The organism is Dialister hominis (assembly GCF_007164725.1).
Taxonomy (GTDB): Bacteria; Bacillota; Negativicutes; order Veillonellales; family Dialisteraceae; genus Dialister; species Dialister hominis.
Genome location: NZ_AP019697.1, coordinates 2,132,501 through 2,190,171 on the forward strand (window position 1 = coordinate 2,132,501; position 57,671 = coordinate 2,190,171).

Below are 57,671 nucleotides of genomic sequence, written 5' to 3' on the forward strand. Positions count from 1 at the left end.
AAAGCCCACCTTGGTGCAGATGCTTTTTACTGCCACCGCAGAGAAGTGCGACAGCCAACCCCTTGTTGTATGCGCCCGAGTAAGCAGGTTGTCCCTTTCATAGAGAGGCATACGTGTAACAAACTAGGTTGGGATAGGTAATAAGTGTGGCTGGCTACAAAGATTCAACTGACTGCTAAATATTTTTTAAAGGAGGTTGAATTAGTATGACTCGTATCAGTGTCGGTGTTGATGTGTCAAAGAACAGGAGTACCGTATGTATTATGGACCAGGACGGGAAAGTCATTATGCGGCCGTTTCTTGTCTGGCATTCGACTGAGGAGCTCGATTTTCTTGCAGATACGCTCAAGAGGCTTAATGGAGAGGTTAGAGTCATTATGGAATCGACCAGTATTTACCAATATCCGATTGCTCTTCACCTTAAAGAAAAAGGAATTTTTATCTCTATCGTCAATGCGTATAAAGTAAAGAAATTCGCTAATACAGATTTTAGAGGCGGCAAAACGGATAAGAAGGACTCCCGCACCATTGCCAGTTACGGAATTAGTTATTGGGATAAGCTGGTGGAATGGCAGATTCCCAAAGACACCTATTTTAACCTGGATCTGCTAAACAGAACCTATATGAACGCGAAAAAACATCGTCAGATAATCCTTCAGGAACTGCAGCATTATATTGACTGTGCTATGCCGGGAATGGATAAAGAGCTTCATTCTCTCAATCTGTCCACTAAGAAAGACTTTATGCTGGATTTTGTGGAGAAATTTTGGCATCGTGATGAGATCGTAAATATGACAGAGGCTGAATTTACCGAAGTTTTCACTGCTTGGGCAAAGAAAAAGGGATACCGCCCAGTCGAAGGTAAAGCCGCTAAGATTTACGCGATCGCCAAAAGCTGTATCCCTTATTACCCAGCAAATCCAACGGTTAAAACCATTCTCCAATGTATCGTCGACAAGCTGAGCGGAGTCAACAGGACTCTTGTCACCATAGTAACACAAATGATTGAAGAGGCCAAGAAACTTCCTGAATACCAGATTGTTAGAGAAATGCCAGGCGTTGGAGATCCATTAGCAGCAAGATTCTTCGGCTCCGCAGGAGATATCCGGCGATTCAAAAACTCAAAGGCACTGGTCGCATATGCCGGGATAGATTCACCTCCCGATGAATCCGGAGATTTCAGTAGTACGCATAGGCATATAACAAAGAAAGGCTCGAAAGTATTTCGTGACACTGGTTACGAAATAATGATGGCTTTAAGGGCTCAGAAGAGAACATGGGAAAAGGTCAGGAAAAATCCTGATGTTTATGATTATATGCTCAGGAAAGAAGCAGAGGGAAAGCCACCAAAAGTAGCAAAGATTGCAGCTTTAAACAAATTCTTACGGATAATATATGCACGAATAAAAGAGTTATACGATAATATGGCACTTGCAGAAAGAGCCAAAACTAAAACCAGATCCAAAACCAGAGCTAAAACTAAAGTCACCGCCTAAGCTCAATGAATTAGCAAGATTTAACTAAAGAAAAGCGCGAAAAAACCGAGGGAAAGATCGGCCTTTTTGTGCTGCCCAAAATTAAGTGGACAAAGAGAAAACGCCGGATTTAGAAAAAAGTTGCAAAAAAAATGAAATTGGCACTTGCTTTTTGGTAGCAGGACTTCTCCTTCCGGAGCAAGGTCAACACCCTTAAACCAGCCTTCGGCTGAAAAAACATGCCAACCAAGGCTAACGCCTTGAGGAAATGCAACTCATCCGTCAGCTCCGCTGACACCTTCCCTTCCAGGGCAAGGTCAAAGGCGCACCATGGCTTTTAGCAGCTTCGCTCGCGGAGCTGCATCTTTGCCCCCACGCAAAAGCTCCCGGCCGTAGCCGGGAGCGATCCGAAAGGGTCTTTGGGTTCCGCGTGTATTATGAAAAACAATGCAAGAACAAATCAACGCAACTCATCGTTTCATTATTTTATCCAAAGGAGGTATTACGGTAATTGACTACCTTCGCGGGACTTCTTTCGGACTCTTTCGTTACATATATTATACCATTTTCCGATATTAAATATAATAGGCAATTTATCCTTTATTTTCCAAGTTTAGCTTCTATGTTTATTTTCTTTCTTTAGCAATGAAAAAGGCTCCTGGTCATGAGGAGGCGCATGGTTCAAATATTATAATGTGCCGAAGCACTGCTCGAACGCCTGCGCCTCCGCATAGCCGGGAGCTTTGCGGATTTCTTGTATATACTATATACCATTTGGTGAAAAATGCAATATTTCTTTTCTTATTTTCCCTCTGAGCCTCTCTTTTTCTGTTCCTTTCTTATTGTATAATAGAGGAAATATGCTAAGTAAGGAGGGGGCTCTATGCAGGATGATAAGGTCGTGGAAGGCAAGGTGCGTCTGGCGCGTATTCTTGGGGAACGGATGGAGAAGGCTTTTTATCCGGCTGCGCGGCGTTCTTTCACGTCGGAGACGGATGTGGGGACGGCTTTTTATGCCTGGGCGAAGGCGCATGAGCTCTCTTTTGCTGAGAATCGTCATGTGCTGAATGATGTGATCCGGAAGTATGTGTGCTTCCGTCTGCAGCTGGCTTCGAAGATGGCGCGTGATTTGTCTGCGGAGAGCCATTTCCTGTCTTCTGCTTTTGAGGGGCATCTGGATTTCGATACGACGCGTTCTCTGATGTCGGAGTTCGATGCGGCGGAGAAGGCGGCTTCTCTTTTCAAGGGTCCGGATTTCTTTACGAAGTCTGCTGTCCTTGAAATGCTGTCGCTGATGACGGCGGAGGTGAAGGAGTCGCTGCTTCCGGCTGCGGATTTCTTTGCGCCGGAGACGGAGGGTTTCGTGCATGAGGCGCGCCGGATCCTGGATCTTTATATCGAGTCGTTGTCTTTCTGTGATCCGGACTTCAGGGGTCGTGAGGGAAAGCTTCCTCTGCTGCTTTTAAAGGCCATAGGAACGGATCTTGGTCTGTCCCAGGGAAATCGTATCATGGAGAGCGCGAAAACGATGGTGCCGCTTGATGAGATGTTTTCGAAGATGCAAAAAACGGAGGAAGGCCTGCCGGATACGAGGTTCATTTACCGGTACATGCTTTTCCGTGCGTATGTCCCTGCTTTCTTTGCTTCGTATCTGTGGCAGAGGCGCGACATGAGGGATTCGATTGCCGAGGGCATCCTCCAGTCCCCTTCTGTGGCGCGCTGGGTCAGGAGAAGGGTCGCAGCAGGCGATCTTCTGCCTGAGGATATTCCGGTCCGCCAGAAGATGTACCTGAAGATCCACATGTTCATGCGCCAGTGGGCTTTCTTCAATCCGAAGAACACGCGCGCCTACTACCGCTACTTCCCGGATTTTGCGATGCGTATCGCCGACAAAGCCTCCGGCGACGCCTTCCCCGCAGCTGCCATGAAACTGATGAGGGAGCTTGGCAAGACAAGGGAAGGAAACAAGCGTCCTTTCTCCAAGGAAATGGAGAACTTTCTCATCGAGGAAACGAGGGACTACGTCATCCAGACGGCCCACACCATCTACTTCACCTACGGCCTCTCCTTCAGGAAACCCGACGACTTCGTCGTGTCCACATTGAAAGAACTGCCGATCAAGCATCCCTTCCTCGCAGGGATCAAGAAGATATTCGGACTGTGAGATTTAAAAACAAAAAACAGAGGGAAGCCCCGCTCGATGGCGGGGCTTTTTTTGGTGCGGCGGACTGAGAGAGGATAAAACCTTACAACCGAGCTGACACTCGAGGGAAATGAACCTTTTTGAAAACCATAAAACCAAGGCTAACGCCTTGAAGAAATGCAACTCATCCGCCCCGTACACTAACTTATGAGACATTTGTGTTGCTACCGCTACCGTCAACTGGTATACGGCGCACCTTCTCTTCCAGAGCAAAATCAAGACCGGCCTACGGCCCTGAAAATCAAGACTCAGTACATCGCAGTTGATAGTTGTCATTCACGCCAATGCGGAAGGTTTTAACCTGCCCCAGCGGGGAAGGCGCGGTCAGCCAATCATTTAACTGTTGCTGACGAAAGGGGTGCAGTATTCATTGCTCTTAGAAATATAAAAAGGTTCCGCGAGCGGAGCGAGGTTGGATGGTGTTTTAAATCGCGCTCCGCCGCGGTTGTACGGTTTCTATATAAGAGCTTATTGATATGAAAGCGTACCTTAGCACTTTTAGCGATGCTGCGGAAGCGAAGGGAAAACCTTTACAACCGCAGCAATGCTGCGAGAACTACATCTCATTCCCGGTCTCCGACCGGACCTTCTCCTTCGGAGCAAGGTCAACACCCTTAAACCTCGCTTCGCTCGAGGAACAGCCCCCTCACACGCAAAAAGGACATCCCGCGCGGGATGTCCTTTCCTTTTTCCTTATTTATCGTTCTATCATTGATTATTTGTTTTCATCTCTGTGAGCAACGGCTGCGTCTACGAGGCCCTGGAAGAGGGGATGCGGACGGTTCGGGCGGGATTTGAATTCCGGGTGTGCCTGGGTTGCTTCGAAGTATGGATGGTCGGCGAGTTCGATGGTTTCAACGAGTCTGCCGTCCGGGCTGGTGCCGGATACGATAAGGCCTGCTTTTTCGAGTTCCGGGCGGAGTGCGTTGGAGACTTCCCATCTATGACGATGACGTTCATAGACGATTTCCTGGTTGCCGTAGAGTTCTCTTGTCTTGGTGCCTTCTTTGAGTTTGCACGGGTAGATGCCGAGGCGCATGGTGCCGCCTTTTTCGGTGACGTCTTCCTGGTCGGACATGAGATCGATGACCGGATATGGTGTATCCGGTACGAATTCGGTGGAGTTAGCGTCTTTCATGCCGCATACGTCTCTTGCGTATTCGATGACGGCGCACTGCATGCCGAGGCAGAGGCCGAGGAACGGGATCTTGTTGGTGCGTGCGTACTTGATGGTGGCGATCTTGCCTTCTACGCCGCGGTTGCCGAAGCCTCCTGGTACGACGATGCCGTCGATGTCTTTGAAGACTTCACGGAGATCGGGCTGTTCTTCTTCGATGGTTTCGGAGTTGACCCAGCGGATGTTGACCTTATTTCCTATCTTGAAGCCTGCATGGGAGAGGGCTTCGACGACGGAGAGGTATGCGTCGTGGAGTTCGACGTATTTGCCGACGAGGGCGATGTTGACGGTCTTGTCAGCGGAAAGGATGCGGGAAACCATGGCTTCCCAGTCTTTCATGTCGCACGGGCTGTCGTCAAGGCCGAGTTTTTCGAGGGCGATGCGGTCGAGTCCTTCGTCTCTCAGCATAAGCGGTACTTCATAGATGCTGGATGCGGTGAGGTTGTTGATGACTGCATCTGGTTCTACGTCGCAGAAGAGGGCGATCTTTCTCTTCATGTCTTCCGGGAGTGCCTTGACGGTGCGGCATACGATGATGTCCGGCTGGATGCCGATGGAGCGGAGTTCCTTGACGGAGTGCTGGGTCGGCTTGGATTTCAGTTCGTCTGCTGCTTCGATGTATGGCACGAGGGTGACGTGGATGTAGAGTACGTCATTTCTGTTCGGCACGTCCTTCTTGACCTGACGGATGGCTTCGAGGAATGGCAGGGATTCGATATCGCCGACGGTGCCGCCGATTTCGGTGATGACGATGTCTGCATTGTCATTGCGGCCGACGCGGAGGACTCTGTCTTTGATTTCGTTGGTGATGTGCGGGATGACCTGGATGGTGGATCCGAGGTATTCGCCTTTTCTTTCTTTGTTGATAACGGACTGGTAGACTTTGCCTGTTGTCACGTTGGAAGCCTTGGAGAGGTTTTCGTCGATGAAACGTTCATAGTGGCCGAGGTCGAGATCCGTTTCGGCGCCGTCGTCAGTGACGAATACTTCGCCGTGCTGATACGGGCTCATGGTGCCGGGGTCGATGTTAATATATGGATCGAATTTCTGGATGGTGACTTTGTACCCTCTGTTTTTGAGTAATCTTCCGAGGGAAGCGGCCGTGATGCCTTTGCCCAGAGATGAAACGACGCCGCCGGTTACGAAGATGTATTTAGTCATGAGACCTCCTCTTTCAATGATAGTAACGATCGAATTTTCTTCCTTTTATTATACTCCCGGCCCGTATGGGAAGAAATACGGCGGGATATATTTTTACATATGTTCAGGAGCAGAAACGCCCAAGATGGCGAGTGCATGCGCGAGGACGTACTGTACGGCTGTGATGAGGCCGAGGCGTGCTTCGGTGGTCTTTGCATCGACGCCGAGGATTCTGCATTCTCTGTAGAAATGATGGAAGAGGGCTGCCAGTTCGTAAGCATACTTGGCTACGCGCTGCGGTGCTCTTTCAACGGCTGCGCCCGCCAGAAGCTGATGGTAGTTTTCCATTTTCTTGATGAGGTCGAATTCGCATTCTTCCTTGAGGTAGGAGAAATCGGTGCCTGCGAAGGACGGATCCCATTTCACGCCTGCTTCTTTCGCCTGATCGAAGAGGCTGTGGATGCGGGCATGGGCGTACTGGATGTAGTAGACCGGGTTGTCGCTGGACTGTTTCTTGGCAAGATCGATGTCAAAGTCCATCTGGGAGTCGAGTGTTCTTGCGCAGAAGAAATAGCGTGCTGCGTCGGTGCCGACTTCGTCCATCAGTTCACGCAGGGTGACTGCCTGGCCGGTACGCTTGCTCATCTTGACTGGCTGTCCGTCGCGGAGGAGGGTAACCATCTGGAGGAGCATGATTTCAAAATCATCGGGGTTGTATCCGAGGAATTTCATAGCCGTCTTCAAGCGGATGATATATCCGTGGTGGTCAGCGCCCCAGATGTCGATGAGTTTGTTGTATCCTCTTTCGATCTTGTTTCCAACGTATGCGATGTCGGAGCAGAAGTAGGTCGGCACGCCGTTGGTACGGATGACGACTCTGTCCTTGTCATCGCCGTTCTTTGTGGTACGGAGCCAGAGGGCGCCGTCTTTTTCGTAAAGGTTGTCTTCATCCTTCAGTACCTTTAAGGCCTTGTCGACCTGTTCCGGATAGAGGGATTTTTCGGAGAACCAGTTGTCGAAGTCTACGTTGAAATCGTGGAGGTCCTTGCGGAGGGCGTCGAGTTTTTCGTTGAGGCTGATGTCCTTGAATGCCAGGAGGCGTTCTTCATCGCTCATGCCCAGGTATTTCTTGCCGTCTCTTTCAAGGATTCTCTTGGCTGTTTCGACGATGTCCTGTCCATGGTAGCCGTCTTCCGGGATTTCTGCGTCGTAGCCGCAGAGCTGGAGGTATCTGGCATTGATGGATTCAGCGAGATGGTCGATCTGGTTGCCTGCGTCGTTGACGTAGTATTCGGAATAGACGTCATAGCCGGCAGCGCGGAGCAGGTTCACCATAGCGGAACCGTATGCTGCGCCTCTGGCATGGCCGATGTGAAGCGGGCCTGTCGGGTTGGCGGAAACGTATTCCACGAGGATTCTGTCCTTCTGGTCTTTCGGAAGGTCCCCGTAGGACGGGCCTGTCTTCAGGATTTTTTCCAGTTCGGCATAGACGGTGTCTGCTGCCAGGAAGAAATTGATGAACCCTGCGCCTGCGATATCCATCTTGGCAACAAGGGGCGTGTCGATATGTTTCACGATCACTTCCGCGATCTGGCGCGGCGCTCTGTGCGCTGCTTTTGCCCAGCGCATGGAAGCATTGGTGGAATAATCGCCGAATTCCTTGGACTTCGGGACTTCCAGACGCTGCATGGGGGCGTATTCCCCTTCCGGCAGCTCGCCTGCCGCAATGGCGGCGTCCTTTGCTTTTTCAATGATTTCCTTCAGTTGTTCTCTGACTTCCATGAATACTCCGGATCCTCCCGCACTTCTATTACAACTTCATTTAAATGGTTAAACAGTCCTTTGAGCTCGACGTCGTAGGTCAGAACGACCTTGCCTTCGCCGCCTGTAAGACTGTCTTCGATGCTCCTTGTGACGACGGTCACTTCGAGGGGTCCCATCAGTGTCTGATAGGTCGACTTCGATGACTTGCCGATGCGGTACTCCTGCTCCTGCAGGAATGTGCCTTCCCGCAAAAGGCTGACGTGGTCCTCGTAAACGCGGAGCGTCGTCGTCGTGCCTTCCATGCCGGCTAGTTTCGTTTCCCGGTAAGAGACGTACCTCATATTCCCCTCTTCCCCGTAAATGCCCGGGGTTTCCAGGGTGATTTTCTCATCCTTTCCGGTCTCGTCACGCTGGACGGAAGTGACATTGATAATGACGTGTTTCTCCAATCTATGCCGCCTCCTTCATCAATGAATCAATCATTTTTATTATATCATAAGAAGGCCTTTTTCCACTCCTTCTTATAACAATACAATACTAATTATTATAGCACGCGCGTCTACCTCTCTCAAATGGAAAATGGAAATAAATAAAAAGAAAAAAGGGCGGAGAAATGAATCATTTCCGAGGGCCCTTTTCTTTTACTCTTTATGGTGTGCTCCGCGGTTGACCTGGATGATTTCTTCATGGGTGGGCGCTTTGGCAAGGTGCATGAGGTGGTCATTGATGGCATCGCGTACGCCGGGCGCTTTTCCAGGGACGGCTTCCTGCAGGGCTTTTTCCATTTCTTCTTTATTGTAGTCGCAGCAGTAGCAGGGTGTCCCGGGCTGCTGGCGCCAGGATTCTTCGAGGGTGCCTCCGTCGACGGGATCGAAGCCCGCTTCATCGATCAGGCGCATGACGACGGCTTTGTCTTCCGCACTGTCTCCTGCCGCAGCGGCGGCAAGTCTTCCCTCGTCCCCTTTCTTTCTGCCCTTCTCTGCCAGGGTATCCCCCCAGAACGTTGTTGAACGCTTTGATGATGGGATGCCCGATTTTCTCAGAAACCCAGAGGCTTTCTGTTTTTCCTTCGTCCAGTTCCTTGATATGGGAATCACGGAGGTCCGGATAATAATTGGACGTATCCACCACGATCGTCTTTCCTGCATCCTTGAAAAGATCCCTGGGAAGCTTCTCAATGGCAGGAAGAGGAACCGCCAGAATGACGACATCCTTTCCTTTGACGATTTCAGAAATATCCGAAGGCGCTGCGCCGATCTTCTCTGCAAACGCCCTGACGGCTTCCTTCCCTCTCGAATTGGCCACGCTGACCTGATGACCGGCCTTCACGAACTTCTCCGCCAAAGTCCCGCCGATATGCCCGACACCAATGACACCTATATTCATATCCACGCCTCCTATATATTGAAAGTTTTATATATATTATACACGAGGGGGAAAAGGGAGGGAACTGGGGAAACGAACTACAGCTCGGAGTAATCAACCCTATCCGCCGGCATCAGAATTTGGGGCCGGCACCTTCCCCGTCTGGGAAGGCGAGTGTTGGCGGCGCTCGGGAAAGTCAGCGCCCAGTACATCCGAGCTTGCGAGTTTCCACAAAAAAAGATGCGGAACTGTTTGGGTTCCACATCTCTATTGATTCTGTTTCTTTTCTTATCTCTTTCCGATTCTTCTTGCTTTGTAGGCTTTGAGTTTGGCGTCGCGGATTTCGAGGTGTTCGAAGTATTTCTTGGTTTCTGCGACGATGACGCCTGTGAGGCCCAGGAGGGCAATAAGGTTCGGGATGGCCATGAGGCCGTTGACGATATCTGCGAGTGCCCAGATGGATTCGAGTTTCAGGAAGGCAGCGGATGCGAGGATGACGAGGAAGAGGACTCTGTAGAAGAGGATGCTCTTGGTGCCGAAGAGGTATTCCCAGCAGCGTTCGCCGTAGTAGTTCCATCCGAGTATGGTGGTGAAGGCGAAGAGTGCGAGAGATACGGTGAGAAGGATCGGCGCGAAGCCGCCATAGGTGACGGCAAATGCGTTCTGTGTAAGTTCAGCGCCGTTGGTGTCACCGAGCCACTGGCCGGATACGATGATGGTAAGACCGGTCAGGGTACAAATGATGATGGTGTCGATGAAGGTACCGGTCATGGAAATGAGGCCCTGTTCTGCCGGCCATTTTGTTTTAGCGGCAGCAGCGACGATCGGTGCGGAGCCTAAGCCGGATTCGTTGGAGAAGAGGCCTCTGGCGATACCGCTTCGCATAGCAAGCATGACGCCTGCGCCTGCAAAGCCGCCGGCAGCTGCGGTGCCGGAGAATGCGCCGGTGAATACCTGGCTGATGGCGCCCGGGAGGCCGCCTGCATTGAGTGCCAGGAAGATGACGGTAATGACGAAGTAGATGACGGCCATAGCCGGAACGATTTTTTCAGCAGCTTTTGCGATGGACTGGAGTCCGCCGAAGGTGATGATAGCTACGAGTACTGTAATAACGGCGCAGGTGATGTAAGTGGAAATGCCAAAGCCTGCTTCCACGGAGGAAATGATGGCGTTCATCTGTGTCGTGGTGCCGGAGCCAAGGAGGGCTACCATGCATCCGAAGAAGGCAAAGAGAACGGCGAGTGGTTTCCATTTCTTGCCAAGGCCCATTTCGATGTAGTACATCGGGCCGCCGGCGATGTTGCCGTTGTCGTCGACCTGACGGTATTTGACGGCAAGGCAGCCTTCTGCGTACTTTGTCGCCATGCCGAAGAAGGCGGCGAGCCACATCCAGAAGAGTGCGCCAGGGCCGCCGAGTTTGATAGCGGTAGCGACGCCGACGATGTTGCCGGTGCCGACGGTGGCAGCGAGCGCGGTACAAAGCGCTTTGAATGAATCAATGTCTCCTTCGCCCTTGTTTCTTGCGAAGAATATGAGCTTCAGAGCTCTCGGCAGTTTAACGACCTGCAGCAGTGTGAGCCGGAATGTGAGCCAGATGCCCGTACCGACAAGTAAGACTAAGAGCCACGGTCCCCAGACGATGCTGTCAATCTGGTTTAAGATGTCTAACAACATAGATTTTTCCTCCCATTTTCCCCAGATCCCCCACCCCTTTGGAGGGATCCACTACCTGAGAAAGACTTTCCTTTCCCAAAACCCATTAAAAAACCGCCGGCTCTAAAAATGAAAACAGAGCCGGCGGCCCATTGATTTCTCAAAGTCCTTGTCCGGCCCTGTCCTTTTGCCTGAGAGATTGAGGCTTGCGCCTTTTGCACCTTCGGCTTCCGCATCGTTTCAGCGGAGATCTCCAGAGTTATGTCCGCATACAGTTTCGTGTCCTTTGAACGCCTGATAGTGTTACTCCTTCGGCAGTCTCCGAAAGGTGTATATTGAATAAGTATACACTTTTCATCCTCGAGCTCTTTCTGTATGCATCATCCATTACGAATTGTATTGTTATTATAAGGCAAAGCAGGTGTATTGTACAATAGAATTTTTGTAAATTTTTTTATATTTCTATAAAAATTTCTTACAAGTTTTGCATATATAGTGGATACTTGTTGCATTATAAGCATACACAAGTCTATTTTATTACTATTATATATAGGAGAGCGTCATGAAGCTCATCACTCCCCATTTCCTTCCTTCTTATTCTGTGATCTGAATGTCAGAGGGCACTTCCTGTTCAGATGCGTTGACGACGACGGCAACGGCTGCATCGCCTGTGATGTTGAGGCAGGTGCGGAACATGTCGAGGACTCTGTCGATGCCGGCAACGAGTGCAAGGCCTTCGAGCGGAAGTCCGACGGACTGGAGTACCATGGCAAGCATGATGAGGCCTGCGCCCGGGACGCCGGCGGTGCCGATGGAGGCAAGGGTGCCGGTGAGGACGATCATCATCATCTGGTCAAAGGTGAGCGGTACGCCGAATACGTTGGCGATGAAAATGGAGCAGACGCCCATATAGAGAGCGGTGCCGTCCATATTGATGGTCGCGCCAAGGGGCAGTACGAAGGATGCGATGTCGCGGTGAACGCCGAGTTTTTCCTGGACGTTCTTCATGTTGACCGGAAGCGTGCCTGCGGAAGAGCAGGTGGTGAAGGCGATGGCCATCGCTTCGGACATGCCGCGGAAGAAGGTGACCGGGCTCATGTGAGCGGCGACGGTCGTCATGGCAGAGTAGACGCAGACGGCGTGGATGGTGCAGCCGATCAGCATGCAGATGATGACGGAGAGAAGCGGCAGGAGCACTTTCGGTCCGTTCATGACGACGACAGGAAGCAGCAGGCAGAAGACGCCGATCGGGGCGGTCTTCATGATCATGGCGATGATCTTGTAGCAGACTTCAGCGAATGCATCAAAGAAGCTGATCAGTGTCTCGGCTCTCTTGCCGCCGACGGAAATGATGCCGGCTCCGACGAAGAGGGCGAAGATGATGACTGGCAGGATGTCTGCCTTGGCCATGGATGCGATCGGGTTCGACGGGATCATGTCGACGAAGACCTGCATGATGCTCGGGGCTTCCTTGACCTTCGGCGCGGTCGCTCCGGCCATGCTCATGCCGGTGCCCGGATCAATGGCCAGGGCTACGGCAAAGCCGATCACGATGGCGATAGCGGTGGTCACCATGTAAATGGACAGCGTCTTGATACCGATACGGCCCAGTTTCTTCATATCCCCCATGGACGTCATGCCGACGACCAGGGAACAGAAGACGACAGGAACGATCATCATCTTGATCAGATTGATGAACATGGTGCCGATCGGGGCAATCCATGTCTTCACAGGCGCCGCCGCGCCTTCTCCCAATACCAGTCCGACGATGACGGACAGGACAAGGGAGGCAAAAATCTGTAACGAAAGATTCATAATTTCCCCTCCAGGTGCCTTTTAAGGCATTAAAAATGATAGACATATTATAGGAGCATACATAATAAAAAACTAATAGATTTCATAAATTATCCATACATTTATATATGTACCCATCTGAGATATTTAATAAATTATGTAAAGCATAACCTTTGTATTATAATTTATGAGATTTACTATTTCGCTTTATGAATCAACATGCATGAAAAAAAGAGCGCGATTGAGAATAACCGCGCTCCCTATGTAAATTCGCTATAGGAAGGAGATGGGATTTCCTTCCTGAAAAATAAACGGGAAACTTTATTTTCTAATGATATTCAAATCTTCTGGACCACTTCTTCTGCGGCCGTCTCCCCTGCCCTTGCTGCCTTTTCAGCGGCAATGACTTTCTGGTAGGAGAAGACTTCTTCCTTGATGACCGGTGCGAGGACGAGGATGGAGATCAGGTTCGGGATCGCCATGAGAGCGTTCGCGATGTCGGAGAGGCTCCAGACGAGGTCTAGGGTCTGGGTAGCGCCTACGTAGACGACCATGGAGAAAGCGACGCGGTAGATGAGGTTGTACTTATGGGTGCCGAAGAGGTATTCCCATGCTTTTTCGCCGTTGTATTCCCAGCCGAGGATGGTGGAATATGCGAAGAGGATGATGCCGATGGAAACGATGTAGCTGCCGATCGGTCCGATATTGTGAGAGAAGGCTGCCATGGTGAGGGCCACGCCGGTCAGGGGCTTGCCGTCAGCGCCAAGGGTGCCGAGGACGCCGGAGGAAGCAATGGTGAGACCGGTGATGGAGCAAACGACGATGGTGTCGATGAAGGTGCCGGTCATGGAAATGTAGCCCTGTCTTGCCGGACGGTCAGTCGTGGAAGCAGCGGCCGAGATGGCAGCTGAGCCGAGGCCTGCTTCATTGGAGAAGCATCCTCTTGCCACGCCGTAGCGCATAGCGTTCATGACAGAAACAGTGATCGTACCGAGCACGCCGCCTTCGACAGCGGAAGGATCGAATGCCATCATGATGATCATGTAGAGGCCGTGCGGTACGTTTTCAATATTGAGGATGACGCAGAGGAGGCCGGCAGCGATGTAGAAGGCAGCCATGCCTGGAACGACGATGGAGGAAACTCTGGAAATGGAGGTGATGCCCCCTACGATGACGGCAAGGGTCATGACGGTCATGATGATGCCGCTGATTTCATTGGAAACACCGAATGTCACATTGACGGCGGTGCTGATGGAATTCGCCTGGGTCATGTTGCCGATGCCGAAGGAGGCAATGACGGCAAAGAGAGCAAAGAGGAAACCCATCAAGATGCCGGCTTTCTTGTTTTTGAAGCCGTTCTTCATCGTGAACATCGGGCCGCCCTTCATTTCACCCTTCGCGTTCACTTCGCGGAACTTGAAGCCGAGCATGCATTCAGAGAATTTCGTGGACAGGCCGAAGCAGGCGGAAATCCACATCCAGACGAGAGCGCCCGGGCCGCCGGCAAACATAGCCGTCGCAACGCCCACGATATTTCCTGTGCCGATCGTAGCCGCCAGAGCGGTCATCAGCGCGGAGAAGGGAGAAACGTCGCCGCTGCCCCTTGAAGTCGTCCTAGACTCCTTCGAGAAAATGCTCTTCAGAGCATAAGGAAGATTTCTCCATGTGAGGAAGTGAAGAGTGAGGGTCATGTAAATCCCCGTGCCCACGAGGAGACAGAGCATAACCGGCCCCCATACGAAACTATCAGCCGCATTGGCCCATTGATTGAGTTCAGCCATATCCATTTTCGGCAGCTCCCTTCTTGATTACTTGCTATACGGGGTTCAATAATTTTTGGAAACAAAAAAGCGCCGCACTCAGCCTTCAGAAAGATCTGAAGTGCAAAGCTGGCGCTATGTATGTATGCATCCACGCATAGCCGGGAGTTACCCTGCTGCCAGCCCTGTCCTTTTGCCTGAGAGATTCGGGATCAAAGATCCCTTTGCACCTTCGGCGTCCGCATCTTTTCAGCGGAACTCTCCAGAGATGTGTCCGTACACAGTTTCGTGTTCTCAGAACGCCTGATAGTGTTACTCCTTCGGCAGACATTTTCATGTCATTTTTCCGTGTACTTCATCCACCCTTATGGTACGGGAACCCGTACATTTCCACCACAAACCGGGACTCGTCATAGATTCCGCCCTCGGATGTGATTTGATTGAATTATACACGCATTTTTTCAAAAAGCAAGTACTTCCTCATATATTTTTTTTATATATTGATACTATGTATTTTTCTAAATTCCGCATACATGAAAAACGCCGCCTGTATACTGTATATAGCATATACAGAGAGTATAAGGAACTAGTTTTCGGGACAGATGGAAATGGATGTACTATGTTTTTTGATAGAAAATATCTATGTAATTTTGAAACAGGAGGAAAACGGGAAAAGAATAAAAGATTAAAGGCGCAGGGAATGGGAAGAGACAGATGGATGAAAAAACAAAAGAGGAGATTTTAAGAGCGCAGGATACCTTCCTTATATATATAGTATTTATATATAGAGAGGAGAATTAAAACCGGACAACCGAACTTCGTTCGTAGTAATCAACCCTAACCGCCACTTCGTGGCCCTCCTTCCCCGTCTGGGAAGGTCAACACCACTTACTTGCTTCGCAAAAGGAAAACAAGCAAACCGAACTTCGTTCGAGGAAAACCCTACAACCAGCCTAGCGGCTGAGGAACTACATCTCATTCGTCAGCTACGCTGACACCTTCTCTTTTCGGAGCAAGGTTAACACCCTTAAACCAAGGCTACGCCTTGATGAAAAACTCAAAACCTCGCTACGCTCGATGAAATGCAACTCATCCGTCGGCTCCGCCGCCACCTTCTCCTTTCGGAGCAAGGTTAAAACCGGCCTACGGCCCTGAAAATCCAGACTCAGTACATCGCAGTTAGCAGCAGCGGCAAGCGGCGCACCTTGGCCTTTTCCCCTACCCCCCCGCCAAAAAACCCCGTCCTATGCATCGGGCGGAGTTTTGCTGTGTTTCCTGTATTTCCTTTATTTCCTGTAAGGGAGATTTCTTTAATCTTGCCTTTTTGAGCCTGATCAGATACCGGCTCTTTCTTCGATTGCTGCTTCTTTGGCAGCTGCTTTTTCTGCTTTTTCGCGTTCGAGGACGGCCTGGAAGCGGACGACTTCTTCTTTGATGACAGGAGAGAGAACCAGCAGGGAAATGAGGTTTGGAATTGCCATGAGTGCGTTGGCAATATCGGAAAGGTTCCATACCAGATCCAGGGTCTGGGTAGCACCTACGTAAACAACCAGGGAGAAGATGATTCTGTAAACCATGTTGAATTTATGGGTTCCGAAGAGGTATTCCCATGCTTTTTCACCGTGGTATTCCCAGCCAATGATGGTGGAGTAGGCGAAGAGGATGATGCCGATGGCTACGATATAGGTACCGATGATGCCTATTTGGGTAGAGAAGGCTGCCATGGTGAGGGCGATGCCTTTCAGCGGTGCGCCGCTGGCATCGGTAGTGCCAAGAACGCCGGAGGAAGCAATGGTAAGACCGGTGATGGAGCAGACAACGATGGTATCCCAGAAGGTGCCGGTCATGTTGATGTAGCCCTGGCGAACGGGGTCGTCGGTGGTAGCAGCAGCAGCGGTGATGGCTGCGGAGCCCAGGCCGGCTTCATTGGAGAAGCAGCCTCTGGCAACGCCGTAACGCATGGAGTTCATGACGGTAACTGTGATGGTGCCGAGGACGCCGCCGCCAATGGCCTGCGGGTTGAAGGCCATCATGAAAATCATATAGAGGCCGTGAGGTACGTTCTGGATGTTAATAAGAATGCAGATGAAGCCTGCGATGATGTAGAACACAGCCATACCGGGAACAACGACAGAGGAAACTTTGGAAATTGTCTTGATACCGCCAAGGATGATAATCAGGGAAAGGACGGTGAGGATGACGCCGCAGACTTCCACCGGTACGCCGAAGACTGTCTGTACGGCTCCGGAAATGGAGTTTGCCTGGGTCATGTTGCCGATACCGAAGGAAGCAATGACGGAGAACAGTGCGAAGAGGAAGCCAAAGGTACGGCCAGCGGTTTTATTTTTGAAACCGTTTTTCATGGTGAACATGGGGCCGCCCTTCATTTCACCTTTAGCATTGACTTCACGGTATTTAATAGCCAGCATGCATTCGGAGAATTTGGTGGTGAGGCCGAAGCATGCGGAAATCCACATCCATACCAGGGCGCCGGGGCCGCCGGAGAACATGGCGGTGGCAACGCCTACGATGTTGCCGGTGCCGATGGTGGCAGCGAGAGCTGTCATTAATGCGGAGAATGGAGAAACGTCGCCTTTGCCGCGCTTAGTGGTGCGGGCTTCTTTAGAAAGAACGCTGTGGATTGCATAGGGCAGATTCCGCCAGGTCTGGAATTTTAATAAGCAGGTGAGGTACACGCCGGTACCGACAAGGAGCACCAGCATTACCGGGCCCCAGACTATGCCGTCAATGGTATTGACGAGCGAGTTGATTGCAGCCATGTCCATAATAATATCCCCCTTACATTTGACCCGTATTTCTGAGAAAAAAACAACCGCCGCACTCAGGCTGATGGTGTGTGTAAAGTCTGAGGCTGGCGGTTGTATGTATGTATGCATCCATGCATAGCGGGAGTTACCCACGTGCCAGCCCTGTCCTTTTGCCTGAGAGATTCGGGATTTACGGGTGAAATCCCTTTACACCTTCGGCGCCCAATCGAATGGGACTCTCCAGAGTTGTGTCCGTACACAGTTTCGTGTTCTTCTGAACGCCTGATAGTATTACTCCTTCGGCAGAGTGCCCTTTCAGCTCTCATTTTTCAGTGTACATCATCCACAGATATGTATGCGCTTTGACTCTATGAGCCTGCCGGGCATTTGCGGCATATACAAAGGCACTTGGCCTGAAGTATACAAGAGGATTGATGGATTTCCCTTTTTGAAAGGCAGGGCCCCCACCCGGGAGAGAGTTCTGGGTGTCTCTCCCGGCGGCCCGGGACTGCGATTCCGAAGATGGATGGATGCGCAGGCCCTGTCCCAGGCCTTGTATCATACTGCCCGGCGGAAGGGAAAATGGGGAAACCTTCTCGCCTGGCAGATATGAACCTTCTTACTCTTCCACTTCTGGCTGAGCTTTTGCACTTGCCAGGGATGGATCGAGGTCTTCGTATTCTTCGTAGTCCTTGCCGGTCTTCAGATGATCGAAGTATTTCTCGGTTTCTCTGACGACGACTCCGGAAAGGGCCAGAAGAGCGATGAGGTTCGGGATAGCCATGAGTCCGTTGACAATATCCGCCAGAACCCAGATGGCTTCTAATTTAAGGAACGCGCCGCTTGCGACAAGCGCGATGAATATAATACGGTAAGGAAGGATGCCCTTGGTGCCGCAGAGGTAGATCATGCAGCGTTCGCCGTAGTAGTTCCATCCGAGGATGGTGGTGAAGGCGAAGAGGACAAGTCCGACCATCAGCATGTAGCCGCCAACTGCCGGGAAGGCATCCTGGAAAGCTGCATTGGTGAGTGCTGCGCCGTTGAGGCCTTTGAGCCATTCGCCGGATACGACGATGGTAAGTCCGGTCAGGGTGCAGATGATGATGGTATCGATGAAGGTACCTGTCATGGAAATGAGACCCTGTTCTGCCGGCCATTTTGTCTTAGCGGCTGCGGCTACGATCGGAGCGGAACCAAGGCCGGATTCGTTGGAGAATACGCCTCTGGCAATACCGCTTCTCATGGCAAGCATCACGCCTGCTCCTGCGAAGCCGCCGGCTGCTGCTGTGCCGGTGAATGCGTTGGAAATGATGGTCTCAATAGCCATCGGAATCTGATTAGCGAAGTAAGCAAGGACGCCGACGGTGGAAACGAAGTAAATCACTGCCATTGCCGGAACGATCTTGGATGCGGCATTCGCGATGGACTGGAGTCCGCCGAGAGTGATAGCTGCGACCAGGATGGTCAGGATGATGGCGGTCCATGTCGGTGAAACGCCGACCGTCATCTGGGTGATTTCAACGATGGAATTGACCTGAGCGAATGTACCGATACCGAAGTATGCGACGAGTACGCCGAAGAGAGCAAAGAGAGTTCCAAGCCATTTATACTTCTCACCCATGCCGTTCTTGATGTAGAACATCGGGCCGCCGGCGATTTCGCCTTTGGAATCGACTTCGCGGTATTTAACAGCCAGAAGACCTTCCGCATACTTGGTTGCCATTCCGAAGAAAGCAGCCATCCACATCCAGAAAATAGCGCCAGGGCCGCCAGCTGCGATTGCAGTAGCTACGCCGACGATATTGCCGGTGCCTACCGTTGCGGAAAGAGCTGTGCAGAGAGCCTTGAAAGAATCAATATCTCCGCTGCCTGCGTTCTGTGCCTTGAAAATTAATTTCAAAGCCTTGGGAAGCTTGAAAACCTGCAACATCTTCAAACGAAGTGTCAGCAGAATCCCGGTTCCCACCAAAAGAACCAAAAGCGGTGGTCCCCAGATAAAACTGTCGGCTGCATTCAGCCAATTCATGTAATTCAAATCCATGTTCGTCCTCCTCGAAATAGAAATATGCAAAAAGCCGGCATCCAAAATATAAAACTCTGGAAGCCGGCATTGTCTATCCTAAAACGAGTACGAAAAAATCGTAAGAACGTTTCTTTATGCTCTGTCCTTTTGCCTGAGAGATTGGGACCTTGCGATCCTTACACCTTCGGCGCTCATTTGTGAGACTCTCCAGAGTGTGTCCGCAACCGGTACCGCCTCTTGCGAGGCACCTGAGAGTGTTACTCCTTCGGTAAGCCATACGGCTTTCTCCCACTTGCATCATCCACCAATATGAATTTGATGTTTGCATTATAAGTCCCAGCGGACCCATATGCAAGCGTTATTTTAAGGCTTAATCATTTTCTAATGGATAACCCCTTGAAAATTTCAGCACATTTTATCCAAAATACCCCTAAAATTAACGTTCAAACCACCCCTGTGCATAAAGTGCGAAAACATCGATAAAACCAAGGATTTTGCATAGATTTCTAACTAATCATTTACTAATATAATAAGAAAATGCTAAGATTGGTTTAATATTTGGAGGGATAAAATAGAGGGAGCTGCCCTCCTGGAAAAGTATTTTAGAATTGGAAATACTGGGGAGAGAGATTAAAAGCGGGAAAACTAGGGAGAGAGTTTAAAACCAGACAACCAGCCTGACGGCTGAGGGAGATGAATCTCCTCAGGCGCAGGCGCGCCAGCTTTCCCTACGGGGCGAGCTCTAAAACCCTTTCCTTACTTCGCAAAGGGAAAACAGGCAAACCTCGCTTCGCTCGAAAAACCTTTTTATATTGAAAGCATTAAGGAATACTACACTCTTTCCACCGGCCTTCTTAGAAACTGCACCTTTAAAAACCATACAACCGGACTCTGTCCGAGTAACTGCAACTCATCCGCCCGACATCAGAATTTGAGGTCGGGCACCTTCCCTTCCAGGGCAAGGTCAAGACCGGCCTACGGCCCTGAAAATCGGAACTCAGTACATCGCAGTTAATAATAGCGGTACACGACGATACAGAAGGTTTTGACCTCCACCATCGGGGGAGGATCCGGCCAATCTTTTAACTGTTGCCGGAGAAAGGGGTGCAGTATTCATTGGTTTTTATAAAAGGTTCCACAAGCGCAGCTTGGTTGTATGGTTTTTCCATTCATACGTTTTTCCCATTTGTGTGGTTTTCTTATTCATACGGTTTCCCCTGTCCTATGCTCCCCAATTGTCTACCTATTTTCCCCTCTCTCGTTCTCTTTATGGTAATATATTGACAGGAATCGAAACGTGGAGTAATGTATAAGTGATAATTGTTTTCAATAAGAATTCCCCTTTTATTGAAATGATTACCGACTAACTGAATAAGGAGAAATTTTATGTCTGATGTATTCTGGGGATTGTTTATCCCCTTCCTCGGAACGTCTCTGGGGGCTGCGTGTGTGTTCTTTATGCGCGGCGAGATGAACCGCTCTGTACAGCGCGGGCTGACGGGTTTTGCGGCCGGCGTGATGGTGGCGGCATCGGTCTGGAGTCTTCTGATCCCTGCGATCGAAGAGTCTGAGCCTCTCGGAAAGATGGCGTTCCTTCCGGCGACGATTGGTTTCGGCGTCGGCATCCTTTTCCTTCTGCTGCTGGATCGTGTGATCCCGCATCTTCATATGAATGCGAAGAAAGCAGAAGGCCCGAAGAGCCACCTGGAAAGGACGACGATGCTTGTCCTGGCCGTGACGCTTCATAATATCCCTGAAGGCATGGCCGTCGGTGTCGTTTATGCAGGCTTCCTTTCCGGACACGCAGGAATCACTGCTGCGGCTGCCATGGCACTGTCGCTTGGGATTGCCATCCAGAACTTCCCTGAAGGCGCTATCATTTCCATGCCGCTGAAATCCGCCGGCATGGGCAGCTGGAAATCCTTCATAGGAGGCGTCCTCTCCGGCATCGTAGAACCGATCGGAGGCACGCTGACGATCCTGGTCACCGCCATGGTCGTCCCGATGATGCCTTACTTCCTTTCCTTCGCCGCAGGTGCTATGCTCTACGTCGTTGTAGAAGAACTCATCCCGGAAATGTCCGAAGGTGAACACTCCGATATCGGAGTCCTCTCCTTTGCCGTAGGCTTCATGATCATGATGGCTCTCGACGTTGCACTGGGATAACAACTACATACAAATAAAAAAACCGCTGTAAAAATTTCATGGCGGTTTTTTTGTGAGAATTTTGGAGGGGATGGGGATTTGAGAATAGAGAGTGAAAACCATACAACCGCCTTACAGGCTGGGAAATGATGTTTCCGGTCCCTCCGGGACCACCTTCCTCTACGAGGCAAGGTCAAGTTCAAAACCATACAACCGCGCGCACTCGTGGTAATCAACTCTATCCGCCCTTCGGGCACCTTCCCCGTCTGGGAAGGCAAGTGTTAGCGGCGCTTGGGAAAATGAACCCCTTTCCCCTGACGGTGACAGCTTTACGATAATCGAGAAAAGTCAGGACTCAGTACATAGTAGTTCGTAGCAGCTCGTTTTAAATGGTTCAAAGTATGCTCTTCAAAATCCTTACTGTTGCCATTTTGGTTTTCTGCTGTTTTTTCTGCTGCTGCGGTTTGGGAAATGTTTCACGTGAAACATTTTCTTGGTTTTTGTCAAAAAAAGACGCCTTGGGATGGTTTGTCCCTTGGCGTCTTTACTATATATAGTTGGTTTTATTCACAGGAAGGATATATATAGTGGTTTGTTTGAAGAGTCTTGTTTTCCCAGTGTTTTTGGGGCAGCACAGGGATTTTTGCATGGGGTTTGTGATTTATCCCAAGAGTTTTTCACAATATTCACAGGCTGTGAAAAGGGGCTGTGTGAATCTTTTTATTTGCTGTTTTTCCGATATTATCGAGGTTTTCACATTTTCACAGGTATTTATTCACTTGTTTTTATTCACAAAGTTTTCCACAGTTTGTGTATAACTTATCCCGGTGAATTTCTTCGCTTTTTTCTTTCGTGCTGTCAATCTGGCAGTAGCGAGGTTTTTGCAGCATTGGTGTTTTCTTTGGTTTCTTCCGTCTGATTTTCGGGCAGGGCCATGGGTTCTTTGACGAAGTCACGGATGTGCTCGTTGATGACAGCGGCCATTCTTTGTTTGGCGACGACGTCTCCGTGGAGGCCGTCCAGGGCAAGGGCTGGTGTCATTCCCGGGTCAAGGGGGAAGGCAGCGGCAATGTCGATGTGGGGCTGGGTGCGGATGAAGGCGTTGACTTTGGCAAAGGGTGTCTGCCAGTCGTCTACGGTGGGTTCGTCGAAGGTTTTCTTGATGCTGGCCGGGTTGATCGGCGGAAGGGTCATGAGGATGGATGTGATGCCGTTGTCGCTGCATTTCTGCTGGATGGCTTTCAGGTCCTCGATGACGTCTTCGGCAGGGACGCCGCCTCTTAAGCTGTTGCTTCCTCCCATGATGAGAAGGTATTTCACATGGAAGGGTAGGACGTCTCTGTCAAATCTTTCGAGCATGGATTCGCTGGTGTCGCCGCTCTGGGACAGGTTGATGACAGGGAAATCGAGGTAGTGCTCGTAGGAGTATTCGAGGTCGTTGGGGCTGTAGGACATGCGTCCTCCGCCGTGGCTGATGCTGTCTCCAAAGACGCCGACGACCCATCCTGCATCGGGGTCGGTGGTGCGTTTCTGTGCTTCGCTCCATTCGCCGACAGGATTTCCTTTGGCATCGATGCCGCGGACGCGCCAGTAGTAGGTGCCTGTCCTCGGTCTTGCGTCATAGAGGTCGCTCAGCTCAGTCTTGGCGCTCCAGAGGCGGAAGAGGGAGGGATCGGTACCTGTCGGATTTTCCGGAGGCTGGGTGGTCACTTCGACTTCATAGGAAGCGGCGCCGGGCATCCAGACGAAGGAATAGACGGGATAGAGCATGGCTCCGCCCTGTTCCCCGCTTCTGTCCGGTTTCTGGTACGGCGCGTCGCGGTCGTCCTTGAAGGCGCCGTCTTCAAACGGCATGTATGGCGTGAAGGCGCTGATCGGGTTTCCGTCGAAGTCGATTGGGCGGACGCGGTAGGAAACGTTTTCAGGATGTTCCAGGCGTCCTTTCTTGTCCAGGAGGACGGAATTGGCGTAGACGAACTGGTTGTCGTAGAACATGCCGTCATCGTCTTTCATCTGCACTTCGTAGCGCACGGCATCGTAATCGGGTTTCCAGGAAAGTCCGATCAGATCTCCCCCTTCTGCCGGCGCGAGCGTCCCGGCGGCGCACCAGAGCATCAGCAGTGCTGCTGTGCATTTATATTTCCAGTAATGTTTTCTCATCGAAATCTCCCCCCTGCTTTTCTTATAAGATTTCTATTAATAGGTCGGTATGAAATGGCCGATTTCGCGGTTGATTTCCCCTGCGATCATCTGCTTGGCGTTCCAGTCGCCGTGGATGCCGTCCATGGCAAATTCCGACGGCATGACGTCGAAGGATGCGAAGGGTGCGGCGGTGTCGATATATGGTTTCGTCCGGATGTAGGCGTTCACTTTGGCGACGGATTCCTTCCAGCCTGCATAGGTGGTCTCGCCGTAGTATTTCTGGATGTTTTCCGGATTGAGCGGCACGATGGTCATGAGAATCGGCGTGATGCCGTGGTCGATGCACTTCTGACGGATTTTTTCCAGGTACTCGATGGCCTTGTCCGGGCTCGTGCCCATGCGAAGGTCATTGATGCCTCCCATGATGAGAAGGTACTTCACGTGGAAGGGAAGGACGTCCCTGTCGAAGCGGTCGTACATCATTTCCACGGTGTCGCCGCTTCTTCCCATATTGACGGCCGGGAAATCGAGGTAAGAAACGTAGCTGTACGCCATATCGGCGGGGCTGTGGTAGAGATGGCCGCCGCCCTGAGTAATGCTGTCGCCGAAGATGCCGACATTGTAGCGGCTCTCGACGTCATTTCTCACGCGTTCGGGAAGGCTCCATTCGCCGACGGGCGCGCCTGTCTCGTCCATCCCCCTGACGCGCCAGTAGTAGGTCCCGATTCTGGGATCGCTGTCATAGACGTTCGAAAGGGAGGTCACGCGGGAAAAGACGCGGTGGGCAGAAGGCGCTGTGCCGGAAAGGGTTTCCGGATAGGAGTCTGTCACTTCCACTTCGTACTTCGCCGCGCCCGGGATCCCTGCGTAGGAATAGACGGGATAGAGGAGCGAGGAACCGTTTTCCGGACGATAGACGTTCGGAAGCGGCGCATCGCGGCCAAGGCGCTTCATCGTGCTCCTGACTTCCATCGGAGCTGAGAACGGCGCAAGGCCTGTCCAGTCGGCATCGATCGGGCGCACGCGCCAGTAGAGCACGCCGTCCCCTGCTGGAATCTTCGACAGGTCGATGATGACTTTATTCGTATAGATTCTCTGGTTGTCATAGACGTGATCCGCCAGAGGTTCGTTGCGGTCCAGGTTGTAAGGAATACCGCGGAAAATTTCCACTTCATAGCGGACGGATTCCGGATTTTCTGCCCATGTGAGGAGCACGAGATCCTTTTCCGAAGAAGGCGCATTCAGCCCCTCCTTCGCATTTTCCGCCCGGATAATGCGGTCAGGCATCTGCGGAATGACCGGTGCCGCCGCGAAAGCTGGCAGCGAAGAAATGCCCAGAAGGCATGCCGCCAGAATTGAAATACATTCTTTTCTAATCATTGAATCCTTAACCATTCCCGGAAATGATGGAAAGCGCTTTCTTCGCGTCCTCGTCGCCCAGATCGGCAGCGCGGGTCAGCCAGAATTTCGCCATTTCCCTGTTTCTTTCTGTTCCATACCCATTTTCATAACAAGCGGCCAGCCATCCCATTGATGCCGGATAGCCGTTTTCCGCGGATTTCCTGAATATTTCAAAGGCTTTGTCGTCCTTGCCGTCTTCGTGGTACATGACGCCAAGCTGCATGGCAGACGACTCCATCCCCTTCTCTGCGGCTTTTTTGTAGTAGAGGCGGGCCAGACGTCTGTCCTTCCTCGTGCCTGTGCCGTAGTAGTAGCAGTTTGCCAGATTTCCTTCTGCCGTCGGATCTCCCGATTCGGCTGCCATCTTCGTGTACTTGAAGCCATCCTTCTTTTCCTTCTCGTTCTTGGAGAAGGAAAGGACGAAGCCGAGCGTCAGCGCCGCGGTCATGTAGCCCGAGGCCGCCGCTTTCTTCCAGAGCTGGATGGCTGCCTTCTGGTCCCGCTTCGTTCCAAGGCCCCTGTAGACGAGGAAGCCCATGAAATACTCCGCTTCCGGTGCGCCTTTCACAGCGGCAAAGGAGAAATGGATGATGGCTTCGCCCGGATTGAACCGGTCTGCATCCCCCAGCGGATTTTCGCGCAGCTCATTGAACGCGCTTCCGAGGTGAATCGATGCTTTCCAGTATTCTTTCTGCTCTGCCATGGAGAGGAGGGCCATCCCCTTCTCTGTCCATCCTTCGCGCTTCTTTCCATAAACGAGGTAAAACGTTCCCAGCGCATCGGCAAGAACGGGATCTTCTTCTGCCCCTTTCTCTATTTCCGGGATGATCGACTTCTCAGCTTCGGCGATCGTTTCCTCCGAAGCATCTGCCATGAGCGCAAGGCGCATCAGCTTGGCGCCCGCATTTCCTTTCGCAGCGCTCTTTGCCAGAAGCTCGATAGCGATATCCACGTCATACGTCATCATGGCCAGCATGTACAGCGCATCGCTGTCACCGGCCCCGGCCAGTTCCTCCAAGAGAGGCTTTGCCTCCTTCAAGCGGCAGGAAACGAAAAGCTCCCGCGCTTTCTCTATCTCTGTCATACAGACTCCTTCCATGCGTACCATGTATAAAACATCCAATCATTATACGCCAGATCAATCATTCTTTCTACAATTATTATAACAGAGAAAACGGCCGGATATATAGAAATTATCGAATCTTTCTATTCCTTTTTTGAATCTGGTTTCATACCTTTTCCGTATGGGAAAGCGGCAGGAATGCAGGGAGTGGAGGGTAGGAGGTGGTACGGGTCTTGGCATTTTAGCGGTGCTCGTCCACTTCCCCATTTTCCCAATCAAAAAGACCAGCTTTACGGCTGGCCTTTCTGATTTATATGCATAGATTGGTGGATTCAATCCATGGAAACAAATTATTTGTCTTCTTTCAGAGCATCGACGATTTCTTCGGCTCTTTCCATTGTCTTTTCTGCGACATAGCCGGAGAATTCATGTTTCTTCTTCAGATCTTCGACTGCTTTCTCATCGACTTTTTCTACTTCTGTTTCACCGCTGACGTCTTTGTCAGCCTGGCCCATTGCGTCTTCGAGCTGCTCAGCACGTTCCATCGTTTTCTCTGTACGGAAACCGGAGAATTCGTGCTCCTTTTTCTTTTTCTCAATGGCCTCTTCTGTCATTTCTTCTACTTTCTTTTCCATGATTCGTCATCCTTTCTTGAAGAAAAAACTCCCCAAATACGACTAGCGCCGTACCATCAAGCCCCCGGGTTATTACAAGTGACGGGCAGCGTCGAAAAATGACTGCCTCATGACGATAGAACCCCCGATTGAATTATGAGTACTATCTCTATGAAGTATCTGACTATCTGTTTATAGTATAGATGTTTTTCGAAATACAGACAAACAAATTCAATTTGTGGAAGTCACAAGTTTTATTTGTAGGAATGATTACCAATAGCGCTATTGCGACATGTATGCAGACAATAAAAAAGAACCCATCGCGGGCCCAAAGGGGTCTACTTCCCCGAGGGAAAGTCCCGAAACCGGTTCTTCTTTGTACTCCATAATTATAGGCGAAAAAATAAATTGTCAACAGAGACCCCGCTAAAAAGGAGCCTTGCAGCAATGCTTCAGGGCTCCTTTTTAACAGTGCTTTGATTGATCATTTTTTTATCCTCGGGGAATTACGCCGGGTGTTTTGCCATGTGTCTGGCCGATTTTCTCGGATGGCCAAGGACACAATCGTTGATGTATGCTGCGCGGTCGAGTTTTCTCTCAGCCAGGTAGCCGAAGTAACCGTATTCCTTCTTGAAATGCTTGACGCCTTTTCTGATTTCATACTCTAAGATTTTCATCATGATAAATCCTTCCCTTCCGCTCTTGAACGACCGGGAGATCCCGCGCTGTATGCCTCCTTTCTGCTGGTACCGGGTTTCCGGTGATATGAAGGAAATCTCGGGAATTCCGGGCCTTTCCTTCCTTTCACCTATAGTATAGATTTCCTACTATACTAAATCCAACTGTTTTAGATAGTACTTTTTACTGATTGTTTTTGTTACTTTTCATTCTCGATGATGCGGCTGGCACGCTCGAGGTTTTTCTTTTCCTTGTAGGAAACGTAGTCTTCAGAAGACTCTTCCTTTTCACCTTTGGAAGCAGCTGCCTTCTCTTCCATGGCTTCCGCTCTTTCCAGGTTCTTCTCACTCTTGAAGGCTGTGTACGGACTCTCTTCTTTCATGTCCTCAACGGCTTTCTTATTGACTGTATCAATGATTTTTTCCATGATTCCTGCTTCCTTTCTGCCGGTATTTTCTTAGACAGCGGCTTTGATTTTCTTAGCTTCCGGTTTTCTGAGGCCGCTGATGGTTTCTACGTAATCGGCTTTTTCCAGTTTCCTGGCTGCCATGTAGCCGAAGTAGAAGTTATCCTTCTTCAATGCTTTGACTGCTTCCTTGTTTTCACGATCAATGATTTTTTCCATTTTATAGACTCCCTTTCTGACTTGATTTCCTTAAATAGCGATTCTGACTTTCTTGGCTTCCGGTTTTCTGAGGCCGCTGATGGTTTCTACGTAATCGGCTCTTTCCAGTTTCCTGGCTGCCATGTAGCCGAAGTAGAAGTTATCCTTCTTCAATGCTTTGACTGCTTCCTTGTTTTCACGATCAATGATTTTTTCCATTTTATAGACTCCCTTTCTGACTTGATTTCCTTAAATAGCGATTCTGACTTTCTTGGCTTCCGGTTTTCTGAGGCCGCTGATGGTTTCTACGTAATCGGCTCTTTCCAGTTTCCTGGCTGCCATGTAGCCGAAGTAGAAGTTATCCTTCTTCAATGCTTTGACTGCTTCCTTGTTTTCACGATCAATGATTTTTTCCATTTTGTATGCTTCCTTTCTGTGTTCATTTCTTTGATTTTCTTGATCTCTTCGATCTGTCCATAGTATAGGTTTTTCAAGTAACAATATCCAACTGTTTAAATTCATATATTTTACATGGTATTTTTGTTATAATGAAGAAAATGAACCATGGAAAGGAGTTACTATGAACTTTCAATCGCTGCATTATTTCATCATGCTCGCGAGGGAGAAGAATTTCACACGCGCAGCTGAGAAACTCCATATTTCCCAGCAGACGCTCTCTGCCAGCATCGCCGCGCTGGAGCGCGAGCTGAACTGCAAGCTTATCATCCGCCATGTCCCCCTCGAGCTTACGTATGGAGGAAGGACCTTCTTCCATTACGCCCTCTCTCTCACAGGCGAAGAGGAATCCATGCGCCGCTCCCTCCTCGACATCGCAGAAGAAAAAACAGGAGAACTGCGTATCGGCGTCGGCTATGTCCGCGGCAGGACCCTTCTTCCGCCCATCCTGAAGAAATTCGGGGACAAGCACCCGGGCGTCACATTCCGCATTCTGGAATCCACGAATAAACAGCTCAGGACCCGCCTCGTCGAAGGCGATATCGACCTCTCCATCGGGCACTACAGGGAAGTCCCGCCAGGCATTGAAATAGAACCGATCTACGAAGAACAAATCTGCCTCCTCATCACAAAGAAACTCTTCGACGAAACCGTAGAAGGCACCATCGAGGAAGTCTCCGCCGCTCTCCAGAGGGACGTCAAAGAAGGCATGCGTCCCTTCGCCAAATGCCCCTTCCTGAATACCCGGGGCGAAAACGTCTCCGGCTACTTCGAGACACTCTACCTCGCCGAAGCGCCCTTCACACCCTTCATCCGCTGCATGTCCAACAACATGGAAACCCTCCTCTGCCTCTCCGGAAAAGGCATGGGCGCCCTCTTCTGCCCCCAGAACCTCGTCCGCTCCTCCCTTTCCAAAGAAGACCTCAGGGAAATGTACGTCATCCCCCTGCCGGAGACCAAGTATGCCATGTCCGTAGGCGTAAGGACAAAAGCCGCCCCCTGGTCCATCCGCGATGAATTCATACAGCTCCTGAAGGAAGAACTCGCGAGGGAGAATGGAATTTAAAAAGGGGAAATATTGAGGAAAACCATAAAAAGGGGAAAAAGAAAGAAAACCATACAACAGGAAAACCCTTAAAACAAAAGGGAAAATGGGAAAAGAAAAAAAACAGAAAACAAAAATGTTTCACGTGAAACATTTTTAGTAAAAGAAGGAAAACCTTACGACCGCAGCTTTGCTGCGTGGTAATCAAACCTATCCGCCGGCCTTTTTAGAAAATGAACCCCTTTCGGCGCATCCGCGCCACTTTCCCCTAACGGGGACAGCTTTTACCGCTGGTGCTGTTCGCCTTTTTATCACTTTCGATTTTGAAGATGTGAGAGGAAACAATTTCAGCGCTTTTGGGAGTCCCCGTTAGGGGAAGCTGTCGAACTTTTAACACTGATGTTCGACTGAAGGTGTGCATGATTCATCGCACCTAAAACTATAAAAATGTTCCACGAGCATCGTGAGGTCGTCCGGTTTTTCGCCCGATTCCATCGAGCTTCTACAGTTTCCCCTCCATTTCCCCATCAAAAAAAGGGCTGTAACAAAATGGTTAATCATTTTGCTACAGTCCCCTTTTCTATTGGAATATTCCATTAAAGGATACTAACAAATGTATTTATTGGTTCTATCTGAAAACCTCAAAACCTCGCTTTGCTCGAGAACTACATCTCATTCCCCGGCTTCGCCGGGACCTTCTCCTTTGGAACAAGGTTAACACCCTTAAACCTCGCTTCGCTCGATGGAAATGCACCCCTCTCACGCAGCGAGCTTCTCCGGTTTTCCTCCATTTCCGCATCAAAAAAAGCATTGAAAGCTCGTTTCGAGTTTTCAATGCTTTTTCTTTGGATTTCTTAAATCATATACCCGTTATGTTCGAGGACGGCTTCTGCTTCGTCTACGCCGTTTTCTGCGGCTGCTTCGATCCAGCGGAAGGCTTCGTCTCGGTTTTCTTCGGTGCCGTGGCCTTCAAGGTACATCATGCCTGCTGCGTACTGGGCGCGGGGGATGCCGGCTTCGGCGGCTTCTTTCATGTAGAGGAAGCCGTTTTTCTCGTCTTTTTCTTCGAGGCACAGGAGCGCGAGGGACATGAGGCTTTCTTCGTGGCCCATGGCAATGGCTTTCTTATATAGAGAGACAGCTTTCTTTCTGTCTTTTTCTACGACAAAGCCCTGATCGTAATCGTAGGCAAGTTCAGCGAGTGCTTCGGGGATGCCGGCTTCGGCCGCTCTTTCGTACCAGCGGAAGGCTTTCTCCTGGTCTTCCTTGTCGTCGCTGTTTTCATAGACGGACGCGAGGAGCATGGCTGCTTCACCGTTGCCGTGTTTCCACGACTTTTTCAGCCATTCAGCTGCTTTCTTCGTGTCTTTTTCCTTTTTCCAGGAGTTCAGGAGCATCTCGCCCACTTTGTATTCACTGTACTGGTCATGGAATTCTGCCGCTTTCTTGAAGCAGAGCATGGCGCGTTCTTCGTTTCTTGGAACGGCGTACCCTTCTTCGTAGGCGGAGCCCAGATCGTAGAGCGCACGCCAGTATTCAGCGAGCGCTGCTTTCGTCAGCCACTTTATGCCTTCTTCGAAATTGACGATGAGAGCGCCCAGATAGAAACGCCCTGCTTCATCCATCGCAAGGACGTCGCCGGAAACGGCAGCCTTGAGGACACGCGGGAAGCATTCATTCACGATATCCCACATTTCCTGATCATCGGTCCCGTTCACGAGGGAAATGCCGCAGAGTGCGCTGCCTTCCTCGTAACCTTTCTGGAACCATTTGACCGCTTTCCTTTCGTCGGCTTCGACGTGGCCGTAGCCTTCGCGAAGACAGCAGCCGATGAGGTACATGGCTCTTGGCGCCCCCATCTTCGCTTCTTTCTGAAGTTCTACGACCGCTTCGTCGATTTTTCCCTGCATAAATAAAGACTCACCCTGTGACTGATTCATTGTCCCTCCATACAATCAGGCATTCAAATATTGCTGCATCAACAACTTCGCGTCAGGATCACCCTGCGCGTCACTTCTTCTGAAACATTCTTCAGCGGCGCGGAGATTTCTCGTCCCGCCGATGCCGGTCGCATAGCAGAGGCCAAGGAAATTTTCAGCCCTTGGATAGCCCTGCGCCGCTGCTTCCTTGAAACGCCTGACGGCGCCGTCCCCGTCCTGGTCACGGAGTGCCAGCTCGCCGAGCTCGCAGATGGCTTCCGCCTGTCCCTGCTCAGCGGCTTCTTCAAGGAGCGTCCTTCCTTTTTCTTCGTCGACTTCTGTGCCTGCCCCGTTCACATAGCAGTCGCCCAGAGAGGCGATGGCATCGATATCGCCGGTATCAGCAGCTTTCTCGATCCAACGGAAGCCTTCGCTGGCATCACTGTTCTTCGCAAGCCCCAGAAGGTGCATGCGTCCGATGGATCGCCCGGCAGGGACATTTCCCTTATCCCAGGCGGCCAGGTAGAGATCCATCGCTTTTTCGTAATTGATTTCTGTCCCGCGGCCGTAGAGGTAGCAGTCGCCGAGCTTGTACATGCAGCTCGGAGAGCCCTGCTCTGCGCCCTTCGTGAAGAATTCATACGCTTTGTCCATGTCCTGGGAAATGCCGTCGCCAAGGACGTACATCGTGCCCAGCGCATCCGACGCTTCCCCGTTTCCATGGTTCGAAGCGCGTTCAAAACAGGTCGCTGCCTTCTCCTTGTCCTCCTCGACGCCGATAGCGCCGTAGAAGCAGTCCCCGAGGCGCAGCTCCGCTTCGTGATACCCAAGCGCAGCCCCCTTCAGGAACCAGGTGAAAGCAAGCTTCGGATCATACCGCGAGAAACTTTCGTCCATCGCGATACGCCCTGCGTCCGCCATAGAAAGGCACAGCCCCTTCTCGGCTGAACGAACATACCAGTCATAGGCCTGATCCATATTGATCTTGCGTCCCAGGCCGCGTTCATAAAGAATCGCAATCTGGCGCATCGCAAAAGGATCGCCGGCCTTTGCCATCGGAAGAAGTTTCTTCATATGTTCTACATACTTCTCCGTCATTTCCTTCTTGTTTCCTTCTCCGTCCCGGTAGAGGATGAAGAATCCGGAGAGCACATCACCTGCTCTCCATCCGCTGTCCACCAGCTCTAGGAAACGGTCTCCATTCCAGCGTACTTCCACCGCATAGAAATAGAAGAGCCCGAGCAAGTACTGATCCCTGCCATTTGCCGGGTCCTTCGCCAGCTCTTTCAAAAGCGAAAGACTCTCTGCAAACTCTCCTGCGAGGAACAACGATTCCGCGCGTTTCGTTTCATTATCCATAAGGCCCCTCATTTCAAGCCCGCTCCGCTCTTCCACGGATCGAAACTTCTTCACCTTTATCATACATTGAATTTTGTCGAAAAATAATAATAAATATTATAATTTTTCTATATTATAGAAAATAGTCTGAAAAAATGGGACTATTTTTACTGTTTTAGTTATAGAGATATATGTAAAACTTTAGAGAAAAGAGACATACCATAGAAAAAAGTAACAATATGGTGGACGTAAGATTGACGCGAGCGAGGATTGAAAACCGGACAGCCTCGCGATGCGAGGGGAAAAGGATTTTAAAACCGAACAACCCGCCTGCGGCTGAGGGAGATGAAAACCTTTACAACCAAGCTGCGCGAGAGTAAAAAGGAAAACCTTCACAACCAGTCTGAAGGCTGTTGGAAATGAACCTCCTCAGTCGACTCCGTCGCCAGCTCCCCCTACGGGGCGAGCTCTGAAACCATTTCCCTGCTTCGCAAAGGAAAACATGCAAACCTCGCTGCGCTCGTAGTAATCAACCCTATCCGCCAGCCTTTTTAGAAACTGCACCTTTGAAAACCACAAAACCAGCCTAACGGCTGAGGAAATGCAACTCATCCGTCGGCTCCGCCGCCACCTTCCCTTCCAGGGCAAGGTCAAAGGCAATTCTTCCCTCCGTTGTGGGCAGCTCGCGATGTGAAATGAAAAAATCAATGGTTTTGTTTTGAACTTATATAGGCACCTTCCCCGTCTGGGAAGGCGAGTGTTAGCGGCGCTCGGAAAAATCAGGACTCAGGAATGCCGAGCAGCGCGAGGTTGTCTGGTTTTCCTTCAGCCCGGAGCTGGTTGTCTGGTTTTCTTTTCTTTTTCCATTTTTTCCCTCTCTTTTCATACTCCCCATTGCCAAAAAAGAGGGGATGTGACAAAATTCATCCCAACAAAAAAGGCTCTGCCCCGGATCATTTGGTCCGGGGCAGAGCCTTTCGTGTTATAATTTTTTACAATGAAAAATAACAACACTAGCAATCATTTTACCGCAGAACAAGGCATTTTGCCAATGTTTCCCTCTGAGATTCTCAATGTCGATGATCCTGTTTTAATGTATGACAGATTTATGGAGGAAATCGATCTTAAAAAGTACCTTCGTTACATACCGACGCGTGGCGCTGGCAGACCCAGGTATAATCCCGTCAACATGCTGAAAACGATCATCTATGGTTTCGCAGAAGAAGGATATTGCTCTTTTAGAAAACTTGAAGATAATTGCAGGGTTAATATCAGATATATGTACCTGATGAATTATGAAGCCCCATCCTATCGGACATTCTGTCATTTCGTGAAGGGCTTTCTTAAGTATTCTCTCAAGGATATCTTTTATTCAATTACGAAAGAACTCTGCGGCAAACTCAACGTGGATTTGCAGCATATATATATTGACGGTTCCAAGTTTGAAGCGAACGCAAATAAATACAGCTGGGTATGGAAGAAATCCGCTGAAAAATCCCGCTACAAGCATTTTGCCAAGATTACCAGCCTTTTTGAGTTACTCAATGATGATCTTAAGTATGACCATATGAGTGTAAACATCAATACAGAATACGCTCCGGACTATCTGCGTCTGGTATTGGATAAATTAAAAGAAATCTGGCAGATTGATGAGACGGCCTTTGTTCATGGAAGCGGGCATCGCAAGTCCGATCATCAACGCAAGTATGAGCAGCTTAAGGCATATACATCAAAACTTGAAGAATATGTTGAGAAGATACAGATATGCGGTACTTCCAGAAACAGTTATTCGAAGACCGATACGGATGCAACATTCATGCGAATCAAGTCGGACTACATGGGAAATGATCAGCTTCTGCCTGCATACAATGTCCAAATAGGTGTTGCCGATGAATTTATTGCCGTAATTGATGTTAACCAGTATCGTTCAGATATGGATTGCTTCGTACCGCTGATGGAGGAATTCCACGAAGTCTATGGGGCTTATCCTAAGTATCCTGTGGCAGATGCAGGATATGGATCTTTCAACAATTACATCTATTGCGAGCAGCACGGTATGGAAAAGTATATGAAATTCCCCATGTACAAGAAAGAAACGAAAGACAAGAAATACCATACCAATCCGTTTCGGCCAATAAACTTTAGAGTTGATGAGAATGGAACCATCCGTTGTCCAAATGACAGGGCTTTCAAATTTATCTATAGACATCTGGTCAGAGGGAACTTATACGGCAGGCAGGAGGAAGTATTTGAATGCGAAGACTGCCAAGGATGCCCGCTGGCAGAGCAATGTAAAAAGACCCCGAAGAACAAAAGAATCTCATTGAGCAGAGAACGGAATAACATGTACCAGGAGGTTCAGGATAATCTGGAAAGCATCCATGGAGCCCTGCTAAGAATGAACCGGTCAATCCAGGCTGAAGGAACTTTTGGAATCATGAAACATGACAGATGGTACAAAAGAATCGTCAGAAAAGGGATAGATTCTGTAAAAGCCGAGTTATACCTGGTAGCACTTGGCTATAATTTAAGGAAATACATCACAAAAATAATGCGTATAAGGATTGCCGCCTAAGACAATATAATTAAAAGTCTTATGGGGGTAAGGGGGCTTACGCGCATTTTTACGTAAAAGGCTTACAGCAGAGCTAAAAATGATGAAATAAAGACGCAAAAAAGAGGCTGCAACAAAATGATTAACCATTTTGTCACAGCCCCTTTTTGGTTACTGTTTATTTCCCGCGTAGTTGCCTGGGAGGAAGTAGAGGGGATCGACGGCTGTGCCGTTGACTCTGACTTCGTAGTGGCAGTGCGGGCCGGTGCTGTTTCCGGTGCTGCCCATGATGGCGATGACGCTGCCCTGGTCGACGTGCTGGCCTACGGTGACGAGAATGCCGGAGTTATGGCCATATCTTGTGACGAGGCCGCCGGGGTGCTTGATTTCGACGAGGTTGCCGTAGCCGCCTACCCAGCCTGCCTGGGTGACGGTGCCGGATGCTGTAGCTTCGATTGGGAGGCCGTAGTCGCCTGCGATGTCGATGCCTTCATGGTAGGTAGAGCCTATGCCGCCTCCGGGGCTGGAACGGTAGCCAAAGTAGCTGGAGATCTCGCCTTTGACGGGCCAGATATCCGGTGTGGTGGCATTAGTATTGAGGAGCTGGACCTGCATGCCGTAGGTCTGGTTCATGAGTTCTTCTCTTAGGGTGATCATGGTCCTAATCTGGGAATCGAGACGGGAGTCAAGTTTCCTCATTTCACGGAGAAGGTCGCCCGGTGTGGCAACGGATGCGCTGCCATCGTCAGTTTCCTGTGCGGTCCCGGATGATTGATGGTCGGAGGCGGATACGTCTCTTGCCTTATCCGGTACGGTGGATGCACCGCCCTGGCCTCCCTGGCCGCCATTCTGCACGTTGGCGCCGGCGCCGTTATTATTGGCTTTGATCATGTCCTGAAGCTGGCTGGAGATTTTTTCGATGGCTTTTGTCTTGTCATTCAGGGCTTCCATCTTTTCTTCTGCCATTTTCAACTGGTTTCTATAGAGTGTATTCTCCTGGCGGAGGGACGTCATAGAATACGCGGAATAACCGCCAATGCAGATGCTTGCCGCGAATACGACAGCCGCCGCAATGGCGCCGATTTTCAGTTTTTTGATTTCCTGCCCGGTGAAGCTGAATGAAACTTCGCCGGTTTCTTTATTTTCGGTTTTTTTCATGTTTGCCTGCTGTCTATTGAATGCGTCCTAAGTTTCCTGCCCCCACAGAAAACCGAACGTCCGGTCACTTCCTGATTTCCCGGCGCTTCCCCGCGCCGTCTCTTCCATTCCCCGGATAGCGGACATATGCCCGCGGTCTTTCTGTCTTTCTTAGTTCTTTTTTGCCATATCGATTTTGTGATCATGCGGTGCCGGCTGGCCTGGATTCTGTGCCGGCTGGTTGTAGTCGTCAGCTGGTTCTCTGAAGTCCTGCATGGTCTGCGAAGGAGCTGCTGTGTATTCGGTGTATCCGGACTCGGCGGCTGCTTCGGCTGCCTGCTGGGCCTGCTGTGCCATATCAGGCATCAGCGTATTCAGAGCGAGGTTGATGCTTTCTGCTTCTTCGGCGGAAAGTGCTTCGCGGCACTGGCCGTTCGTGACTTTCTTAGCGTAGATACGGGATGCATCGTGGCCTGCCAGAGAGGAAAGGATGAAGCCGTTGTTCTTCCCGTCAAGGATTGTCAGGGAGAAGGAAAGCTTGTCTCCTGTGTCATCGAAAGCGTCGTAGCGCACAAGGCCTGTCTTCTGGAAAGACTGGAGCTGCATATTCGCAAGGAGTTCTTGCTGGTGCAGCATGTTCTCGGAGGACGCGATCATTTCACGAAGCTCTCTCACTTCTGTGGAAAGCTTCACTTCGATCGAGCCGCCTTCAGCGCTCTTCATGAAATACATGTACTTGCGGTACAGGCGGTTCAGCTTGTTCCTCAGAAGGAAGAACTCGAGGACGAGCACAATCAGGAGGACTGCCAGCACGCCGGCGACCACATACATTACTATTGTCTGGTTTATCATTTACTACTCTTCTCCACTCGTATTTTCGGATTTTTGTTTGAGAATATTCGTTATCATAGCGAATTCATCATCATTTTTGAAGGAAATCATGATGGTTCCGCTGTGGGCTTTTCTGCCTTTCCCTGTCTTGATGGAAACATGGGTGCCCACAGAGAGCGTCAGCGATTCTTCGAGGCTCTTGAGGTAAGCAGAGACCTGCTCATCCTTCTTCGGCTTCACTTTTCCCGGTTTCGTTTCACTGGTGAGCTTTTCGACCTCGCGGGCGGACAGTCCGTCCTTCACGATGCGCCTTGCCAGGCTGATCTGCTCGGCAGGGGTTTTCAGCGAAAGGAGCGGCCTTGCCTGACCGGCTGTCAGTTTCCTTTCGGAAAGCATATCTTTCACTTCGTCTGGAAGGTCCATGAGACGCAGCGTATTGGCTACATGCGAACGGCTCTTGCCCACGCTTTCGGCGAGCTCTTCCTGCGTCAGCTCGTACGATTTCATGATTGTCTCATAGGCCGAGGCTTCTTCCACAGGATTCAGGTCCTCACGCTGGAGGTTTTCGATCAGTGCGGCTTCCGCCATCATCTTGTCGTCATACTGCGTAATGATTGCCGGGATGACAGAGAGCCCTGCCATCTTTGCCGCGCGGAAACGTCTTTCGCCGGCGACCAGCTCATACTCGAATTCGCCGTCCGTATCTTTGTAGCGGACCGTGACCGGCTGGATCAGACCCTTTTCCTTGATGGAATCAGCAAGACCCTTCAGAGCTTCATCGTCGAAATCACGGCGCGGCTGCCAGGGATTCGGATGGATTTTAGCAAGTTCGAGATCGATGACCTTGCCCTTCTCGTCCAGAGTTTCCCCCAGAAGAGAACCCAATCCACGTCCCAGTTTCTGTCTCTTAGTCACGTCTTACTACCTCCCGGCTCAGTTTCTTATATGCCTCAGCCCCCTTGGACTTGGGCGCGTACGTCAGGATCGGTTCGCCGAAGCTCGGCGCCTCGGAAAGCTTTACGGTCCTCGGGATCACCGTCCTGAATACTTTGGATCCGAAATACTTCTTCACTTCCTCAGCCACCTGCAGCGACAGGTTCGTTCTTCCGTCGAACATCGTCAGAAGAATACCGAGGATATGAAGCGATGGATTCAGCTTCCTGGACACCACCTGCACCGTCTTTACCAGCTGGGAAAGACCTTCCAGCGCGTAGAACTCCGCCTGGATCGGGATGATGATGGAATCGGAAGCCACAAGGGCATTCAATGTCAGAAGACCCAGGGAAGGCGGGCAGTCGATCAGGATGTAATCGTAGGAATCCTTGATTGCGGCAAGCTTCTTTCTCAGAAGAAATTCCCTCTCAGGGAGCCCTGCGATCTCGATTTCCGCCCCGGCAAGATCGATAGAAGAAGGAAGCAGCCACAGCTTCTTCACCGCTGTCTTCACAGCGGCCTCCTTCGCATCCGCATCATCCAGCAGCACATCATAGAGATCCTTGCCGAACTTCACGTCCTTGCTGAGCCCGCTGGTGGAATTGCCCTGCGCGTCCTCGTCGATGAGAAGAGTCTTATGTCCTTTGTCGGCCAGTTCCGCCGCCAGATTCACAGCCGTCGTTGTTTTTCCGACCCCGCCCTTCTGGTTGATGATGCTGATGATCTTGCCCATATTTTCCTTCCTTTCACAGATAGTCGCTATTATTATACCATATTTCACTGTCAATATAAGAAATGTTTCACGTGAAACATTTTTGAAAAAATCTGTGAAACTTGCGATGGAATCACATCTTTCCCTATTTCCTGCAAAACATTCCAAAAAACTTTATCCGAATTTATACATAATTTTTGCTTTTCTAATGCATGTTAAATATTGACATTTTCATTCATCTTTGCTACGCTTTATAGAAATAATTCTATTCTTTAATTCATGGAGTCAAAATGGAACAAATTTATTTAGATACCGCAAGAATTCTGAAAGCTATTTCCGATCCGAAACGTCTCAAAATCGTAGACATGTTATCCTGCAAGGAACAGTGCGCCAACAAACTGCAGCAGGCATTCGCCATCACGCAGCCGACACTCTCCCACGATATGAAAGTCCTCGTCGAATCCGGACTCATCATCGACAGAAGAGACGGCAAGAACATTTTCTATTCCCTGAACCCCGCAGCCATGGAAGAACTCTGCGCCATCATGGGAGAAATCTGCCAGAAGAGAATGCACTGCATCTGTGAACACGGAAGACACGAAGAACAGGGCATGATGGAAAACCCGGAAGCAAAGAACGACGTGCGCGAAATCGCTGAATAAAACCACGGTGTTCCGTAATAATTTTTTTATAATACGTATAAACGGATTATTTTAACTAGTAATCTTCTGATTATCCTTCAAAAGTGGTACTATATATAAGTAATGGCAAGCATTTTGCTGTATATTGGTCGTAGAGGTGATAAACATGGCAGAAGTAACTGAAAAAAGCATCATTGTAAATGGCGTAGACAAATGTCTCGTATCCGAACTGAAACGTGTATACGGTTCCGTTGAATACCAGGGCGCAGAATACGTATTCCTCCAGTTCCCGATCGTAGGCGACACCGTAAGAGAATACCGCCCGGACAGCTACACCACCGCTGTAGAACTCGGCGATGAAATTTGCGAAGGACAGACCTTCCACTATCACGTTACACTGACGTACGATGGACACGTCAGAGAAGTCGCTTATCTCGGACTCGACGATTTCGGCAACCCCGACACCGTTGATATCGAATAATCCTCAACAAAAAGAAGGATGTGTGCGAAAGTGCACATCCTTTTTGCGTGGGATGAATGAATTCCATTTCCGAAGAATACTCGCCTTCCCAGACGGGGAAGGTGCCCGAAGGGCGGATAGGGTTGATTACCACGAGCAAAGCGAGGTCGTATGGTTTTCCATAAGGCAAAGCCTTGGTTTAAGGGTGTTTGACCTTACCTCGTAGAGGAAGGTACGGCCGGAGGCCGGTAATGAAGTTAATTACCCACGGACGAAGTCCGGCTTTATGGTGTTTCTTCGAACGAAGTGAGGTTTAAGGGTGTTAACCTTGCTCCGAAAGGAGAAGGTGTCGCCGAAGGCGACGGATGAGATGTAGTTCCTCTCGCGCAGCGAGGTTTTACGGTTTTCCTCAAGGCCTCAGCCTTGGTTTAAGGGTGTCAGAGCTCGCCCCGTAGGGGGAGCTGGCGCGGATGCGCCTGAGGAGGTTCATTTCTGCGAGCGAAGCGAGGTTTTATGGTTTTCAGTTAATGCAAATATATAAACATGTTAGTTAATCCTCTAATCGAATACCCACGCAAAAAAGGCTGTGAAGAAATGATTGCACATTTCGTCACAGCCTTTTATTTATCATTTATTTTCTCAGACCATTTCTATTCCCCATCCACTCTCTTCAGCCTGAGTCCGGGAAGGATCAGGAGAACGCTCACGATGAGACCCGCGAAGAGGGAATCAATCGGAAGATGAAGAACGACGGCGAGGATGGCCGCCACAGTGCTCCCTGCCATGGAGAGCACCGCCCATCCCCTCTTCAAATGCCCAGGGAAGAAGACCGAAAGCGTCAGCGGAAGGAAAATGCCGCCGCCTCTAAGGCCCATGGAGAGGTAATTCCAGAAAAGGACCTGCGTTCCCCTGTTCATCGCCGCAATCACACAAGCCGCTGCCATGACAGAGAGGACAGAAATTTTTGTCAGACGGAGAAGCGCCTTGTCATCCTGGAGATGCAGGATCGGCATCAGGATATCCGTCACAAGCATCGTCCCGATTCCCAAAGACAGCCCGCCGATCGAGCTGATGAGAGACAGCACGATGCCGCCCATCGCAAGACCGCCGACCAAGAAGGACGCATGATTCGTAAAGTACGTAGGAAGCGTCAAAACAGGCACCACATTCGGATCAAAAGCGCTCATGTACATACCGACAGCCACAGACGGAAGCCCGACAGGAATGACAATCAGCGCCGCCGTGATGCAGCCGGCCGCGGCCGTAATCGGCGTATCTGCCGAGAAAATACACTGGATATACGTCTGCGTGCAAAGGACGCCGACAATCATCGAGAACAGATTCGACATCGACACCTCGAACCCGCGTCCGAAAAGATCCAGATGAGACGGAGGAATTGCCACGGACGAAGAAGCCAGCACCTCATATGCTTCGAAACCGCAGACGAAAAGGGAAAGCCAGATGACAGCCATCTTGAGGATGCCCCCGATGGCCGCACTCTTCATCCCGCCAAAAAACGTATACGCCGCGACAAGCGTCATCAGGATGATTGCCGCTGGAAGCTCGCCCACGCCGAAGATCGAGGAAATGATTTCCATCCCGGGCAGGCAGCTCGCCACCGCCGAAAGAAGAATCCCTATCGAAGAAATCACCGAAGACAGACGCTCCGCCCGCCTCCCGTAATGCATCCCCAGAAACTGCGGAATCGTGGAAAGCCCCGTCGAGCGCATTTTCTGTGCATAGAAAATCCCCATCAGGATGAAAGCAATCCCGCTTCCCAGAGTGAACCACCATGCCGAAAGCCCCACACTGTACGCCAGCTGCGCCGTACCCACCGTCGCACCGCCGCCGACCACCGTCCCGGCAATCCCGCCGGCCACCATGGGCACCCCGGCACTCCTTCCGCCGACACTGTATCCCTCAGCCGACCTGACCTTGCGCGACTGAAAAATTCCCACACCGATGACAAAAGCCACCGTCAAAAGCATCACGGCCATCAAAGGCCACGTCATATGCATGGTCATTCCCCCTTAAGAAAATAATTATTCCCATTATAGCAAAAAAAGAGACAGCATTTCTTGAGAAATCTGCAACGCCTAAGGAAAATGGAAATGAAGGAATGAGACAGGTATAATAAAACAAAAGAAAATGCAAAAAGAAAGGAACAACTATGATCAAAGCCGTCATTTTTGATATGGATGGAACCATCCTCGATACCATCACCGACATCACCACCGCCTCCAACAACGCCCTCGAAGCCATGGGCCTTCCCCACCACTTCACCAGAGACGAAGTCAAACTCTGCTTTGGAAGCGGCATCCACGACGACATCGCAAAAATCATCGCTCTTGCCAGAGGCTGCCAGGGTCAGGACCTCATCGACCTCTGCGAAACCATCCCCGCTTCCCGCTATGCCGTCACCGAAGAAGAAATCCAGAAATGCCGCGCCATCTTCTCCGACCTCTATCCAAGAAACCACAGAAAAACCAGCCCCTACGAAGGCATCCCCGAGCTCCTCAAAAAACTGAGAGAAAAAGGAATCAAAACAGCCGTAGCCTCCAACAAAGACGAAGCTCCTGTCAAAAAACTCACGGAAATGTACCTTAAAGGCCTTTTTGACGTCGTCAAAGGAAACAAACCGGATATCCACCGAAAACCCGCTCCAGACATGATCAATGCAATCCTGAGCGATCTTTCCCTCACACCCGAGGATGCCATCTACGTCGGAGACACAGAAGTGGACATAGAAACAGCCAGAAACTCCCACCTCCCCTGCCTCTCCGTCACCTGGGGCTTCCGCCCCGAAACCTTCCTCAGAGCCAGAGGAGGAAAACACTTCGTGAACCATCCCTTGGAAATACTGGATTTCGTGGAAAAAGAATAAAAAAAGGAACCCCGCAGCATAAGCGATGCTGCGGGGTATTTTGATTTGGGAGGATTTGGGAAGAAGGGCCGTAGGCCGATCTTAACCTTGCCCTGGAAGGGAAGGTGTCTCATATACCAGTTGTCGGTAATGGTAATGCTATAAATGGCGCATAAATTAGTGTATGAGACGGATGAGTTGCATTTCCACGGACGAAGTCCGGTTGTGCGGTTTTGTGAGTAACGCTCACAACGAAAAAAGGACTCTCGATGAGCCCTTTTTTCGTATCTTCGTATCTTTTCTCTTTTATCAATTTCCAAATCTTACTTATGTTCAAAGATATCGACTCTTCTGTCGCCTTCGTTCTTGCCTGTGGAGCCTTCGGAGCCTTTGACCATTTCTACGAGTTTGGAAGCGTCAACGCCTTTGGAGACGGCATAGTCTCTGACAGCTTTGATGCGTCTGGATGCGAGGTTTTCGTTGTAGTCAGCGGAGCCTGTGGCATCGGTGCGGCCTACGAGTTTGAAGACGTGGCCTGTTTCCTTGGCTTCTTTGACGAATGCATCGAGGTTGATTTTCTGTGCCGGGATGATGTCGGAGGAGTCTTCGTTGAAGAGGACGCTATTGAAATAGTAGTCGTTTTCCGGTGCTGCGACTGGTGTATCAGCCGGGACCTGGACGGTCGTTTCTGCGCCGGCATTGTTTGTAGTGGTGACTACGGCTGCCGGGGTTTCGGATTTCTGGACAGTGGATACTGTGGATACTCTTTCTTCCTGGTTGGCTCTTGCATAAGCGGAGTCGTCGATCATGCCATTTGTTCCGGTGCCATATTCATTGGAGCCGCCGAAGCGGTAGGATACGCCTGCCATGAAGCCTTTATAGGAGACGTTGTTGTCGTCATTTCCTTTGGTATTCAGGTAATGGTAGCCTGCGTTCAGGTCAAGGTCTTCATCGATAGCGAGGTCGACGCCTGCTTCCCACATGGTGGTCTGCTCGGTGCCGAGGGCGCCTTTGGCATAGACGTCAAGGCCGTCGGTCAGCGGATGACGGGCAATGAGGCCTAACTGGGCTACGTTGTTTGTACGGTCGGAAGAGCCGAATACGCGGTCCGGGAAGTCGGACATATGGATGCGGTTCCAGCCGCCGAAGGCTGCCACTTCCGGATTGATGGAGTAGAGAGCATTCAGTTCGTTCATATTTCCGCCGGTGTGGTCGGTGGAAAGGCCGGTGTACTGGTACTGAGCAGCCCATTTGTCATTGATGCCGTATGTCAGGCCGCCGGTGAAGTTCCATTCGCCGTCGGATTTATAGCCATTGGATTTCGCGGATGCGTCCCACATGCCTACGTTGATTTCAGTCTGTCCCTTCTGGTACGTCGTCAGAGGAGATGCGTATGCTGCGCTGGAAACTGCTGCCAGTGCGATCATAGCCGCAATAATTTTCTTCATAAGTTTCACCTCTCGCAATCAATCATTTCAATAATTTCAAAGTTTCTATTCCTAGTATCTATTCCATTATACCATAATGAAAAGAAGCGGTTAAGGACGTGATTCTTCCTATCCTCCTTCCGCTTCTTTTTTATGGCCTGCCTTAATTTGTACCTGCAGTAAAATGGGCGTTTCTGCTTCCTTCTTATCAAGGAAATTAGAAATACGCTGCTATTTTATGCGTTTCTTTTATTACTTGTCAGAGGGGAGCATCATGTCCTGCATTTCCTCGATCATGCCGACGGAGCCGCTTTCGATCAGCTTCCTGAATTCTTCGAGCTGATCCTTGATTTCCTTCGACATTTCAGGGAACTTCGGCGCGATGTCCTTCAGTGCCTTGATGACGATCTGGGCGACGACGTAGCGAGTGTACCATTTCTGGTCAGCCGGGACGATGTACCATGGCGCCTCTTTCAGGGAGGTTTCGGAAATCATTTCGCTGTACAGTTCCTGGTAACGGTCCCAGTAGCGGCGTTCGTTGATATCTGCCATGGAAAATTTCCAGTTCTTCTGCTTGTTGAGGATTCGTTCGGCCAGGCGGTCGCGCTGTTCATCCTTCGATACGTGCAGGAAAATCTTGACGATTGGGAAGCCGTTTTCATTCAGGTACGTTTCCCAGTCGCGGATCTGACGGTAGCGTATATCCCAGATATCCTTGCTGATGAGGTTCTTCGGCATCTTGCCCTGCTCGATCAGATTATGGACGCGGGAAACGATGACGTCTTCATAGTGGGAACGGTTGAATACGCCGATATCCCCGCGGCGTGGAAGGGCTTTGTTAATGCGCCACATGTAATCGTGGTCCTTTTCCTCTTCGGTCGGCTGCTTGAAGGAAACGACGTGGACCCCGTTCGGATCGAGATGAGAGAATACGTGCTTGATTGTGCTGTCCTTGCCGGCAGCGTCCATCGCCTGCAGGACGATGATGAGCCCGTAAGTGCTCTGCGCGAAAAGCTTCGCCTGCAACAGGCTGATTTCATCAAGTGCCTGCGGGAATGCATAGTTCTTCACGGCACTCTTGTCCACATCCTGATCGCAGTACGTGGCGAACTTCTTAAGGTTGATCGTATCGCCTTCCTTGACGCGGTATCTATCGATGTCAATTTTTATTTTCGCATCCTTGTAGTCTTTTACGCCTTTGATTTCTTTGACATCATTTACTTCGGTCTTTCCTTTTGTCTCGTTCTCCATGACAGGTTTCCCCTTTATATTTTATTTTGTTGTTTTAGTTTTCCTTGTTTTCCTTCGATGCCTTCTCGGAAAGCGTCGTCTGGATTTCTGCCAGTTCCTTCACGTCCACCTGGGCGATGAGCTTCTTGAACGTTTCCAGCTGCTTCTGTACTTCCGGATCCAGCTTCGGGAACTGCGGATCGATTTTCTTCAGCGCCTGCAGCGTGATGAGGGCGACGATGTAGCGGGTGTACCACTTCTGGTCTGCCGGTATGATGAACCATGGCGAAATGTCTTTCGACGTCTTCGAAATCATTTCCTCATACAGCTCCTGATAGCGGTCCCAGTACTGCCTTTCATTGATATCCGACATCGAGAATTTCCAGTTTTTCTGCTGGTTCACGATACGGTCGATCAGGCGCTTCTGCTGCTCTTCCTTCGATACATGGAGGAAAATCTTGATCATCATGAACCCGTTCTGACGAAGGTACTTCTCCCAGTTATTGATCTGCTCGTAGCGTTCTTCCCAGATATTCTTATTCACCAGATTCTGTGGCAGCTGGCCCTGATGGACCAGGTCATGGATGCGCGTCACGATGACATCCTCATACTGCGAACGGTTGAAAATCCCGATATCCCCGCGTTCCGGCAGCGCCTTATTGATACGCCACATGTAATCGTGGTCTTTTTCCTCCGTAGTCGGCTGCTTGAAGGAAACCACCTTCACACCGCCAGGATTCAAACTTGCAAAGACATGATTGATCGTACCGTCCTTGCCGGCCGCATCCATCGCCTGGAGCACGACCACGAGCCCGTACGTATTCTGCGCGTACAATTTCTCCTGCAGATCCTTGAGCTTTTCGATCACCTGCGGGAAATACAGATTCTTCACCTGAGACTTGTCTATAGAAACATCGCACTTCGTGCTGTATTTCTTCAGATTGACCTTTTCGCCTTCCTTGACCATGTAACGGGTAACGTCTACCTTGCCGTCCTTGATTTCATCAGCCAAAGGAAATCCCCCCTTTCGGAATTCATTCCAACAAATGCATATATATATTATAATTCATAACATAGAAAGAGTTAATAGAATCTAAACGAATTATAATAAATTAGAATAAGACAATTGTTTTCCATACCTTTCGGTAAACCTTGTGCCAAATGCGGAAAGTCATAATCCGGGAAATTTATAGTATAATGGAAGAAAGAAATCATCGAAGGAGGGCATCATGGAAGAAAACCATAAAGACAAAGGCAAACGATATAAAGTCATGGCCGGCATCGACCAGGTCTTCTCCGACTCCTTCACCAGCAAGAAAATTTTCGGAAATGACGGCTTCCAGTTCTTCCTCTTCCAGAAACGGTGGAAGAACATCGTCGGCGACATGCTCGCCAAGGAATCCTACATCAAAAGCTGGAAAGACGACACCCTGGTCATCGCCGTCACGAACTCCGTCTTCCTCCAGCACCTCTTCATGATGAAAGGCGACCTTTTGAAACGCCTCTCCGAAGACGAATTCGGGAAACGATTCAAAGACATCCGCTTCATCGCAGGCCCCAGGCAGAAAAAGGAAAAAGCCTACTCGACTTTGGATCCCGTCAACCATAAAATCGAAGAAGAGCAGAAAATGTACAGCCAGGACCTCAACGAAGGCGAGGAAAAATGGATTAAAAACTGGGTCGAAGGCCACGTCGGAAACGACAAACTGAAGCAGCCCTTCCAGGACCTCATGACAGAAGTCCTCAAAATCAGGAAAGGCGAAGCCGCCGCCGGCTACAAACCCTGCGCCTGGTGCGGAGCTCTCTTCGACCAGAAGGACAAGAACCAGAAACTCTGCCCCAACTGTCAGAGAATCTTCGACAGGAATATCAAACACAGAGCCGTCCTCCTCCTCAAGAAATACCCCCACTACACCTTCCAGCAAGTCCGCTCCATCATCGGCTGCGGCTACAGCGAATACGAAGAAGCCAGAGATATCCTCATCCACAGATACAAAGAAAACATATTCCAGAAACACAGCGGAGCCGAAGAAAAAAGAAAACTCCTCGCCCTCCTCATCCACAAACCCATCAACGAAATCTCAGAACAGGAAGCAGAAAACATCCTCCAGCACATGCCTGAGAAAAAATGGGACTGAAAAAAGAAAATCAAGGAGCTATGACAAAATGTACAACCATCTCGTCACAGCTCCTTTTTTTTATTGGGATATTTCATTAACGGATTATCTAACAAATGTATTTATTGGTTCTGTCTGAAAACCTCAAAACCTCGCTTTGCTCGAGAACTACTGTATTCCCTGGCTTCGCCAGGACCTTCTCCTTCGGAGCAAGGTTAACACCCTTAAACCTCGCTTCGCTCGAGAAAAGGAAGAAGCAACGTTTTAACGGATTTTGTCACAGCCCCTTTCAATTGTTTCACGTGAAACAATTTTTAGAAAAGAGGAAGCAAAATGTTTCACGTGAAACATTTTTGGGATGGATAAAGGGAGGAAGAAAAAGGGAAACAGCACCAGCGGCAAAAGGGGCTGTGACAAAATGGTTAATCATTTTGTTGCAGCCTCTTTTTTGCGTCTTTATTTCATCATTTTTAGCTCTGCTGTAAGCCTTTTACGTAAAAATGCGCGTAAGCCCCCTTACCCCCATAAGACTTTTAATTATATTGTCTTAGGCGGCAATCCTTATACGCATTATTTTTGTGATGTATTTCCTTAAATTATAGCCAAGTGCTACCAGGTATAACTCGGCTTTTACAGAATCTATCCCTTTTCTGACGATTCTTTTGTACCATCTGTCATGTTTCATGATTCCAAAAGTTCCTTCAGCCTGGATTGACCGGTTCATTCTTAGCAGGGCTCCATGGATGCTTTCCAGATTATCCTGAACCTCCTGGTACATGTTATTCCGTTCTCTGCTCAATGAGATTCTTTTGTTCTTCGGGGTCTTTTTACATTGCTCTGCCAGCGGGCATCCTTGGCAGTCTTCGCATTCAAATACTTCCTCCTGCCTGCCGTATAAGTTCCCTCTGACCAGATGTCTATAGATAAATTTGAAAGCCCTGTCATTTGGACAACGGATGGTTCCATTCTCATCAACTCTAAAGTTTATTGGCCGAAACGGATTGGTATGGTATTTCTTGTCTTTCGTTTCTTTCTTGTACATGGGGAATTTCATATACTTTTCCATACCGTGCTGCTCGCAATAGATGTAATTGTTGAAAGATCCATATCCTGCATCTGCCACAGGATACTTAGGATAAGCCCCATAGACTTCGTGGAATTCCTCCATCAGCGGTACGAAGCAATCCATATCTGAACGATACTGGTTAACATCAATTACGGCAATAAATTCATCGGCAACACCTATTTGGACATTGTATGCAGGCAGAAGCTGATCATTTCCCATGTAGTCCGACTTGATTCGCATGAATGTTGCATCCGTATCGGTCTTCGAATAACTGTTTCTGGAAGTACCGCATATCTGTATCTTCTCAACATATTCTTCAAGTTTTGATGTATATGCCTTAAGCTGCTCATACTTGCGTTGATGATCGGACTTGCGATGCCCGCTTCCATGAACAAAGGCCGTCTCATCAATCTGCCAGATTTCTTTTAATTTATCCAATACCAGACGCAGATAGTCCGGAGCGTATTCTGTATTGATGTTTACACTCATATGGTCATACTTAAGATCATCATTGAGTAACTCAAAAAGGCTGGTAATCTTGGCAAAAAGCTTGTAGCGGGATTTTTCAGCGGATTTCTTCCATACCCAGCTGTATTTATTTGCGTTCGCTTCAAACTTGGAACCGTCAATATATATATGCTGCAAATCCACGTTGAGTTTGCCGCAGAGTTCTTTCGTAATTGAATAAAAGATATCCTTGAGAGAATACTTAAGAAAGCCCTTCACGAAATGACAGAATGTCCGATAGGATGGGGCTTCATAATTCATCAGGTACATATATCTGATATTAACCCTGCAATTATCTTCAAGTTTTCTAAAAGAGCAATATCCTTCTTCTGCGAAACCATAGATGATCGTTTTCAGCATGTTGACGGGATTATACCTGGGTCTGCCAGCGCCACGCGTCGGTATGTAACGAAGGTACTTTTTAAGATCGATTTCCTCCATAAATCTGTCATACATTAAAACAGGATCATCGACATTGAGAATCTCAGAGGGAAACATTGGCAAAATGCCTTGTTCTGCGGTAAAATGATTGCTAGTGTTGTTATTTTTCATTGTAAAAAATTATAACACGAAAGGCTCTGCCCCGGACCAAATGATCCGGGGCAGAGCCCTTTTTGTTGGGATGAATTTTGTCACATCCCCTTTTGCCGAGCCTGCGAGGCGAAAGGGGTTCATTTAATCCTTCTATCTCAGCAGCCTTGATTTGAAGGAAGAAAAGCAAAACCCGTACAACCTCGCTCTGCTCGAAGAACCTTTTTGTATTTTAAAACTCAATGAATACTGCACCCCTTTCCTGGCAACAGTTAAAAGATTGGCCGGTACTCCTTCCCCGCTGGGGCAGGTCAAAGTCCTCCGCTTCGTTACTGATGGATAATATCGAATGAGCGTTTTACAGTTTTCATTTATAATATCGGAACTCGTCGGTACGAAAGGTTTTAACCTGCCCGTCGGGGTGGATCCAGACTATCCTTGATACTGACGCTGGTGAAAGGGGTGAAGTTCCACGCGGTTTTATCGCGGTTTTCTGGTGTCGTCAGCGTAGTCTGACAACGAAAAAAGGACTCTCGATGAGTCCTTTTTTCGTACCCTTATACTCTTCTATCTTTCCCTCATTCCTTCCCCACTTCGATAATCTTCGCCTTATGGTCGAAGGGCACGTCGGTGCCTGTGACCATGGTCTGGATATTTCTTGTTTCGAGGAAGTTCATGAGGGCTTTTCTTCTTTTGCTGTCCAGCTCGCTTCCGATGTCGTCCAAAAGGAGGACGGGGTATTCGCTGGTTTCTTCTTTGATGTATTCCATCTCGGAGAGTTTCATGGCGAGGATGGCTGTCCGCTGCTGGCCCTGGGAGCCGTAGATGGAGATGTCCATGCCGTTCATGAAGAAGGTAAGGTCGTCTCTGTGCGGGCCTACGGAGGTGTGGCAGAATTTGGCGTCTTCTTCGCGGTAGGCAGCGAGGCGTTCGAGAAACCATTCTTCGTCGAATCTCGGCTCGTCGGATCCGGCTTGTTTGTAGCGGATTTCGAGGTTTTCCCTGTTTCCTGTAAGGGCGGATTCCATATCGGGGACGGTACCGTTCATCTTTTTCACGGTTTCAAGGCGTTTCCTCACGATGTAGGCGGCGCATTTCCCGATCTGTTCGTCCCAGATGTTGGTATCCGGGATGATGCCTGTCATCCTGGCGTTCCTGAAGGCTGCGTTTCTTTGCTGGACGGCTCTGGTGTAGCGGAGGAGTTCGGCATAGTAGCGCGGGGAGACCTGGGAGATCTCCATATCAAGGAAGCGCCTCCTGAAAACGGGGGCGCCTTTGATGAGCTGGAGTTCGTCAGGGGTGAAGATGACGGTGCGGAAGAGGCCCATGAGGTCTTTTTTACGGACAGGGTTGTCGTTGAAGAAGATTTTCTTGCCCTGGTTCCTCGTCAGTTTCACTTTGATGGTATGCGAGACGTCGCGGATGGTGAAGTCGAGGAGGATGGTGCCTTCCTCGTCCCCCAGCCGGATCATTTCGTTGTCGTTTCCCGTGCGGAAGGATTTCCCTATGGAGGCGTAATAGACCGCCTCGATCAGGTTCGTCTTCCCGCTGCCGTTTTCGCCCGTGAAGATAGTGAGTCCTTCATCCGGCAGGATGGTCGTATCCTCCATATTGCGGATCTGGATCAGACGGAATTTCACGCACTTCATGGCTAGGCTCCGGTCAGCTTGTATTCGTCGCCGTCGATCTTGAGCATGTCTCCGGCGCGAAGCTTCTTTCTCTTTTCGGTGACCTTCTTTCCGTTCAGTGTGATCTTGTGCGCTTCAAGGTAGGCGCCGGTCTCCCCGCCCGAGCTGATCCGGTCCGTCTTTTTCAGGAACTGGTCAAGCTGGATGAAGTCTCCGTAAATCTGTATTTCTTCCATTAGTTTCTTCCTCTCATCGGGGTGACGACGTAGCGGTATGTCTTGTCGTCCTGCTGTTCCACGAGCATCGGGCCGCTCTTCAGGAGATGCAGCGTGATTGTTTCGCCCTTGGAATGCTTCAATATATCCTCTATATAACTGCAGTTGAATGTGATGTCGATATCATCGCCTTCAAGCTTGACGGGGATCGACGTATCGGAGCGTCCGATTTCCGGATCTTCTTCGAAGACTTCGAGCACGCCCTGCTTGAAATGGAAATTGATCGTATTGTAGTTCACGTCGCGGGAAATCGGGCTGACAAAGCGGACGGCTTCGGCAAAGTCGTGGAGATTCAGTTCCGCATGGGCATCAAAGGACTGCGGGATGACTCTCTGGTATTCCGGATATTCGCCGTTGATCAGGTTGCTGATAAAGTACGTGCTGCCGATGGTGAATGCGACATGGTTCTTGGACCAGGAAATTTCCATCTTTTCCTCTTCCCCGTCCGGCAAAAGGCGGATGACGTCGGAAAGGATGCCGGCAGGAACGATGATTCTGCCAGCGGCTGTGGCCGGTTCATCCAGGGAGATTTCCTTGGTAGCCAGGCGGTGCGTGTTGGTAGCGGCCATGGCGAAGAGAGAATCATGGATTTCAAAAAGTACGCCTGTAAAGAAAGGCTTCTGTTTATCAGTGGCTGCTGCAAACTGGACGAGGCTGACCATGTCAGCGAAATCCTTGCAGCGGATGACTGCATGATTCTGATGATCCATTTCCTCGACTTCCGGGAAATCCTGGGAATTTCTGACAGGGAACTTCGAGAAGTAGGATCCGCTCTTAAAGGAAACGGTATTTTCTCCTTTACCCATTTCCATGACGATATCCCCTGATGGCATCATGCGAAGTGTACTCTGCAGCTGGGGCGCAGCAATGACTGCAACGCCGTCTTCAAAAATGTCTGCGCTGCAGGTCGTTTTTATGCCGATTGTGTAATCGTTTGCCTGGAATTCGACAATGCCATTGGCAGCAGAAATGAAAAAACCATTGTTGGTGTTGGAATTGATTTTTGTCTGTGCTGCGCGCTGGACTCGGTCGAGGGCGCTCGTCAGCTCGTTTTTGTTGAATGTGACCTTCATGGCAGCTCCTTAATAAATATGACTAATAATATAAGATAGTAGTAGCAGGCGTAGTAGTACGCTGTGAATAAGTGAATAACTTTGTGACTATCTAGATTTTATCGATTTTGAGCCTTTGTGAAAACCCGGTGAATAACTTTTTTTCTTCTTCACACATTTCACAGATTTCCGGGGGTCTGGATTTATCCACAGTTTATGCACTGTTTTTTACCCTCTGCGGCCCGTGTTTCTTCACAATACTTTATATAGAGGCAGCTCTTACCTTTTCAGCTGCTTGGTAAGTTCATCGATGACGGCCTTCGTGCTCTGATCGCGTTTGATTTCCTTTTCCACGCGTTCGCAGGCATAGACGACTGTCGTGTGATCCTTTCTTTTGAACTTGTCACGGAGTGCCGGGAAAGAAATGCCCGGGATCAGGTTTCTGGCCAGGTACATGGAAATCTGTCTTGGAACGACATATTTTTTCGGACGCGCATTGCTGAGGACCTGTTCCTTCGTCACGCCGTAGCGGTCGCAGACTTTGTCGATGATGATATCGACCGTCAGCGTATTGCCGCCGTCGAGCGGGATCTTGTCTTTCAGTGCTTCCATGGCAAAAGGCAGTGTGATCGGCTTCTCTTTGATGCGGGCTATCATGACCAGGCTGTTGAAAGCGCCTTCCAGCTCACGGACATTCGTATTGATGTGGCTTGCAATGTAATCGACGACTTCATCCGGCAGATTGATACCCTGCTTTTCAGCGCGGTTCTTCAGGATGATGCTGCAGATTTCATAGTCAGGCGGGGAAATCGGAGCGACAAGGCCGCTCGAGAAACGGCTCTGCAGGCGGTCTTCGAGCTTTTCAATATCCGATGGCGTACGGTCGCTCGTCATGATGATGTTCTTCTTCTTGTCGAAGAGCTCATTGAACGTGTTGAAGATTTCCATCTTCGTCGAGTCCCTCGAGCCGAAGAACTGGACATCGTCGATCAGAAGGAAGTCCGGATTTCTGTACTTCTGGCGGAAGTCATTCGTCGCATGGCGCTGGATGGCATCGATCAGCTCATTCGTGAACGTTTCACTGGACACGAAAAGAACGGAAAGCTCCGGCTTGTATTCATGGATGTAATTGCAGATCGCATGCAGAAGATGCGTCTTGCCAAGGCCGGATGGGCCGTAAATGAAGAGCGGATTCATATTTGTATCCGTCAGCTTTGGATTGACCGCAGCCTGTGCGACGGCCAGGGCCGCCGAATACGCTACGTCATTGCACCCGCCGTGGACGAATGTCTCGAACGTGTACTCCTCATTGATGGGATTTGACTGGAAAACCTTCGCTTTTTTCGCTTCCGGCTTCTTCGGTTCTTCGAAAAGGGAGCCCTGAGCGACATCCTGGATGCTCGGAAGAGCGACCTCGTCGGCCGACTTCGGCTTCAGATTTGTGAAATCCGGAGGCGCTGCTTCTTCCGGGAACGGATCGGCTGCCTTGCTTTCCATCACGGGAGCAGGCTCATTCCCTTCCGGAAATGGCGAAGGGATGCCCCCTTCGGGGAACGGTGCCGGAGAAGGAGCAGGCGGGACAACATTGCGGGCCTTTTCCCTTTCCATATCCTTGGCAGAAGCATGGGCGGAAACGGGACCCGGGCCGTCATTCGGCGTTATTTTTGGAGGACGGTAGTTATCTACTTGTATTGTGATCTGCTGATTCTTCGTTTTAAGAATGTAACTCTCCAGTTTTCTGGAATACACATTGGCCAGCCATGCGACCTGGTACTTCGGCAGTGTGTGGTCCGTGGAAATTGTCAGTACCGAGCCTGAAAGTGAGACAGGGTACAAGTGGAGTTCAAACATTTCTGAATACTCGGAATCATTCGACTTAATATAAGTAACTAAATCCTCCCAGAGTGAAAATAGATCCATATAAAAACCTCATATGTTGACAGCTGTGATTAACCTTGTGAAAAAAATGTGAATTCTGGTGAATAAATCAAGAAATAAAAGTCCGATCAATTCGATATTATCAAAGGAAAATGCACTTGAACAACTCTGTGCAAAAGTGATTAACCTTGTGAATAACTTTATTCTATCATCTATCGTCTCCCTTGTACATTCACAAGATATAGAGAAAAAAGAATATGACAGTACCATAAATTGTGCCTCCTAAGGCGAACATTTAGTCGCAAAAGTCCGAAAAATCCCGCTGCTGCAAGCGATTTCCCTACTTATTAAGGTATAAATTTACAAAGCAGTAAGAAAGCTGTTATACTGGCAGTGAATGCCTCCCCTCCGAGTCACAAACTGCTGCGGGAGATAAGTCAGCGAAAGGAAAGAAGTCATGAAACGTCCACAGAAAGTCACCCGGGAAGACAGGCTGAGCCAGTACGCCCGCAAGATGTACGAAAAAGAAAAAATCGGGAAACAATGGGAAGAAGAACTCCCGGAAGACAAGAAAAAGAACGGAAAGAAAATCAGGACCATCCTGAACCGCCGCCTCCGTCATGACAAAAACCTTGAAGTACCCGCTAACGGCGGCGCTTACAGGAAGGAAGCGGAGTGGAGAGAATAACTCCGCAAGCAAGGAGGAAAAAATGGATAAAGACAGAATACTCGCACTGGACACGGAAACCACCGGAGTCGGCCCCAATGCCGAGATCCTGCAGCTCTCCGTCATTGACGGCGAAGGCGCTGTGCGGATGAATCAATATTTCCGTCCGAAGAAAAACTCGTCATGGCCCGAAGCCGAGAAAGTGAACCACATCTCCCCTGCCATGGTCAGCAAATGTCCCTTCATCCTCGACCATAAGGAAGAAATCCAGGAAATGCTCGGCAATGCAGAGACCATCGTCGGATACAACCTTCCCTTCGACGTGCAGATGCTCCTCCAGAGCGGCCTTACCCTGCCCGATCCAAAGAAAACCATCTACATCGACATCATGCCCCCCTTCTCCGAAAAATACGGCGAACGCGATCCCTTCACAGGAAACATCCGCTGGCAGAAACTCATCACGTGCGCCAAACACTACGGCTACGACGGAGAAGGCTGGCACGACAGCCTCGCCGACACGAAAGCGACCATCTACTGCTTCTGGAAAATGATCGAAGACGGGACCCTGAAGCTCGATAAAAAAGCAGAAGAAAGAAGCGTGAAAATAGCCTTGGGCAATACAAGACAGAAAAAGAAATACTACGTCGTCAAACGCGGCAGGAACCCCGGCGTCTACTACACCTGGGACGACTGCAAGAAAGAAGTCCAGGGCTTCAACGGCGCCGTTTACAAAAGCTTCGTCATCAAGGAAGATGCCGAAGCATGGTACGGAAAACCCGTCAAAGAAGCACCGAAAATTGTAAAACCCGCCGGCACGGCTGCTTCTGCCGGAGCACCCGCTGCGGCGAAATCCTCGGCAAAAGGAGCCAAGGACATCGCAGAAGCAGAAAAGACATTCCCGGCCAAAGCCAAGAAACTCGGACCAGCCTTGAAAGCCGGCTTCAGAGTCCCTGATACCCTCACCATCTACACCGACGGCTCCTGCCTCTCCAACCCGGACGGCCCCGGAGGCTTCGCTGCCGTATTCCTCACAGAAGAAGGAGAAGCCTTCCTCCACCTGACCGGCGGCGAACCAGGCACCACCAACAACAGAATGGAACTCCGCGCTGCCTACGAAGCCCTCAAATGGATCAGCCAGGACGGCAAGAGAAGACAAATCACCTTCTGCACCGACAGCAAGTACCTCCAGAGAGCCATCACCCAGAGATGGCTGAACAACTGGAAAAGAAACGGCTGGATCACAACCAAAGGCACCCCCGTCCTGAACCAGGACCTCTGGAAAGGAATAGACGCCTTCCTCACCTCCCACGCCCTTTCCTTCGAATGGACAAAAGGCCACGCCGGCGCACAGTACAACGAACTCTGCGACCAGCTCGCCAAAGCCGAAGCCTCCCGCTTCCAGTAGTCCTATATAGATAATCGAAAAAAGGTATAGGAAAAATCCGGAGAAAATAAAAAAATTTGGGGATGTGACAAAATTCATCCCAACAAAAAGGGCTCTGCCCCGGATCATTTGGTCCGGGGCAGAGCCTTTCGTGTTATAATTTTTTACAATGAAAAATAACAACACTAGCAATCATTTTACCGCAGAACAAGGCATTTTGCCAATGTTTCCCTCTGAGATTCTCAATGTCGATGATCCTGTTTTAATGTATGACAGATTTATGGAGGAAATCGATCTTAAAAAGTACCTTCGTTACATACCGACGCGTGGCGCTGGCAGACCCAGGTATAATCCCGTCAACATGCTGAAAACGATCATCTATGGTTTCGCAGAAGAAGGATATTGCTCTTTTAGAAAACTTGAAGATAATTGCAGGGTTAATATCAGATATATGTACCTGATGAATTATGAAGCCCCATCCTATCGGACATTCTGTCATTTCGTGAAGGGCTTTCTTAAGTATTCTCTCAAGGATATCTTTTATTCAATTACGAAAGAACTCTGCGGCAAACTCAACGTGGATTTGCAGCATATATATATTGACGGTTCCAAGTTTGAAGCGAACGCAAATAAATACAGCTGGGTATGGAAGAAATCCGCTGAAAAATCCCGCTACAAGCTTTTTGCCAAGATTACCAGCCTTTTTGAGTTACTCAATGATGATCTTAAGTATGACCATATGAGTGTAAACATCAATACAGAATACGCTCCGGACTATCTGCGTCTGGTATTGGATAAATTAAAAGAAATCTGGCAGATTGATGAGACGGCCTTTGTTCATGGAAGCGGGCATCGCAAGTCCGATCATCAACGCAAGTATGAGCAGCTTAAGGCATATACATCAAAACTTGAAGAATATGTTGAGAAGATACAGATATGCGGTACTTCCAGAAACAGTTATTCGAAGACCGATACGGATGCAACATTCATGCGAATCAAGTCGGACTACATGGGAAATGATCAGCTTCTGCCTGCATACAATGTCCAAATAGGTGTTGCCGATGAATTTATTGCCGTAATTGATGTTAACCAGTATCGTTCAGATATGGATTGCTTCGTACCGCTGATGGAGGAATTCCACGAAGTCTATGGGGCTTATCCTAAGTATCCTGTGGCAGATGCAGGATATGGATCTTTCAACAATTACATCTATTGCGAGCAGCACGGTATGGAAAAGTATATGAAATTCCC

At 49.7% G+C, this 57,671-nt stretch carries 49 protein-coding genes and 4 riboswitches (1 of these 53 cut by a window edge); of the genes, 14 read left to right on the forward strand and 35 right to left on the reverse strand.

Features of this window, described 5'->3' with window-relative positions; all coding sequences use genetic code 11:
• The first annotated feature begins 206 nt into the window (after nucleotides 1-206).
• A complete protein-coding gene (locus tag Dia5BBH33_RS09800; protein ID WP_144269251.1) occupies nucleotides 207-1,496 on the forward strand; it encodes an IS110 family RNA-guided transposase in 1,290 nt (429 codons plus the stop codon).
• An 862-nt stretch (nucleotides 1,497-2,358) separates the two neighbouring features.
• Nucleotides 2,359-3,639 carry a hypothetical protein gene (locus tag Dia5BBH33_RS09805; protein WP_108850387.1) on the forward strand — a complete coding sequence of 427 codons (1,281 nt, stop codon included), beginning with the start codon at nucleotides 2,359-2,361 and terminating at the stop codon, nucleotides 3,637-3,639.
• A gap of 754 nt (nucleotides 3,640-4,393) precedes the next feature.
• Here Dia5BBH33_RS09805 and Dia5BBH33_RS09810 read toward each other — a convergent pair.
• From Dia5BBH33_RS09810 to Dia5BBH33_RS09850, 10 genes are all read right to left on the reverse strand, one after another.
• Nucleotides 4,394-6,016, reverse strand: coding sequence for a CTP synthase (locus tag Dia5BBH33_RS09810; protein ID WP_108850386.1), 1,623 nt, complete (start codon nucleotides 6,014-6,016; stop codon nucleotides 4,394-4,396).
• Nucleotides 6,017-6,109: 93 nt separating this feature from the next.
• Nucleotides 6,110-7,777, reverse strand: a complete 1,668-nt coding sequence (gene argS, locus Dia5BBH33_RS09815; RefSeq protein WP_108850385.1) for an arginine--tRNA ligase — start codon at nucleotides 7,775-7,777, stop codon at nucleotides 6,110-6,112.
• Complete coding sequence (locus Dia5BBH33_RS09820; RefSeq protein WP_022383206.1) at nucleotides 7,756-8,208, reverse strand: DUF1934 domain-containing protein; 453 nt, start codon at nucleotides 8,206-8,208, stop codon at nucleotides 7,756-7,758. The genes argS and Dia5BBH33_RS09820 overlap by 22 nt, the downstream gene beginning before the upstream one ends.
• 192 nt (nucleotides 8,209-8,400) lie before the next feature.
• A complete protein-coding gene (locus tag Dia5BBH33_RS11205) occupies nucleotides 8,401-8,658 on the reverse strand; it encodes a hypothetical protein (RefSeq protein ID WP_198419607.1) in 258 nt (85 codons plus the stop codon).
• Nucleotides 8,642-9,145, reverse strand: coding sequence for an NADPH-dependent F420 reductase (locus Dia5BBH33_RS09825; protein ID WP_198419608.1), 504 nt, complete (start codon nucleotides 9,143-9,145; stop codon nucleotides 8,642-8,644). Before Dia5BBH33_RS09825 ends, Dia5BBH33_RS11205 begins: the two co-directional genes overlap by 17 nt.
• A gap of 267 nt (nucleotides 9,146-9,412) precedes the next feature.
• A complete protein-coding gene (locus Dia5BBH33_RS09830) occupies nucleotides 9,413-10,798 on the reverse strand; it encodes an alanine/glycine:cation symporter family protein (protein ID WP_162849337.1) in 1,386 nt (461 codons plus the stop codon).
• A gap of 148 nt (nucleotides 10,799-10,946) precedes the next feature.
• Nucleotides 10,947-11,044: riboswitch (glycine riboswitch) on the reverse strand.
• A 327-nt stretch (nucleotides 11,045-11,371) separates the two neighbouring features.
• Complete coding sequence (locus Dia5BBH33_RS09835) at nucleotides 11,372-12,592, reverse strand: dicarboxylate/amino acid:cation symporter (protein ID WP_022382281.1); 1,221 nt, start codon at nucleotides 12,590-12,592, stop codon at nucleotides 11,372-11,374.
• A 317-nt stretch (nucleotides 12,593-12,909) separates the two neighbouring features.
• Nucleotides 12,910-14,358 (reverse strand): alanine/glycine:cation symporter family protein, encoded by a 1,449-nt coding sequence (locus tag Dia5BBH33_RS09840; RefSeq protein WP_144269252.1) that lies wholly within the window; start codon nucleotides 14,356-14,358, stop codon nucleotides 12,910-12,912.
• A gap of 148 nt (nucleotides 14,359-14,506) precedes the next feature.
• Nucleotides 14,507-14,607: riboswitch (glycine riboswitch) on the reverse strand.
• Nucleotides 14,608-15,665: 1,058 nt separating this feature from the next.
• On the reverse strand, nucleotides 15,666-17,117 hold the full coding sequence (locus Dia5BBH33_RS09845) for an alanine/glycine:cation symporter family protein (RefSeq protein ID WP_144269253.1): 1,452 nt from the start codon (nucleotides 17,115-17,117) through the stop codon (nucleotides 15,666-15,668).
• A gap of 134 nt (nucleotides 17,118-17,251) precedes the next feature.
• A riboswitch (glycine riboswitch) is annotated at nucleotides 17,252-17,353 on the reverse strand.
• A gap of 365 nt (nucleotides 17,354-17,718) precedes the next feature.
• Nucleotides 17,719-19,140 (reverse strand): alanine/glycine:cation symporter family protein, encoded by a 1,422-nt coding sequence (locus Dia5BBH33_RS09850; RefSeq protein WP_144269254.1) that lies wholly within the window; start codon nucleotides 19,138-19,140, stop codon nucleotides 17,719-17,721.
• Between the two features lie 111 nt (nucleotides 19,141-19,251).
• Nucleotides 19,252-19,343, reverse strand: a riboswitch (glycine riboswitch).
• A 1,165-nt stretch (nucleotides 19,344-20,508) separates the two neighbouring features.
• Between Dia5BBH33_RS09850 and Dia5BBH33_RS09855 the strand changes: the two genes are divergently transcribed.
• Entirely contained in the window at nucleotides 20,509-21,288 is a 780-nt protein-coding gene (locus Dia5BBH33_RS09855; RefSeq protein WP_144269255.1) for a ZIP family metal transporter, read from the forward strand.
• Between the two features lie 837 nt (nucleotides 21,289-22,125).
• Here Dia5BBH33_RS09855 and Dia5BBH33_RS09860 read toward each other — a convergent pair.
• From Dia5BBH33_RS09860 to Dia5BBH33_RS11105, 9 genes are all read right to left on the reverse strand, one after another.
• Entirely contained in the window at nucleotides 22,126-23,427 is a 1,302-nt protein-coding gene (locus Dia5BBH33_RS09860) for an SGNH/GDSL hydrolase family protein (RefSeq protein WP_144269256.1), read from the reverse strand.
• A 36-nt stretch (nucleotides 23,428-23,463) separates the two neighbouring features.
• Nucleotides 23,464-24,804 carry an SGNH/GDSL hydrolase family protein gene (locus tag Dia5BBH33_RS09865; protein WP_108850379.1) on the reverse strand — a complete coding sequence of 447 codons (1,341 nt, stop codon included), beginning with the start codon at nucleotides 24,802-24,804 and terminating at the stop codon, nucleotides 23,464-23,466.
• Nucleotides 24,797-25,894, reverse strand: coding sequence for a tetratricopeptide repeat protein (locus Dia5BBH33_RS09870; protein ID WP_162501799.1), 1,098 nt, complete (start codon nucleotides 25,892-25,894; stop codon nucleotides 24,797-24,799). Before Dia5BBH33_RS09870 ends, Dia5BBH33_RS09865 begins: the two co-directional genes overlap by 8 nt.
• 329 nt (nucleotides 25,895-26,223) lie before the next feature.
• On the reverse strand, nucleotides 26,224-26,508 hold the full coding sequence (locus Dia5BBH33_RS09875; protein ID WP_144269258.1) for a hypothetical protein: 285 nt from the start codon (nucleotides 26,506-26,508) through the stop codon (nucleotides 26,224-26,226).
• A 485-nt stretch (nucleotides 26,509-26,993) separates the two neighbouring features.
• The gene (locus Dia5BBH33_RS11090; protein WP_022383262.1) at nucleotides 26,994-27,167 is read right to left on the reverse strand and encodes a hypothetical protein; all 174 of its coding nucleotides are present in this window, start codon (nucleotides 27,165-27,167) and stop codon (nucleotides 26,994-26,996) included.
• A 197-nt stretch (nucleotides 27,168-27,364) separates the two neighbouring features.
• Complete coding sequence (locus Dia5BBH33_RS09880) at nucleotides 27,365-27,592, reverse strand: hypothetical protein (protein ID WP_108850377.1); 228 nt, start codon at nucleotides 27,590-27,592, stop codon at nucleotides 27,365-27,367.
• A gap of 30 nt (nucleotides 27,593-27,622) precedes the next feature.
• Nucleotides 27,623-27,790 carry a hypothetical protein gene (locus Dia5BBH33_RS11095; RefSeq protein ID WP_162501800.1) on the reverse strand — a complete coding sequence of 56 codons (168 nt, stop codon included), beginning with the start codon at nucleotides 27,788-27,790 and terminating at the stop codon, nucleotides 27,623-27,625.
• Nucleotides 27,791-27,820: 30 nt separating this feature from the next.
• Complete coding sequence (locus Dia5BBH33_RS11100) at nucleotides 27,821-27,988, reverse strand: hypothetical protein (protein WP_157952069.1); 168 nt, start codon at nucleotides 27,986-27,988, stop codon at nucleotides 27,821-27,823.
• Nucleotides 27,989-28,018: 30 nt separating this feature from the next.
• Nucleotides 28,019-28,186 (reverse strand): hypothetical protein, encoded by a 168-nt coding sequence (locus tag Dia5BBH33_RS11105; RefSeq protein ID WP_157952069.1) that lies wholly within the window; start codon nucleotides 28,184-28,186, stop codon nucleotides 28,019-28,021.
• A 163-nt stretch (nucleotides 28,187-28,349) separates the two neighbouring features.
• On the opposite strand from Dia5BBH33_RS11105, the gene Dia5BBH33_RS09885 reads away from it, so the two are divergent.
• Nucleotides 28,350-29,291: a LysR family transcriptional regulator gene (locus Dia5BBH33_RS09885; protein WP_108850376.1), complete on the forward strand. Its 942-nt coding sequence runs from the start codon at nucleotides 28,350-28,352 to the stop codon at nucleotides 29,289-29,291.
• Nucleotides 29,292-30,124: 833 nt separating this feature from the next.
• Here Dia5BBH33_RS09885 and Dia5BBH33_RS09895 read toward each other — a convergent pair.
• The 3 genes from Dia5BBH33_RS09895 to Dia5BBH33_RS11110 all read right to left on the reverse strand — a co-directional run bounded on the left by Dia5BBH33_RS09895 (nucleotide 30,125) and on the right by Dia5BBH33_RS11110 (nucleotide 33,447).
• A complete protein-coding gene (locus tag Dia5BBH33_RS09895; RefSeq protein ID WP_108850374.1) occupies nucleotides 30,125-31,210 on the reverse strand; it encodes an SEL1-like repeat protein in 1,086 nt (361 codons plus the stop codon).
• A gap of 15 nt (nucleotides 31,211-31,225) precedes the next feature.
• Nucleotides 31,226-32,548, reverse strand: a complete 1,323-nt coding sequence (locus Dia5BBH33_RS09900) for a tetratricopeptide repeat protein (protein ID WP_162297583.1) — start codon at nucleotides 32,546-32,548, stop codon at nucleotides 31,226-31,228.
• 758 nt (nucleotides 32,549-33,306) lie between these two features.
• Complete coding sequence (locus Dia5BBH33_RS11110) at nucleotides 33,307-33,447, reverse strand: hypothetical protein (protein WP_162501801.1); 141 nt, start codon at nucleotides 33,445-33,447, stop codon at nucleotides 33,307-33,309.
• 77 nt (nucleotides 33,448-33,524) lie between these two features.
• On the opposite strand from Dia5BBH33_RS11110, the gene Dia5BBH33_RS09905 reads away from it, so the two are divergent.
• On the forward strand, nucleotides 33,525-35,102 hold the full coding sequence (locus Dia5BBH33_RS09905) for an IS1182 family transposase (protein ID WP_143332110.1): 1,578 nt from the start codon (nucleotides 33,525-33,527) through the stop codon (nucleotides 35,100-35,102).
• Between the two features lie 150 nt (nucleotides 35,103-35,252).
• Here Dia5BBH33_RS09905 and Dia5BBH33_RS09910 read toward each other — a convergent pair whose 3' ends face one another.
• The 4 genes from Dia5BBH33_RS09910 to Dia5BBH33_RS09925 form a co-directional block, all read right to left on the reverse strand.
• Nucleotides 35,253-36,239: a M23 family metallopeptidase gene (locus tag Dia5BBH33_RS09910; RefSeq protein WP_108850371.1), complete on the reverse strand. Its 987-nt coding sequence runs from the start codon at nucleotides 36,237-36,239 to the stop codon at nucleotides 35,253-35,255.
• A gap of 150 nt (nucleotides 36,240-36,389) precedes the next feature.
• On the reverse strand, nucleotides 36,390-37,070 hold the full coding sequence (locus Dia5BBH33_RS09915; RefSeq protein ID WP_108850370.1) for a DUF4446 family protein: 681 nt from the start codon (nucleotides 37,068-37,070) through the stop codon (nucleotides 36,390-36,392).
• A gap of 3 nt (nucleotides 37,071-37,073) precedes the next feature.
• Nucleotides 37,074-37,964 carry a ParB/RepB/Spo0J family partition protein gene (locus tag Dia5BBH33_RS09920; RefSeq protein ID WP_108850369.1) on the reverse strand — a complete coding sequence of 297 codons (891 nt, stop codon included), beginning with the start codon at nucleotides 37,962-37,964 and terminating at the stop codon, nucleotides 37,074-37,076.
• Entirely contained in the window at nucleotides 37,957-38,715 is a 759-nt protein-coding gene (locus Dia5BBH33_RS09925; RefSeq protein ID WP_022383274.1) for a ParA family protein, read from the reverse strand. The genes Dia5BBH33_RS09920 and Dia5BBH33_RS09925 overlap by 8 nt, the downstream gene beginning before the upstream one ends.
• 269 nt (nucleotides 38,716-38,984) lie before the next feature.
• Between Dia5BBH33_RS09925 and Dia5BBH33_RS09930 the strand changes: the two genes are divergently transcribed.
• Complete coding sequence (locus Dia5BBH33_RS09930) at nucleotides 38,985-39,356, forward strand: ArsR/SmtB family transcription factor (RefSeq protein WP_022383275.1); 372 nt, start codon at nucleotides 38,985-38,987, stop codon at nucleotides 39,354-39,356.
• A gap of 145 nt (nucleotides 39,357-39,501) precedes the next feature.
• Complete coding sequence (locus Dia5BBH33_RS09935) at nucleotides 39,502-39,816, forward strand: glycyl-tRNA synthetase (RefSeq protein WP_108850368.1); 315 nt, start codon at nucleotides 39,502-39,504, stop codon at nucleotides 39,814-39,816.
• 629 nt (nucleotides 39,817-40,445) lie between these two features.
• On the opposite strand, the gene Dia5BBH33_RS09940 is transcribed toward Dia5BBH33_RS09935, so the two are convergent.
• Entirely contained in the window at nucleotides 40,446-41,813 is a 1,368-nt protein-coding gene (locus Dia5BBH33_RS09940; protein ID WP_022383277.1) for a sodium:solute symporter family protein, read from the reverse strand.
• A gap of 152 nt (nucleotides 41,814-41,965) precedes the next feature.
• Here Dia5BBH33_RS09940 and Dia5BBH33_RS09945 point away from each other — a divergent pair, with 152 nt between their 5' ends.
• The gene (locus Dia5BBH33_RS09945; protein WP_108850367.1) at nucleotides 41,966-42,679 is read left to right on the forward strand and encodes an HAD family hydrolase; all 714 of its coding nucleotides are present in this window, start codon (nucleotides 41,966-41,968) and stop codon (nucleotides 42,677-42,679) included.
• Nucleotides 42,680-42,981: 302 nt separating this feature from the next.
• Here the strand turns inward: Dia5BBH33_RS09945 and Dia5BBH33_RS09950 are convergent, their stop codons facing one another.
• The 3 genes from Dia5BBH33_RS09950 to Dia5BBH33_RS09960 form a co-directional block, all read right to left on the reverse strand.
• Nucleotides 42,982-44,106, reverse strand: coding sequence for an OmpA family protein (locus Dia5BBH33_RS09950; protein ID WP_108850366.1), 1,125 nt, complete (start codon nucleotides 44,104-44,106; stop codon nucleotides 42,982-42,984).
• 231 nt (nucleotides 44,107-44,337) lie between these two features.
• Nucleotides 44,338-45,336: a PPK2 family polyphosphate kinase gene (locus Dia5BBH33_RS09955; RefSeq protein ID WP_179951944.1), complete on the reverse strand. Its 999-nt coding sequence runs from the start codon at nucleotides 45,334-45,336 to the stop codon at nucleotides 44,338-44,340.
• 34 nt (nucleotides 45,337-45,370) lie between these two features.
• Entirely contained in the window at nucleotides 45,371-46,327 is a 957-nt protein-coding gene (locus Dia5BBH33_RS09960) for a PPK2 family polyphosphate kinase (protein ID WP_022383282.1), read from the reverse strand.
• Between the two features lie 217 nt (nucleotides 46,328-46,544).
• On the opposite strand from Dia5BBH33_RS09960, the gene Dia5BBH33_RS09965 reads away from it, so the two are divergent.
• Together Dia5BBH33_RS09965 and Dia5BBH33_RS09970 are read left to right on the forward strand one after the other, a co-directional pair.
• Nucleotides 46,545-47,453 (forward strand): DUF721 domain-containing protein, encoded by a 909-nt coding sequence (locus tag Dia5BBH33_RS09965; protein ID WP_144269259.1) that lies wholly within the window; start codon nucleotides 46,545-46,547, stop codon nucleotides 47,451-47,453.
• Nucleotides 47,454-47,734: 281 nt separating this feature from the next.
• The gene (locus Dia5BBH33_RS09970) at nucleotides 47,735-47,917 is read left to right on the forward strand and encodes a hypothetical protein (RefSeq protein WP_162501802.1); all 183 of its coding nucleotides are present in this window, start codon (nucleotides 47,735-47,737) and stop codon (nucleotides 47,915-47,917) included.
• A 62-nt stretch (nucleotides 47,918-47,979) separates the two neighbouring features.
• Here the strand turns inward: Dia5BBH33_RS09970 and Dia5BBH33_RS09975 are convergent, their stop codons facing one another.
• Complete coding sequence (locus Dia5BBH33_RS09975; RefSeq protein WP_143332102.1) at nucleotides 47,980-49,557, reverse strand: IS1182 family transposase; 1,578 nt, start codon at nucleotides 49,555-49,557, stop codon at nucleotides 47,980-47,982.
• A 151-nt stretch (nucleotides 49,558-49,708) separates the two neighbouring features.
• Here Dia5BBH33_RS09975 and Dia5BBH33_RS11115 point away from each other — a divergent pair, with 151 nt between their 5' ends.
• On the forward strand, nucleotides 49,709-49,879 hold the full coding sequence (locus Dia5BBH33_RS11115; RefSeq protein WP_157952068.1) for a hypothetical protein: 171 nt from the start codon (nucleotides 49,709-49,711) through the stop codon (nucleotides 49,877-49,879).
• 235 nt (nucleotides 49,880-50,114) lie between these two features.
• Here Dia5BBH33_RS11115 and recF read toward each other — a convergent pair whose 3' ends face one another.
• From recF to dnaA, 4 genes are all read right to left on the reverse strand, one after another.
• Nucleotides 50,115-51,185, reverse strand: a complete 1,071-nt coding sequence (gene recF / locus Dia5BBH33_RS09980; protein ID WP_108850364.1) for a DNA replication/repair protein RecF — start codon at nucleotides 51,183-51,185, stop codon at nucleotides 50,115-50,117.
• A 2-nt stretch (nucleotides 51,186-51,187) separates the two neighbouring features.
• Complete coding sequence (locus Dia5BBH33_RS09985) at nucleotides 51,188-51,400, reverse strand: RNA-binding S4 domain-containing protein (protein WP_108850363.1); 213 nt, start codon at nucleotides 51,398-51,400, stop codon at nucleotides 51,188-51,190.
• Nucleotides 51,400-52,512, reverse strand: a complete 1,113-nt coding sequence (gene dnaN, locus Dia5BBH33_RS09990; RefSeq protein WP_144269261.1) for a DNA polymerase III subunit beta — start codon at nucleotides 52,510-52,512, stop codon at nucleotides 51,400-51,402. The genes Dia5BBH33_RS09985 and dnaN overlap by 1 nt, the downstream gene beginning before the upstream one ends.
• A gap of 258 nt (nucleotides 52,513-52,770) precedes the next feature.
• Nucleotides 52,771-54,411: a chromosomal replication initiator protein DnaA gene (gene dnaA / locus Dia5BBH33_RS09995; protein WP_144269262.1), complete on the reverse strand. Its 1,641-nt coding sequence runs from the start codon at nucleotides 54,409-54,411 to the stop codon at nucleotides 52,771-52,773.
• A gap of 415 nt (nucleotides 54,412-54,826) precedes the next feature.
• Between dnaA and Dia5BBH33_RS10000 the strand changes: the two genes are divergently transcribed.
• From Dia5BBH33_RS10000 to Dia5BBH33_RS10010, 3 genes are all read left to right on the forward strand, one after another.
• Nucleotides 54,827-55,057, forward strand: a complete 231-nt coding sequence (locus tag Dia5BBH33_RS10000; protein ID WP_144269263.1) for a hypothetical protein — start codon at nucleotides 54,827-54,829, stop codon at nucleotides 55,055-55,057.
• A 22-nt stretch (nucleotides 55,058-55,079) separates the two neighbouring features.
• Nucleotides 55,080-56,441 (forward strand): ribonuclease H1 domain-containing protein, encoded by a 1,362-nt coding sequence (locus Dia5BBH33_RS10005; protein ID WP_162501803.1) that lies wholly within the window; start codon nucleotides 55,080-55,082, stop codon nucleotides 56,439-56,441.
• Between the two features lie 148 nt (nucleotides 56,442-56,589).
• Nucleotides 56,590-57,671, forward strand: the 5' portion of a protein-coding gene (locus Dia5BBH33_RS10010; RefSeq protein WP_143332102.1) for an IS1182 family transposase. Its footprint extends 496 nt past the window's final position; only the first 1,082 of its 1,578 coding nucleotides appear in the window; the start codon lies at nucleotides 56,590-56,592; its stop codon lies beyond the right edge, outside the window.

Excerpts from the sequence above, each read along its gene's own strand:
- Dia5BBH33_RS09965 (WP_144269259.1), top strand. The coding sequence starts at position 46,545 with ATGGAAGAAAACCATAAAGACAAAGGCAAACGATATAAAGTCATGGCC.
- Dia5BBH33_RS09830 (WP_162849337.1), bottom strand. The coding sequence starts at position 10,798 with ATGTTGTTAGACATCTTAAACCAGATTGACAGCATCGTCTGGGGACCG.
- Dia5BBH33_RS09895 (WP_108850374.1), bottom strand. The coding sequence starts at position 31,210 with ATGAATCAGTCACAGGGTGAGTCTTTATTTATGCAGGGAAAAATCGAC.
- Dia5BBH33_RS09950 (WP_108850366.1), bottom strand. The coding sequence starts at position 44,106 with ATGAAGAAAATTATTGCGGCTATGATCGCACTGGCAGCAGTTTCCAGC.
- Dia5BBH33_RS11105 (WP_157952069.1), bottom strand. The coding sequence starts at position 28,186 with ATGGAAAAAATCATTGATCGTGAAAACAAGGAAGCAGTCAAAGCATTG.
- Dia5BBH33_RS09915 (WP_108850370.1), bottom strand. The coding sequence starts at position 37,070 with ATGATAAACCAGACAATAGTAATGTATGTGGTCGCCGGCGTGCTGGCA.
- Dia5BBH33_RS11090 (WP_022383262.1), bottom strand. The coding sequence starts at position 27,167 with ATGATGAAAATCTTAGAGTATGAAATCAGAAAAGGCGTCAAGCATTTC.
- Dia5BBH33_RS10000 (WP_144269263.1), top strand. The coding sequence starts at position 54,827 with ATGAAACGTCCACAGAAAGTCACCCGGGAAGACAGGCTGAGCCAGTAC.
- Dia5BBH33_RS09945 (WP_108850367.1), top strand. The coding sequence starts at position 41,966 with ATGATCAAAGCCGTCATTTTTGATATGGATGGAACCATCCTCGATACC.
- Dia5BBH33_RS09805 (WP_108850387.1), top strand. The coding sequence starts at position 2,359 with ATGCAGGATGATAAGGTCGTGGAAGGCAAGGTGCGTCTGGCGCGTATT.
- Dia5BBH33_RS09800 (WP_144269251.1), top strand. The coding sequence starts at position 207 with ATGACTCGTATCAGTGTCGGTGTTGATGTGTCAAAGAACAGGAGTACC.
- Dia5BBH33_RS09860 (WP_144269256.1), bottom strand. The coding sequence starts at position 23,427 with ATGAGAAAACATTACTGGAAATATAAATGCACAGCAGCACTGCTGATG.
- Dia5BBH33_RS09855 (WP_144269255.1), top strand. The coding sequence starts at position 20,509 with ATGTCTGATGTATTCTGGGGATTGTTTATCCCCTTCCTCGGAACGTCT.
- Dia5BBH33_RS10005 (WP_162501803.1), top strand. The coding sequence starts at position 55,080 with ATGGATAAAGACAGAATACTCGCACTGGACACGGAAACCACCGGAGTC.
- Dia5BBH33_RS09905 (WP_143332110.1), top strand. The coding sequence starts at position 33,525 with ATGAAAAATAACAACACTAGCAATCATTTTACCGCAGAACAAGGCATT.
- Dia5BBH33_RS09955 (WP_179951944.1), bottom strand. The coding sequence starts at position 45,336 with ATGGAGAACGAGACAAAAGGAAAGACCGAAGTAAATGATGTCAAAGAA.
- Dia5BBH33_RS09975 (WP_143332102.1), bottom strand. The coding sequence starts at position 49,557 with ATGAAAAATAACAACACTAGCAATCATTTTACCGCAGAACAAGGCATT.
- Dia5BBH33_RS09840 (WP_144269252.1), bottom strand. The coding sequence starts at position 14,358 with ATGGATATGGCTGAACTCAATCAATGGGCCAATGCGGCTGATAGTTTC.
- Dia5BBH33_RS09845 (WP_144269253.1), bottom strand. The coding sequence starts at position 17,117 with ATGGACATGGCTGCAATCAACTCGCTCGTCAATACCATTGACGGCATA.
- Dia5BBH33_RS09910 (WP_108850371.1), bottom strand. The coding sequence starts at position 36,239 with ATGAAAAAAACCGAAAATAAAGAAACCGGCGAAGTTTCATTCAGCTTC.
- Dia5BBH33_RS09935 (WP_108850368.1), top strand. The coding sequence starts at position 39,502 with ATGGCAGAAGTAACTGAAAAAAGCATCATTGTAAATGGCGTAGACAAA.
- Dia5BBH33_RS09865 (WP_108850379.1), bottom strand. The coding sequence starts at position 24,804 with ATGGTTAAGGATTCAATGATTAGAAAAGAATGTATTTCAATTCTGGCG.
- recF (WP_108850364.1), bottom strand. The coding sequence starts at position 51,185 with ATGAAGTGCGTGAAATTCCGTCTGATCCAGATCCGCAATATGGAGGAT.
- Dia5BBH33_RS09810 (WP_108850386.1), bottom strand. The coding sequence starts at position 6,016 with ATGACTAAATACATCTTCGTAACCGGCGGCGTCGTTTCATCTCTGGGC.
- dnaN (WP_144269261.1), bottom strand. The coding sequence starts at position 52,512 with ATGAAGGTCACATTCAACAAAAACGAGCTGACGAGCGCCCTCGACCGA.
- Dia5BBH33_RS11205 (WP_198419607.1), bottom strand. The coding sequence starts at position 8,658 with ATGCGCCTGATCGATGAAGCGGGCTTCGATCCCGTCGACGGAGGCACC.
- Dia5BBH33_RS09985 (WP_108850363.1), bottom strand. The coding sequence starts at position 51,400 with ATGGAAGAAATACAGATTTACGGAGACTTCATCCAGCTTGACCAGTTC.
- Dia5BBH33_RS09880 (WP_108850377.1), bottom strand. The coding sequence starts at position 27,592 with ATGGAAAAAATCATTGATACAGTCAATAAGAAAGCCGTTGAGGACATG.
- dnaA (WP_144269262.1), bottom strand. The coding sequence starts at position 54,411 with ATGGATCTATTTTCACTCTGGGAGGATTTAGTTACTTATATTAAGTCG.
- Dia5BBH33_RS09925 (WP_022383274.1), bottom strand. The coding sequence starts at position 38,715 with ATGGGCAAGATCATCAGCATCATCAACCAGAAGGGCGGGGTCGGAAAA.
- Dia5BBH33_RS09875 (WP_144269258.1), bottom strand. The coding sequence starts at position 26,508 with ATGGAAAAGAAAGTAGAAGAAATGACAGAAGAGGCCATTGAGAAAAAG.
- Dia5BBH33_RS09930 (WP_022383275.1), top strand. The coding sequence starts at position 38,985 with ATGGAACAAATTTATTTAGATACCGCAAGAATTCTGAAAGCTATTTCC.
- Dia5BBH33_RS11100 (WP_157952069.1), bottom strand. The coding sequence starts at position 27,988 with ATGGAAAAAATCATTGATCGTGAAAACAAGGAAGCAGTCAAAGCATTG.
- Dia5BBH33_RS09825 (WP_198419608.1), bottom strand. The coding sequence starts at position 9,145 with ATGAATATAGGTGTCATTGGTGTCGGGCATATCGGCGGGACTTTGGCG.
- Dia5BBH33_RS09870 (WP_162501799.1), bottom strand. The coding sequence starts at position 25,894 with ATGACAGAGATAGAGAAAGCGCGGGAGCTTTTCGTTTCCTGCCGCTTG.
- Dia5BBH33_RS09940 (WP_022383277.1), bottom strand. The coding sequence starts at position 41,813 with ATGCATATGACGTGGCCTTTGATGGCCGTGATGCTTTTGACGGTGGCT.
- argS (WP_108850385.1), bottom strand. The coding sequence starts at position 7,777 with ATGGAAGTCAGAGAACAACTGAAGGAAATCATTGAAAAAGCAAAGGAC.
- Dia5BBH33_RS09885 (WP_108850376.1), top strand. The coding sequence starts at position 28,350 with ATGAACTTTCAATCGCTGCATTATTTCATCATGCTCGCGAGGGAGAAG.
- Dia5BBH33_RS09835 (WP_022382281.1), bottom strand. The coding sequence starts at position 12,592 with ATGAATCTTTCGTTACAGATTTTTGCCTCCCTTGTCCTGTCCGTCATC.
- Dia5BBH33_RS11095 (WP_162501800.1), bottom strand. The coding sequence starts at position 27,790 with ATGGAAAAAATCATTGATCGTGAAAACAAGGAAGCAGTCAAAGCATTG.
- Dia5BBH33_RS09850 (WP_144269254.1), bottom strand. The coding sequence starts at position 19,140 with ATGGATTTGAATTACATGAATTGGCTGAATGCAGCCGACAGTTTTATC.
- Dia5BBH33_RS09900 (WP_162297583.1), bottom strand. The coding sequence starts at position 32,548 with ATGGATAATGAAACGAAACGCGCGGAATCGTTGTTCCTCGCAGGAGAG.